This window comes from Pyxidicoccus fallax (assembly GCF_012933655.1).
Classification (GTDB): domain Bacteria; phylum Myxococcota; class Myxococcia; order Myxococcales; family Myxococcaceae; genus Myxococcus; species Myxococcus fallax.
This window is the reverse complement of sequence record NZ_JABBJJ010000074.1, coordinates 1-42,590: the sequence shown is the minus strand read 5'-3', so window position 1 is coordinate 42,590 and position 42,590 is coordinate 1. Positions and strand designations below refer to the sequence as shown.

30 protein-coding genes and 1 riboswitch are annotated in these 42,590 nt (G+C 71.6%); of the genes, 12 read left to right on the top strand and 18 right to left on the bottom strand.

Annotated features, from left to right (window positions below):
• Window positions 1–206: 206 nt before the first annotated feature.
• Window positions 207–1,097: a hypothetical protein gene (locus HG543_RS17620; protein WP_169345950.1), complete on the bottom strand. Its 891-nt coding sequence runs from the start codon at window positions 1,095–1,097 to the stop codon at window positions 207–209.
• Between the two features lie 269 nt (window positions 1,098–1,366).
• On the opposite strand from HG543_RS17620, the gene HG543_RS57150 reads away from it, so the two are divergent.
• From HG543_RS57150 to HG543_RS17610, 3 genes are read left to right on the top strand one after another with little or no spacing between them, the layout of a single operon-like run.
• Window positions 1,367–1,837 carry a heavy metal-binding domain-containing protein gene (locus tag HG543_RS57150; RefSeq protein ID WP_371876552.1) on the top strand — a complete coding sequence of 157 codons (471 nt, stop codon included), beginning with the start codon at window positions 1,367–1,369 and terminating at the stop codon, window positions 1,835–1,837.
• Window positions 1,834–3,345 (top strand): TolC family protein, encoded by a 1,512-nt coding sequence (locus HG543_RS17615; protein WP_169345949.1) that lies wholly within the window; start codon window positions 1,834–1,836, stop codon window positions 3,343–3,345. Before HG543_RS57150 ends, HG543_RS17615 begins: the two co-directional genes overlap by 4 nt.
• Window positions 3,326–4,864: a multicopper oxidase family protein gene (locus HG543_RS17610; protein ID WP_281404419.1), complete on the top strand. Its 1,539-nt coding sequence runs from the start codon at window positions 3,326–3,328 to the stop codon at window positions 4,862–4,864. Before HG543_RS17615 ends, HG543_RS17610 begins: the two co-directional genes overlap by 20 nt.
• 25 nt (window positions 4,865–4,889) lie before the next feature.
• On the opposite strand, the gene HG543_RS17605 is transcribed toward HG543_RS17610, so the two are convergent.
• The 14 genes from HG543_RS17605 to HG543_RS17540 form a co-directional block, all read right to left on the bottom strand.
• The gene (locus HG543_RS17605) at window positions 4,890–6,194 is read right to left on the bottom strand and encodes a multicopper oxidase family protein (protein WP_169345948.1); all 1,305 of its coding nucleotides are present in this window, start codon (window positions 6,192–6,194) and stop codon (window positions 4,890–4,892) included.
• Between the two features lie 44 nt (window positions 6,195–6,238).
• Complete coding sequence (locus tag HG543_RS17600; protein ID WP_169345947.1) at window positions 6,239–7,693, bottom strand: TolC family protein; 1,455 nt, start codon at window positions 7,691–7,693, stop codon at window positions 6,239–6,241.
• A 182-nt stretch (window positions 7,694–7,875) separates the two neighbouring features.
• The gene (locus tag HG543_RS17595; RefSeq protein WP_169345946.1) at window positions 7,876–8,013 is read right to left on the bottom strand and encodes a hypothetical protein; all 138 of its coding nucleotides are present in this window, start codon (window positions 8,011–8,013) and stop codon (window positions 7,876–7,878) included.
• 920 nt (window positions 8,014–8,933) lie between these two features.
• A complete protein-coding gene (locus HG543_RS17590; RefSeq protein WP_169345945.1) occupies window positions 8,934–10,025 on the bottom strand; it encodes a Rieske 2Fe-2S domain-containing protein in 1,092 nt (363 codons plus the stop codon).
• Window positions 10,026–10,085: 60 nt separating this feature from the next.
• Window positions 10,086–10,499, bottom strand: a complete 414-nt coding sequence (locus HG543_RS17585) for a four-helix bundle copper-binding protein (RefSeq protein ID WP_169345944.1) — start codon at window positions 10,497–10,499, stop codon at window positions 10,086–10,088.
• A 137-nt stretch (window positions 10,500–10,636) separates the two neighbouring features.
• Window positions 10,637–11,062 carry a hypothetical protein gene (locus HG543_RS17580; protein WP_169345943.1) on the bottom strand — a complete coding sequence of 142 codons (426 nt, stop codon included), beginning with the start codon at window positions 11,060–11,062 and terminating at the stop codon, window positions 10,637–10,639.
• A 102-nt stretch (window positions 11,063–11,164) separates the two neighbouring features.
• Entirely contained in the window at window positions 11,165–13,648 is a 2,484-nt protein-coding gene (locus HG543_RS17575) for a heavy metal translocating P-type ATPase (RefSeq protein WP_169345942.1), read from the bottom strand.
• A gap of 205 nt (window positions 13,649–13,853) precedes the next feature.
• Complete coding sequence (locus HG543_RS17570; protein WP_169345941.1) at window positions 13,854–14,867, bottom strand: GIY-YIG nuclease family protein; 1,014 nt, start codon at window positions 14,865–14,867, stop codon at window positions 13,854–13,856.
• A 180-nt stretch (window positions 14,868–15,047) separates the two neighbouring features.
• Window positions 15,048–15,620: an RNA polymerase sigma factor gene (locus HG543_RS17565; RefSeq protein WP_169345952.1), complete on the bottom strand. Its 573-nt coding sequence runs from the start codon at window positions 15,618–15,620 to the stop codon at window positions 15,048–15,050.
• Between the two features lie 29 nt (window positions 15,621–15,649).
• On the bottom strand, window positions 15,650–16,741 hold the full coding sequence (locus tag HG543_RS17560; RefSeq protein ID WP_169345940.1) for a cupredoxin domain-containing protein: 1,092 nt from the start codon (window positions 16,739–16,741) through the stop codon (window positions 15,650–15,652).
• A gap of 29 nt (window positions 16,742–16,770) precedes the next feature.
• Window positions 16,771–19,947: an efflux RND transporter permease subunit gene (locus tag HG543_RS17555; protein ID WP_169345939.1), complete on the bottom strand. Its 3,177-nt coding sequence runs from the start codon at window positions 19,945–19,947 to the stop codon at window positions 16,771–16,773.
• On the bottom strand, window positions 19,944–21,131 hold the full coding sequence (locus HG543_RS17550) for an efflux RND transporter periplasmic adaptor subunit (protein ID WP_169345938.1): 1,188 nt from the start codon (window positions 21,129–21,131) through the stop codon (window positions 19,944–19,946). Before HG543_RS17550 ends, HG543_RS17555 begins: the two co-directional genes overlap by 4 nt.
• Window positions 21,128–21,685, bottom strand: coding sequence for a hypothetical protein (locus HG543_RS17545; protein WP_169345937.1), 558 nt, complete (start codon window positions 21,683–21,685; stop codon window positions 21,128–21,130). The genes HG543_RS17550 and HG543_RS17545 overlap by 4 nt, the downstream gene beginning before the upstream one ends.
• Window positions 21,682–22,995, bottom strand: a complete 1,314-nt coding sequence (locus tag HG543_RS17540) for a TolC family protein (RefSeq protein ID WP_169345936.1) — start codon at window positions 22,993–22,995, stop codon at window positions 21,682–21,684. Before HG543_RS17540 ends, HG543_RS17545 begins: the two co-directional genes overlap by 4 nt.
• A 496-nt stretch (window positions 22,996–23,491) precedes the next feature.
• Window positions 23,492–23,614, top strand: a riboswitch (SAM-I-IV-variant riboswitch).
• Between the two features lie 319 nt (window positions 23,615–23,933).
• On the opposite strand from HG543_RS17540, the gene thrA reads away from it, so the two are divergent.
• From thrA to HG543_RS17510, 6 genes are all read left to right on the top strand, one after another.
• Window positions 23,934–26,435 carry a bifunctional aspartate kinase/homoserine dehydrogenase I gene (gene thrA, locus HG543_RS17535; RefSeq protein WP_169345935.1) on the top strand — a complete coding sequence of 834 codons (2,502 nt, stop codon included), beginning with the start codon at window positions 23,934–23,936 and terminating at the stop codon, window positions 26,433–26,435.
• Window positions 26,436–26,468: 33 nt separating this feature from the next.
• Complete coding sequence (locus HG543_RS17530; RefSeq protein WP_169345934.1) at window positions 26,469–27,596, top strand: trans-sulfuration enzyme family protein; 1,128 nt, start codon at window positions 26,469–26,471, stop codon at window positions 27,594–27,596.
• A complete protein-coding gene (locus HG543_RS17525; RefSeq protein ID WP_169345933.1) occupies window positions 27,508–28,665 on the top strand; it encodes a trans-sulfuration enzyme family protein in 1,158 nt (385 codons plus the stop codon). Before HG543_RS17530 ends, HG543_RS17525 begins: the two co-directional genes overlap by 89 nt.
• Before the next feature lie 638 nt (window positions 28,666–29,303).
• Window positions 29,304–30,299, top strand: coding sequence for an ATP-binding cassette domain-containing protein (locus tag HG543_RS17520; protein ID WP_169345932.1), 996 nt, complete (start codon window positions 29,304–29,306; stop codon window positions 30,297–30,299).
• Window positions 30,292–30,951, top strand: coding sequence for an ABC transporter permease subunit (locus HG543_RS17515; RefSeq protein WP_169345931.1), 660 nt, complete (start codon window positions 30,292–30,294; stop codon window positions 30,949–30,951). The genes HG543_RS17520 and HG543_RS17515 overlap by 8 nt, the downstream gene beginning before the upstream one ends.
• A gap of 25 nt (window positions 30,952–30,976) precedes the next feature.
• Window positions 30,977–31,810 (top strand): MetQ/NlpA family ABC transporter substrate-binding protein, encoded by an 834-nt coding sequence (locus HG543_RS17510; RefSeq protein ID WP_169345930.1) that lies wholly within the window; start codon window positions 30,977–30,979, stop codon window positions 31,808–31,810.
• Window positions 31,811–31,933: 123 nt separating this feature from the next.
• Here the strand turns inward: HG543_RS17510 and HG543_RS17505 are convergent, their stop codons facing one another.
• Together HG543_RS17505 and HG543_RS17500 are read right to left on the bottom strand one after the other, a co-directional pair.
• Window positions 31,934–33,355 (bottom strand): sigma-54-dependent transcriptional regulator, encoded by a 1,422-nt coding sequence (locus HG543_RS17505; RefSeq protein WP_169345929.1) that lies wholly within the window; start codon window positions 33,353–33,355, stop codon window positions 31,934–31,936.
• Window positions 33,352–34,812, bottom strand: coding sequence for a sensor histidine kinase (locus tag HG543_RS17500; protein WP_169345928.1), 1,461 nt, complete (start codon window positions 34,810–34,812; stop codon window positions 33,352–33,354). The genes HG543_RS17505 and HG543_RS17500 overlap by 4 nt, the downstream gene beginning before the upstream one ends.
• Window positions 34,813–35,660: 848 nt before the next feature.
• On the opposite strand from HG543_RS17500, the gene HG543_RS17495 reads away from it, so the two are divergent.
• From HG543_RS17495 to HG543_RS17485, 3 genes are all read left to right on the top strand, one after another.
• On the top strand, window positions 35,661–36,038 hold the full coding sequence (locus tag HG543_RS17495) for a hypothetical protein (protein WP_246357108.1): 378 nt from the start codon (window positions 35,661–35,663) through the stop codon (window positions 36,036–36,038).
• Between the two features lie 90 nt (window positions 36,039–36,128).
• Window positions 36,129–37,064, top strand: a complete 936-nt coding sequence (locus HG543_RS17490) for an MBL fold metallo-hydrolase (RefSeq protein WP_169345927.1) — start codon at window positions 36,129–36,131, stop codon at window positions 37,062–37,064.
• A gap of 31 nt (window positions 37,065–37,095) precedes the next feature.
• The gene (locus HG543_RS17485; RefSeq protein WP_169345926.1) at window positions 37,096–38,862 is read left to right on the top strand and encodes a M14 family zinc carboxypeptidase; all 1,767 of its coding nucleotides are present in this window, start codon (window positions 37,096–37,098) and stop codon (window positions 38,860–38,862) included.
• Window positions 38,863–38,985: 123 nt separating this feature from the next.
• On the opposite strand, the gene cglD is transcribed toward HG543_RS17485, so the two are convergent.
• On the bottom strand, window positions 38,986–42,378 hold the full coding sequence (gene cglD, locus HG543_RS17480; protein WP_169345925.1) for an adventurous gliding motility lipoprotein CglD: 3,393 nt from the start codon (window positions 42,376–42,378) through the stop codon (window positions 38,986–38,988).
• Window positions 42,379–42,590: the final 212 nt, after the last annotated feature.

Below are 42,590 nucleotides of genomic sequence, written 5' to 3'. Positions count from 1 at the left end.
ACTCATGGGGGCTCCGGCGGACGCTCGGGAGCAACACGCCGGGCCACACCGGGCCCGCCCCCCCGAGGCGAGTGTGATTGGCGTTCGTCCCCGCGCAAGGCCTGACAGGCTGTCAGGCCTTCTCCGCGCGAGGCGCACGGCGCCCGGGCAATAGCATTCCCAGACAGCGCCGGTCCAGGGTCCGGCGGCCCAATCCCTCGCGCGGGCTACCGCGCGTAGGTGACGACGTCCGCGCGCACCTTGCTCACGATGCCCTCCCAGTTGCCATTGGCGCCGTGGCCGTAGGCCTCGCCGTCATCGCGGAACTTCACGCTGTGGTAGCTCCACTTGGCGAAGCCGCCCTCGCAGGCGCCGGAGCCCGTCGTCAAATCGTTGCAGAACCAATCGGATGGATTGCAATAGGCCCCACCCGCGCTGCCCGCGACGCCACCCGTGGAGTGATAGGACACGGCGTCGTCATCCTGGCCCGGCAGCAGGCCCGAGTAGAACGTGCCCTTGGAGCCGGCGAACATGTAGAACCAGATGCCGCGCGTGGTGTTGTGGTTGTAGAGCGAGCGCGCCGTCGTGGTGACCAGGTCGCTGACGATGGGGTCGCTCGTGGCCCACTCGCCCTTGTCCGCCAGCTCGCTGCCGCCGCCCGCGCCGGACGCCACGTCCACCCACTTGATGTTCCAGCCCACCTGCGTGGTGCCGTCCGTGTTGCCGCACACGCCGCTGGAGTTGGGAATCGCGTTCTTCTTGTAGCGCGCCGAGCCGCCATACAGCGACAGCGCGTAGCCAATCTGCAAGTCACCCGCGCTGTGCACGGCGATGTAGCACCAGTTGGTGCCGGTGCAGAAGCAGTCCAGCGCGTCACGGATGCGGTAGTTCTGCCCGCCAATGCGCTGCCGCCCATCCCAGTTGACGGCCTTCTTGTTCACACCCGCGGCCGTCGAGCTGGGGCCCCAGTTGGAGAAGTCCGCGTAGTTGCCGGGCTGGGTTCCCCCGGAGTTCTTCCCGTGAATCCACAGCGTGTAGTTGGTGGCCAGCGCGGGCGGGGCGGTCAGCAGCAGTGCTGCGACGGGAGCAACGAGCACGGCACGGACGGAGATCGGCATGAAGACTCCGGGGAGTTGTGGGGGAGCGCTCCGTGCGGGGGAAGGAGCACCCGTCACGTTAGCAGCCCGACAGGCCCCGGCCCCACGGGTCGAGTCTCACTCCCCATGCCCGACGCCGTGCGATGCGGCCCGTCACAGTGTGATGGCTCCGGTTACACGAAACGTTCATCCCCCCCGTGTCCCGTGAAAGGGCCCGTGAGGCTGGGAGCGCGGATGACCCGGCACATGGCTTGCTCCACCGAGGAGTTCGCCACCCCCCGAGGTCCGTCATGCACCGAACCTGCCGGGCTCTCGCGAGCCTCCTCGTGCTCGCGGCCTGCGCCTCCGAGCCCAGGAGACCGCCCGCTTCGCTCGACCCGTCGAACCCGGATGCGCCCGAGTCCCCGCCCGTTTCTCCGCCGGACACGCTCACGGCGCCCGCGCCTCTCACGCCGTCCTTCGCCCAACCTCGGGGAGCGAACGCGTCACGGCATGGCGCGGAAGCTCCAGCTTCCGCACGAGACGCGGGCACCCGTACCTCGGGGCATGTGCACGAGGGTGCCCCTTCGCGGGCCCCTGCTCGGGACGCGGGCAGCGCCACCGTCTACGTGTGCCCCATGCATCCGGAGGTGCGGTCCGAAACGCCCGGCACCTGTCCGAAGTGCGGCATGAGGCTGGAGCCGGAGCGCCCACCGGCGGACGCGGGGCAGCCCCGGCCCGCTCCGTCCGGACATGAGCACGGCCACGGAGGACGGCCGTGAGAGCCAGCGCCTGCATCTGCATCGCGCTGCTCGCGAGCGGCTGTGCCTCCATCCAGAAGGAGCTCGGCCACGCCGAGGTGGCGAACCTCGTCGAGGAGCGGCTGGGACGCAAGACGCGCTGGAACCAGGGCACACCCGAGGACGCCGAGGTGCAGCGTCACCTCGATACACTTCTCGCGGGAGACCTCTCCTCTGACCGCGCGGTCGAGGTCGCCCTGCTCAACAACCCAGCGCTCCAGGCCACATACGAGGACCTGGGCGTGTCCCAGGCCGACATGGTGCAGGCGGGGTTGCTCTCCAACCCGACCTTCAGCGGCAGCATCGGCTTCCCCATCTCCGGGAGCGGCATCTGGGAGCACGAGTTCTCCCTGGTGCAGGAGTTCGTCGACCTCTTCACCCTGCCGCTGCGCAAGCGCGTGGCGCAGGAGCAGTTCATGGCGGACACGCTGCGCGTGGCGCATGAGGCGCTCGCCACCGCGGCCGAGGTGCGCAAGACGTTCAGCGAGGTGCAGGCGCGCCAGCAGCTCGTGGAGCTACGGCGCATGGTGTTGCAGGCCGCGGAGGCCGCGGCCGAGCTGGCGACGCGCCAGCACGAAGCCGGCAACATCACCGAGCTGGAGCTGGCCACCGAGCAGGCCGCCGCCGAGGAGGCCCGGCTCGTCCTCGCGCAGGAGGAGCTGACGCTGGTGGAGGACCGGGAGCACCTCAACCGACTGCTCGGCCTCTGGGGTCCGCGCACGCGGTGGACGGTGTCCGCGAGCCTCCCCGCGCTTCCGGAGCAGGAGACTCCACTGGAGCGGCTGGAGTCGCTCGCCATCAAGCAGCGGCTGGACATCGACGCGGCCCGGAAGCAGGCCGCGATGCTATGGAACGCGCTGGAGCTGGCGCGGAGCACGCGCTTCTTCGGGCGCGTCGAGGTGGGCGTCCACACGCACCAGGACGCGGACGGCCCGCGCCTCTTCGGCCCCACCCTGTCGCTGGAGCTGCCCATCTTCGACCAGCGCCAGGCGCTCATCGCCCGGCTGGAGTCCCAACACCGCCAGGGCGAGCGGCGCCTCACGGAGCTGTCCGTCAATGCGCGCTCGGAGGTCCGCGCCGCGAGGGCCCGGCTGCTGTCGCTCCGCCTCGTCGCCGAGCGCTACCAGCGCGTCGTCCTGCCCCTGCGCGAGAAGGTCGTCGCGCAGTCGCAGCTCCAGTACAACGCCATGCAGATCGGCCTCTACCAGCTGCTCGCCGCGAAGCGGGAGCAGGTGGAGGCATATCGCTCGTACATCGAAGCCGTGCGCGACTACTGGATGGCGCGCGCGGAGCTGGAGCGGCTCGTCGGAGGACGGCTGCCCGGTGACACGGCTGAGGCCAGTCCACGGCCCGCGCTGCCCTCACGGCCCGCTCCGGCCTCGCCTCCGATGGAGCACTCGCACCCCAGCGAGACCCAACCCCCTCGGCCCGGACACGACCCGCATCGTGACGGCGGCACGGAGAATCCCCATGAGCACGGACAGCATTGATGCCGGGCCCGCCCCGGGCGCATCACCGTCCAACGCCTCGGACACCCCGGTGAGCGCGGATGACACCCGCGGAGTCATCGCCATTCCCGCCGAGCACACGGACAGCACCGGGAGGACGCTGACCCGGCGGAGCATGCTGTCCGCGACGGGTGCCACACTCGCGGGTGGCGCAGTGCTGCTCCGGGGCTCCGCGGCCCACGCGCAGTCGGACGTCCCGGGCGCGCACCGGCCCCGCGAGGGGTCCGCCGCCGACACCGGCCGACGCTACGCGAGGCAAGACTGGCAGCGCCCCGGAATGCCGGACCGCGACTACCGGCCCGTCGTCGTGCCCAACGGCTCGAAGCTGCCGTGGAAGGTCGTGGACGGCGTGAAGGTCTTCCACCTCGTAGCCGAGGAGGTGGACCACGAGTTCGCGCCGGGCCTGCGAGCCTTCTGCTGGGGCTACAACGGCCGGGTGCACGGGCCCACCATCGAGGTGGTGGAGGGAGACCGCGTCCGCTTCTACGTCACCAACCGGCTGCCCGCGGGCACCACCGTGCACTGGCACGGCATCCTGCTGCCCAACGGCATGGACGGCGTGGGCGGTCTCAACCAGAAGGCCATCGCTCCGGGAGAGACGTTCCGCTACGAGTTCACCGTGCGCCAGTCCGGCATGGGCATGTACCACTCGCACCATGACGAGATGACGCAGATGGCGCTCGGCATGGCGGGGCTGTTCGTCATCCACCCGCGCCGGCCCGTGGGCCCTCGCATCGACCGCGACTTCGCCATCCTCCTGCACGAGTGGCGCATCGACGCGGGCACCCGCCGGCCCAACCCGAACGAGATGACGGACTTCAACGTGCTCACCATGAACGCCAGGGCGTTCCCCGGCACGGAGCCGCTCGTGGTGCGTCAGGGCGAGCGCGTGCGCATCCGCCTGGGCAACCTCTCCGCGACGGACCACCACCCCATCCACCTGCACGGCTACCAGTTCCGCATCACCGAGACGGACGGAGGCCGCATCGCCGAGTCCGCGCAGTGGCCGGAGACGACGGTGCTGGTGCCGGTGGGCAGCACGCGCACCATCGAGTTCGTCGCCGACGAGCCCGGCGACTGGGCCATGCACTGCCACATGACGCACCACCTGATGAACCAGATGGGCCACGACATCCCCAACATGATTGGCGTGAAGCCCGGAGGCCTGGACGCGAGGGTGCGCACGCTGCTGCCGGGCTACATGACCATGGGCCAGACCGGCATGGGCGAGATGGCGGACATGGGCATGGCCGTGCCCGCCAACTCCATTCCCATGGTCGGCGCGAAGGGCAAGCACGACACCATCACCATGGGCGGCATGTTCACCGTCCTCAAGGTGCGCGAGCGGCTCGCGAGCAACGAGGACCCGGGCTGGTACGACAACCCGCCCGGCACCGTCGCCGTGGCGGCGAGCTCGGACGAACTGCGGCGGGACGGCATCGACGTGGATGCCCCCTCCACCGCCGACCCCGGCTCACCCGGTGGGGCGCGACGGGGATGAACCGCACGTCGAAATCGCGAGGGACTCAGCCGAAGCGGACGTCCGTGTCGATGCCGTCCGCCGCCAGCCGCGATGGGTCGGCCTTGTCGGCCACGGTGCCTCGGGGGTGCACATACCAGCCGCTGCCGTCCTCGGCCTCCGGGTTCTCGCGCACCTTGAGCAGGGTGAACATGCCGCCCATGTCGATGGTGCCGAACGGCCCCTTGCCGCCCATCATGGGGATGCTGTTGGCCGGCATCGGCATGCCCATCTCGGCCATCTCGCCCATGCCCTGGTGCCCCATCGTCATGTAGCCCGGCACCAGCCCCTGCACCCGCTTGTCGATGGCTCGCGCGTCCGTGCCCAGCGTCACCGGGGCCGCGTGCCCCATCTGGTTCATCACGTGGTGGGTCATGTGGCAGTGCATGGCCCAGTCGCCGGCCTCTTCCGCGACGAACTCGATGGTGCGCGTGCTGCCCACGGGCACCAGCACGGACGTCTCCGGGTAGCGCGCGGACTCGGGGACCTCGCCTCCATCCGTGCCGGTCATCTCGAAGGACAGGCCGTGCAGGTGGATGGGGTGATGGTCCATCGCGGAGAGGTTGCCCAGGCGGATGCGCACCCGCTCCCCGCGTCCGATGACGAGCGGCGCGGTGGCCGGAAAGGCCTTCGAGTTGAACGTGAGGACGTTGAAGTCGCTCATCGCGGTGGGGTCCGGCCGGCGCATTCCCGGCAGCACCTTCCACTCGTGCGTCATCAGCGCGAAGTCGCGGTCCACGCGCGGTCCGCGCGGGCGCTTCGGGTGGACGATGAACATCCCCATCATCCCGAGCGCCATCTGCGTCATCTCGTCGTAGTGCGGGTGATACATGTACGTGCCCGGCCGGTTCAGCGTGAGCTCGTAGACGAAGGTCTCCCCCGGAGGGATGGGGCGCTGGGTGAGCCCGGCCACGCCGTCCATCCCGTTGGGGACGATGAGCCCGTGCCAGTGCACGGTGGTGGGCTCGGGCAGGCGGTTGGTGACGTAGATGCGGACGCGGTCTCCCTCCAGCGCCTCGATGGTGGGACCCGGCGTTGAGCCGTTGTAGCCCCACGCCTCCACCTCCAGCCCGGGCGCGAAGGTGTGCTTCACCGGCATCGCCACCAGGTGGCCCACCTTCACGCCGCCCACGTTCTTCCAGGGCAGCGTGGAGCCATTGGGCGTGGTGACGGCCACCTGCCCGCCCGGTGCGATGATGCGCGGCTTCGCGGCGCGCGCGGGTGCGAGCGGCGTCTGCTCGGCGAGCGCGCGGCGGGCCAGCAACGTGCCCCCGGCGAGTGCTCCCAGCTGCATGAATTCCCTGCGGTCCATGGTGTCGGGTCCTCTTCGAATCGGAAGTGCCGTGAAGGCGAAGGTCAGTGCGCATCCGCCGGAGCGGCGGCGGAGGCGTTGGTGGTGACGGAGACGCGCGAGGGCCCCAGCTCCAGGCCCTGGTGGCGGCCCGCCAGGAGCTGCTCCAGCGCGGAGCGGGCGCGGTGGTGTTCGAGCGACGTCTCCACGTAGGTGCTGGCCGCGTCCGTCACCGCGGCCTGGGCGCGCAGCACCTCGAAGACGCCGACCTGCATGGCGTTGTACTGGAGCACCGTCTCGTCGAGCGCCCGGGTACGGGCGGGCAGGAGCACGTCTCGCACGTGCCGGGCGCGGCGGGCGGTGGACTCCACGCGCCCCCGCGCCTGACGCAGTGAGGAGCGGATGGCGGTGGCCGTGGCCTCGTAGCGGGCCTTCAGCGATTCACGCGAGGAGAGCGCCGCCATGCGCTCGCCCTGCTTGCGGTCGAACACCGGCAGACCGACGGTGAGGTGCGCGCCCAGCTCCCAGCGGTCCTCGTCCCTCTCTCCGTGGAAGCCGCCGGACAGGTGGGGCAGGAGGCCCTCCGTGCGCGCGAGCTGGTGGCGCCGGTCGGCGGACTCCATGCGTCCGCGCAGCTCGGCCAGGTCGAGGCTCGCCTCGATGGCGCGGGCCTCCAGCCCTTCGCCCGGCTCCTGGACTTCCGCCGGGTCGGCCAGCGGCGCGGCCACGGTCCATGCGGTGTCCGGGCCGAACAGGCCCAGCAGCACGTTGAGCGCCTCGCGCGCGTCCAGCAAGGCGCTCTCGGACTCGGCCACGGCCAGCCGCGCGGACTCCACGGCGGAGCGCTCGTTGGCCAGGGTGAGCGCGGGGATGTTGCCCGCCTTCTCCAGCTCCACCGCCGTGCCGTAACCGGCCTGCGCGGATTGCAGGGCGCGGTTGCGCAGCTCCAGCTGCTGCTGGCGCGCCTGCACCTCCAGGAAGGCCAGCCTCGTGCGGTATGCCAGCTCCAACACCGTGCCCGCCGTGCGAGCGCGCTCGGCGGAGCGTTCCGCCTGGGCGGCGCCTCGACGGAGCGGCAGGAGGATGAGCTCGGACAGGTCGTACTCGAGCCCGATGTCCGCCTGGACGGGGTCGTCGCCCTCGGTGGGCTTGCGCAGCTCCAGCTCGACCTCCGGGTTGGGCGGGAGGCTCGCCTGCACGAGGTTGCCGGTGGCCACGCCCAGGTCGTGCATCGCTGCGCGCACCTCGCGGTTGTTCAGCAGGGCGACGCGGACGGCGCTGTCGGCGGTGAGCGGCTGGGACAGCAGCGTCCGGACCTCGGTGTCCGTGTCCTGGCGCGAGACCTCGCCCGAGAGCGCGCTCACCGGAACACCGGGCGTCCAGCGGGCGCCGAGCGTCGTGTGCACATCGCGCGCATCGCTGGCCAGGGGGACGGTGACGCATCCGCCCAGGGCGAGGGCGGAGGCCAGCAGGGTGCCGGCGGCGGGGCGCTTCCAGCGAGAGAGTGTCGAGGTCTTCATGGCGAGTTCTTCCGTCGCGTGTGGCTAGTGGTGGTGCTGGTGGCTGGGAGCAGGCGCGGCGGACGAGTTCCCGGAGTGCGCGTCCCGCTGCCCCGTAGGGGTGGTGGACTTGTCGTGGCCGGAGTGCTCGCCGTGGCCCGCCTGGGCATCGGGAGCCTGGGTCGTGCCACGGCCATCGTGGTTCACTTGGCCACCGTGGCCCGCGTGGGCGTCTGGAGCCTTGGCTGCTCCTTGCTCGTCATGGCCTGCGTGGTTACCCGGGGTCCCAGCCGTACCGTGCCCGTCATGGCCAGCATGTTGACCGAGCCCCGAATGGGCATTCGTGCTCCCGGTCGTGCCGCGCCCCGCGTGGCTGCCATGACCCGCATGTGAATCAGATGCCCCGGTGCCGTGCCCCGTGTGCCCGGTCCCCTGCCCTTCCACGACACCCGGCCCCGCCGCCCCGTGATGCCCGTGATGGCCTGCGTGCCCGTCACCCGTGGTGATGGCGCCGGACGCACCCCCCGAAGGTGCACGCAGGGGGTCGGCATCGGCCAGCACGGTTGCCAGGGTGGGACGCGGTGCCTCCGGGGCCTTCAGGGACGTGGGAGACGCGGAGTCCGCGTCGAGCGCGCTCCAGGACGTGGCGGCGCAAGCGGACAAGGGCGACAGGAGGGACAGGACGAGGAGCTTGTTCATGACGAGGTTCCTTTCGAGCGGAGCGAGGATTCAGCGCTGCAAACGCGGCACGGGCCGGCGACTTACAGGCGCGGAATTTCGTTCCCGGTGATGCGACGGAACCGCCTCACGGGCCCGCCGCCGCGTACATCCGCGCAAACGCGGCAGGCGTCGGGCTCTTACAGTTCACCGGCGTCCAGCCCCACCCCAGAGAGGTCAAGGCGAACCGGGCTCATTCAGGATGCGGATGTGGCGTGCCGCGGAGCCACCTCGCCCTTCCTGAGGCGGCAGGGTGCGGCGGGCATGGTCGAAACGTCAAAAGCCCGGGGGCAGGCCAGCCCCTGGAGCCCTGGCCGGAATGGAACGTCCATTCCGCCAGGACCTGCCCCAGCCGCCGGCCGCTCCCACCTGGAACGGAACGTCCATTCCGCGTGCACCAGCCCGTGAAGCCTGTTCGCCCAGGGCAGGTGCCCATCTGCTCGCGGGAAGTACACGCGCGGCGAACGCAAAGTGCCCGAGCAGCCGCGATGGTGAATGGCTGCTCCTACGGGCCCCCTCGTGCGCTTGCCCGCCGCGGCATGAATCAGGTCCGCATCTTCAGCCGCGTCTCGTGCACGGCGTCACCCACGGCGCCGGGCTTCTCTTTCTCCGCGGCGCGCAGCAGGCGGAGGATGCCGGGCCCCAGGACGTCGATCTCCGTCGAGGCGTACGACTCCGTGCCGAAGCGGCGGATGGTCTCCGTCTGCGTCTTCAGGATGCGCGCGTCCTGGCCGAAGATGTGGAGCGCCACCGGCATCGCGAACGGGAGCACCGCGCGCGTCAGCCAGCGCGGCAGCGGCAGGCGGAACGTCACCACCGCGTACACCATCGTGTCGAAGTCCGACACGGGCGTCATCGCCGAGGTGACGATGATGTGGCTGCCCTCTCCCAGCCGGTACTCCACCTGGGCGATGGACGGCATCAGGAAGCGGTCGAAGTGCTGCACCTCGCCGCCACCGGGTGCCAGCAACTTTCCCACGAGCCCGCTGGGGCGCGGCTCGCCGATGTACTCCGCCTCCACCTTGTCGGCGCTCCGGCGCACCACCACGTCAATCTCGTTGCGCTTCTCCTCGGTGCGGAACAGCCCGCCGTGGAGGTACGCGGTGTGCGGCACGTCCAGCGTATTCTCCAGCGTGGCGTGCAGCGTGCCGGGCGCGCGGAGGATGCGGCGCACGGTGGTGTACTCGCGCGCCTCCAGCAGCGGGAAGCGATAGGGCTCCGTCGTCGGCACCACGCCAGGCGAGGAGTAGACCCAGACGAAGCCGTCCTGCTCGCGGGTGGCGTACGCGGTGGCGCAGCGGGCCCGGGCGCCGGGCTCGCCGAGGAAGCCCGGAATCATGCGGCACTGGCCCTCGGTGTCGAAGCGCCAGCCGTGGTAGCCGCACTGGAGCTGGCCCTCCTTCACGCGGCCGAGCGACAGCGGCACGTTGCGGTGCGGACAGCGGTCCATCAGGGCCGCGGGCTTGCCGCCCTCGCCCCGGAAGAGCACGAGCGGCATGCCCTGGAGCGTGCGGGCCAGCGGCTTGCTCCCCAGCTCACTCGAGGCGCAGAGGATGAACCAGGCGTTCGGCAGGTGGACAACGGAGACGTGACCGGCGGGCGCACCGGGGGCGCGCGCCTCCTCGCGAGGAGTCATGGGAGGCACTCTAATCCCACCCTCGTGGGGTCGCCACGCCGGGACTGCGTGGAGCGTCCGCTATGCCGGCAGGTCCGCCGCGCGCTGGGCGGCCTCCGGATTGGGCACCTGGGGCATGAGCCCCCCATCCATCTTCCGGCAGGACTCCTCGCACCGGCGGCACATGTCCTCGCACGCCTTCATCATCGAGTCCTCGCCCATGGCGGCGCAGGAGTCGGCACAGCGCTGGCATACCTCCGCGCAGGCGAAGCACGTGCGGGTGTGCAGCTCCGAGCCACGCAGCAGGAAGTTCGCGCTCGTCTGACAGATTTCCGCGCAGTCCATCAGGAGGCGGATGTGACTCGCCTCCGCGTGCTTGCCGCCCTTGCGCAGGCAATACGTCACCGTCTCCAGGCAGACGCGGTGGCATTCCAGGCACGCCTGGATGCACTGCTGCATGTCCTTGTCGGGTCTCACTGCCTCGGCAGGAGCCATGGCTCACCTCTCGATGTTGGGGGTCCAAGCTCCAAGATGGGGCATCCCCTGGAGGAGGGCTGACGAGGGCCGCCGGCACGCCTGCCTTCGCGTCAGCGGGGCGAGCCCGGGTCCGGGCGGGCCCCACCCCTCCCACGCTACTGCTCCGGACGCGGCTGACACCCGGAGACCTCCGCGTCTCCGGGCGGGCACGGCCTCATCGCGGGGTTCCCATGGAGGGGACAGGGGCAGGGGCCGGCCGGGTCCTCGGGCAGGCAGGGACAGGTGGGCGACTTCTTCTCGTCCGGCGCCGGAGCCACGGTGCCCGAGCCCCCGATGCCGGGCGGCTCTTCACTCGCGCTGGGAGGACTGCCCACCGCGCCCGTGGGAGGAACGGGATGGCACGCCTGCTCGTGCTCTCCGACGTCCTCGGGCGCCCCCGGAACGGGCCGCTCCCCGGTAATGGGCTGCGTGCCTTCCTCCTCGACGGGAGGAGGCGGCGAAGGTTGCGGTGGCGCCTGCGCACCCGCCCCGAGCGGGACGGCGAGCAGCCACAACGACACGACCAGGAGTCGAACGCGCATGGGACAGCCCCCCTCGAGTCTGAAGCTGGGGACACCGCGCGCCGGGAGGAAGCACCACGCCCGCCGGGAGCCGACCCGGCGGGCGCCACCCCGTCCGAGGAACTACAGCTCCAGCTTGCGCAGCCGGAGCGCGTTGGCGATGACGGACACCGACGAGAGGCTCATCGCCGCGCTGGCGAAGATGGGGCTGAGCAGCAGGCCGAAGAAGGGATACAGCACGCCCGCCGCCAGCGGCACACCCAGCAGGTTGTAGATGAAGGCGAAGAAGAGGTTCTGCCGGATGTTGCCCAGCGTCCCCCGGCTCAGCCTCCGCGCCCGGGCGATGGCGCGCAGGTCTCCCTTCACCAGCGTGACGCCCGCGCTCTCCATCGCGATGTCCGTGCCCGTACCCATCGCGATGCCCACGTCCGCCTGCGCCAGCGCGGGCGCGTCGTTGACGCCGTCGCCCGCCATGGCCACCACGCGCCCTTCCCCCTGGAGCCGCCGCACCACGTCGCCCTTCGCCTCCGGCAGCACCCCGGCGATGACCTCGGTGATGCCCAGCCGCCGCGCCACCGCCTCCGCCGTCGTCTGGCTGTCGCCCGTGAGCATCACCACGCGCAGCCCCTCGTGGCGCAGCATTTCCAGGGCCTCGGGCGTGGACGCCTTCACCGGGTCCGCCACGCCGAGCAGCCCCGCCATGTGCCCATCCACCGCCACCAGCACCACCGTCTGCCCCTCGCCGCGCAGCGCCTCGGCCCGCGCGCCCAGGTCGCCCACGTCCACACCGCGAGCCTTCATCAGCGCCGCGTTGCCCAGTGCCACCTCGGCGCCGCCCACCCGGCCGGTGACGCCCTGGCCGGTGTGCGAGCGGAAGTCCTCCACCTTCGTCAGCACGGAGCCCCGCTCCTTCGCGCCCTCGACGATGGCCGCCGCCAGCGGGTGCTCGCTGCCGCGCTCCAGGCTTGCGGTGAGCCGCAGCAGGCGCGCCTCGTCGAAGCCCGGGGCCGGCACCACGGACACGAGGCGCGGCTTGCCCTCGGTGAGCGTGCCCGTCTTGTCCACCACCAGCGTGTCCACCGCCTCCAGCCGCTCCAGCGCCGCGGCGTCGCGGATGAGCACGCCCGTCTGCGCGCCCCGGCCCGTGCCCACCATGACGGACATGGGCGTGGCCAGGCCCAGCGCGCACGGGCAGGCGATGATGAGCACCGCCACCGCGTTCACCAGCGCGTGCGCCAGCCGGGGCTCCGGCCCCCACACGCCCCACACCACCGCCGTCACCACCGCCACCGCGATGACCACGGGCACGAAGATGCCCGCCACCTTGTCCGCCAGCCGCTGAATCGGCGCGCGGGTGCGCTGCGCCTCGCTCACCCGCTGGACGATGCGCGACAGCAGCGTGTCCTTCCCCACGCGCTCCGCCCGCATCACCAGCGAGCCCGTGCCATTCACCGTGCCGCCCGTCACCTTCTCGCCCGGAGTCTTCTCCACCGGGAGGGACTCGCCCGTCACCATGGACTCGTCCACCGCGCTGGCGCCCTCCAGCACCACGCCGTCCACCGGCACCTTCTCACCGGGGCGCACGCGCAGCCTGTCTCCGACGTGGACGTGCGTGAGCGGCACGTCCTCCTCGTATCCGTCCTCGCGGATGCGCCGAGCGATGGCCGGAGCCAGGCTCAAGAGCGCACGCAGCGCGCCGGACGTGGCGTGACGGGCCCGCAGCTCCAGCACCTGCCCCAGCGCCACCAGGGTGACGATGACGGCGGCGGCCTCGAAGTACAGCGGCGCCGTGCCTCCGTGCCCCGTGCGCAGCCCGTGCGGCAGGGCGTTGGGGAGCAGCGTGGCGAAGACGCTGAAGAGGTACGCCGCGCCCGTGCCCAGCGCGATGAGGGTGAACATGTTGAGGTGCCGGTTGCGGACGGAAGCCCAGCCGCGCTGGAAGAAGGGCCAGCCGCCCCAGAGCACCACCGGCGTGGCCAGCACGAGCTGCGCCCAGGCCAGCACGGACGCGGGCACCGCGTGCTGCACCGGCTGGCCGGGAATCATGTCCGACATGGCCAGCCCGAGCAGCGGCAGCGTCAGGCCCAGGCCCACACGGAAGCGCAGGCGCATGGACTGGAGCTCCGGGTCCGGCGCCTCCTCGGGCAGCACGGTGCGCGGCTCCAGCGCCATGCCGCAGATGGGGCAGCTGCCCGGGCCGTCGCGCACCACCTCCGGGTGCATAGGGCACACGTACTCGACGCGGGCCTCCAGCGTGGGCGGGGACTCGGGCTCCAGCGCCATGCCGCACTTCGGGCATGCGCCCGGGTGGTCCTGACGGACCTCCGGGTCCATGGGGCACACGTACATCGTCCCTGGGGCCGCGGGCGGCTCCGGCTCGGCGGGCCTGGGCGAGAGGTAGCGCGCCGGGTCCGCGCGGAAGCGCTCCCGGCACTTCGGGTTGCAGAAGAAGTACGTCTGCCCCTCGTGCTCCAGGCTGCCCCCCTTGGGAGCACTCGGGTCCACCTTCATCCCGCAGATGGGGTCGATGGCGTGCGCCTGCTCGCCCGAGGAGGGAGGCGGCGTGGGGTGGTGGTGCGTGTGGGGGTGCGGATGCGAGTGGGACATGGGGCTTCACTGCTCCTTTCGCATGGGCGAACGAAGCACCCCGCCGGCTCTTACAGCGGGCTCCTCCGAAGAGAGGTAACCGCCCTTTTCCAGGGCGGCAGGTCCCCGCCCGCCCGGAACACACCCCGGACGGGTGGCGCTCGCCAGGGCAGCGGGTCCTGGAGGCACTCCCGCCAGAGCGCATCCAGTTCCCCTGTGTCGCCACTCAGCTCTTCTTCACGGGCTCCGGTGGAGGCGGCTCGTTGTAGCCCGCGTCGCCGTAGGGCTTGAGCCGGTCCAACCAGAGCGCCTCCAGCACCTTCAGTTCCTCTTTCGGGTCGCCCCCGGGCTCCTCCGCGGGAGGCAGCACGTCGAGCACCTCGAAGGAGAAGTTGTCGGCGCCGTAGCGCTTCCAGTCCTCCAGCAGCGCGGGGATGCGGGGCATGCCGGTGGTCAGTTCGAAGCGGATGCGGTTGAGAGAACCCTCGACGTTGAGGCTGGAGCCGACGAGCACCTTGCCATTGGCGCGGTTGCGCACGGCGAACACGCCCATCGGTGGCGGCTTCTCCTTGTACGCGCGCTTCAGCTCGGAGCGGTTCGCCTTGCCACCTGCCGACTGGGGATTCGCGGAGGGATTGTCAGAGGACATGGGGACCTTTCTGTTTCGGTTTGAGGGAAGGGATTCGGCGAGCCGGGCGAGCCGCTCCGCGAGCCGCGCGTGGGCGGCCCGGTCCAGCGGCTCCATCCAGTCGGGCCCGGTCCGGGCCCAATCGGGGTCGGTGACATCCACGCCGAGCGTCTCGAGGAGGCTCGCCTCGCAGACGAAGAACTGCTGGCGGAACGGGAAGAGGTAGCCCCCGTCCGCTCGCAGCGACGCGAGCGCGGCCTCGTAGGTGGGGAACCAGCGGTTGAGGAAGAGGCCGCCGACCCGGGACAGCAGGGCCTCGAAGTCCACGCCGGACGCGGCGTCCGCCTCGCGCGCGGCCTTCAGCTCCGCCCACGACGCGAAGCCCTGCTCACGGGCGATGACCGCCAGCGCGTGCTTGCGCTGCACCGAGTCCCTTCGGGCGATCAGCTCCCCCGGCGACAGGGACGCGAAGGGAGGAAGCGTGCGCAGCCGCTCAGCGGCCCGCGTGGCGCGAGAGACCTCGGGCGAGCCCAGCTCCTTGAGGAGGAGCGATGCGCGCACCTTGCATTCCTGGAGGGAGAGCGGCGCGGCGGCGCGGGAGACGGTTCCCATGGCAAATCCCTCGTGACCGGCCCTCACCCGAGAATGGGCCGTGGAAGGAACGCCTCAGGAATGGTTCGCACTGCCACAAACGAGTGAGGGTGACGTCGTCTTTTTCGGGTCAGGCGCCCCTCGGCACCTGCCCTCATTCAACGCCGGGCCCGGGGCGTCCGCAAGCCCCGTCTCACCGGCTCACGCGCGTGACTTCTTGCACGAACAGTCCAGGCAGCCGTGCGAGGCGCAGGTCCCACAGCTCCTCTCCAGCTGCTTCTTCAGCGCCTGCCGCGCCCGGTGCAGCCGCACGCCCGCATTGTTCGCGGTGATGCCCGCATCCCGGGCGACGTCCGGGACGCTGCGCTCCTCCAGGTCCACCTGGCGCACCATGTCCGCGTACTCGGGCTTGAGCGTGGGCAGCAGGTCGCCCACGCAGGCGCACACGGTCTGCTTCAGCTCGGGGTCCTCGGAGGCCTCTTCCGCCTCGCGCGCCTCGCGCTCCAGGGCGCGCCCTTCCGCGGCCTGACGGCGGTAGTGGTCCACCAGCGCGTTGCGCAGCAGCCGGTAGAACCACGTCACCGCGCCCTCTTCGTCGGAGGGCACCCCACCCTTCTCCAGCGTCTTCACGAAGGCGGCCTGGAGGATTTCCTCCGCCACGGCCTTGCTGCCCACGCGCCGCTCCAGGAAGGCGAGGAAGCGGCGGTGGTTGTCCACCAGCGCACGCGTCACCTCGTCTCCGGCGGGTCGCGCCGCCTCGTCCACCTCGCCCATGTTCCGCGGTTCCACGGTGTCGGCTCCTGCTAGTTCACCACCAGGGTGCCCTTCATCATCTGCATGCCACAGGTGAACGCGAAGGTGCCCGCCTTGTCCGGCACCAGCGACACGACCGTCTCCGTGAGGCCCGGCAGCGGCTTCTTGACCCCAAAAGCGGGAATGAGCAATTCGTCCCCGCACCCGCCCGAGTCCTTGCGCACGAAGCGCAGCCGCGCCGGCACGCCCTGCTTCAGCACCACCTCGCTGGGCTGATAGCCGCCCTGCACGGTAATGGTGACCTCCTGCACCTCGCCGGCCCGCACCACCGCGCCGGCCGGAGCCGACTTCGGAGCGTCCATCGGCGTGAGCATGAAGCCGATGAAGTACTCGGGGTCGTCCGGCATCGGCAGTCGCACCGTCACCTCGCGCTCGGCGTCCGCGGGAGGAAGCTTTCCGGTGAGGAACGCACCCGAGGGCTCGGGGACGAGCGGCGCGGAGACCGTGCCCGTCTCCACCGTGCCCTTCTTCCCATCAATGGGCACCGGCTGGCGGAAGGCGTCCGTCACCCAGACGCGCACCTCGCCGGACTTGAGCGACACCACCTCCAGGTGCGTGTCCCCGCTCATGGCCACGATGCCGCCGTGCAGCGGCGTGTGGTCGTGCGCCTGCATCGGCGCGGAGGCTCCACCGGCCGTCGCATGGCCGTTCGCCCCCAGGTGCGCGGTGAAGCGCGCCACCTCCGGCTTCCCGTCCTTCACCACCGTCACCACCATGGCGAGGTGCTCGTCCGTGTGCTCCGGCCCCTGGCCCTCCAGGTGGTCACCCGCGGGCACGAGCTTCACGTCCGGGTAGCCGCCCTTCGCCACCTTCACGGTGCCGGTGGCGCCGTCCACCGGACGAACGTTGAGCGCGTCGTCCAGCAGGTAGACGCGGTACGTGCCGCCCCGCGCCGCAACCAGCTCCACGTGGCCACGCGCCGTGGATTCCACGAGCCCGCCATGCGGGGCCGTGTGGGCATGAGGCGCGGCGGCGGAGTGCGACTTCGCGGCCGGAGCCGGAGCCTCCGCGGGCGCGTCCTTCTTGCTGCACGCGGCCACCAGCCCCAGGGCCATCACCGCGGCGATGATTCGCTTCTTCATACGTCCTCCGACTCCAGAATCCCGTTGCCTCACAGCGAACCCGCGAGCCGCTCCCCCGAAGGCGCCGCCTCCGGAAGACCGGTGTCCTCTTCGGCGCGCGCCACCGCCTTGCGCGCCAGGTAGCGCTCCAGGGCCGGACGCCCGAAGCGGTAGAACACGGCCGGCGTGACGAGCAAGTCCAGCAGGGTGGAGCTGATGAGCCCCCCGAGGATGACCGTCGCCACCGGGTGCAGAATCTCCTTGCCCGGCGCGCCCGACGCGAGCGCCAGCGGCACCAGCGCCAGCCCCGCCGTCAGCGCCGTCATCAGCACCGGCACCAGCCGCTCCAGCGAGCCGCGCAGCACCAGGTCCTTGCTGAAGCGCTCGCCCTCCACCTCCACCAGGTGGAGGTAGTGGGAGATGAGCATGATGGTGTTGCGGCTGGCGATGCCGCACAGGGTGATGAAGCCGACCAGCGTTGCCACCGACAGAGGCTGCTCAGTGAGCACCACCGCCGTCACGCTGCCCACCAGCGCCAGCGGGATGTTGAGCATCACCTGGAGCACGAGCCGCACCGAGCGGAAGTGCGCGTACAGGACGAGGAACATGCCGCCCACCGACAGCAGTGACAGCAGCGCGATGAGCCGCGTGGCGGACTGCTGGCTCTCGAACTGGCCCTCGTAGGTGACGAAGGCGCCGGGTGGCAGCGACACCTGCGCGGCCACACGCTCACGCACCTGCTCCACCGCGCTGCCCAGGTCGCGGCCCGCCACGTTGGCCATCACCACGATGCGCCGCTGCAGGTGGTCGTGGTGGATGACGTTGGGGCCTTGCGACTCCACCACGTCCGCCACCGCGGCCACGGGCACCCGCGCGCCCGACGGCGTGTCCACCAGCGCCCGGCGGAAGGCCTCCGCGTCCACGCGCGCCCGCTCGTCGTAGCGCACGAGCACGTCGAACGTGCGCTGCCCTTCCAGCACCTGCCCCACCACCACGCCGTTGAAGGCCTTCTCCAGCTGCTCCGCCATGGCGCCGGGCTGCACGCCCAGCCGCGCCGCCTCCTCGCGCTTCAGCTTCACCTGGAGCTGGGGAATCAGCGTCTGCTGCTCCACCTGGAGGTCGACGATGCCGGGCACACCGGACATGACGTTGCGCACCTCCTCCGCCTTGCCGCGCAGCACGTCCAGGTCCTGCCCGAAGAGCTTCACCGCCACCTGCGCGCGGATGCCCGACAGCAGGTGGTCCAGGCGGTGGGAGATGGGCTGCCCCACGGACACGGACATGCCAGGGAGCTGGGCCAGCCGCTCGCGAATCTCCGCGAGCACCACGTCGCGCGGGCGGCCGTCCCCTTCCTTGAAGTCCACGTCCAGCTCCGAGTAGTGGACGCCCTCGGCGTGCTCGTCCTGCTCGGCGCGGCCGGTGCGCCGGCCCACCGTCTCCACCTCGGGCACGGCGGCGATGAGGCGCTCGGCCAGCAGACCGAAGCGGTTGGACTCCTCCAGCGACGTGCCGGGCGGAGCAATCAGCGTCACCGTGGCGGTGCCCTCGTTGAAGGGCGGCAGGAAGGAGCGCCCGAGGAAGGGCACCACCGCCGCCGCCGCGAGCACCAGCACCACCGCGCCCGTCATCACCGGACGGGGGTGCGCCAGCGCCACCTCCAGCACCCGCTTCGCCCGCGCCTTCAGCCACCGCACCAGCGCGCCGTCGCCGTGCTCAAGGAAGCGGCCCTTCGGCAGCAGGTACGCGCAGAGCGCCGGCGTCACCGTCAGCGACACCAGCAGCGACGCGAGGATGGACACGATGTAGGCCACGCCCAGGGGCGCGAAGAGCCGGCCCTCGATGCCGCCCAGCGCGAACAGTGGGATGAACACCAGCACCACGATGAGCGTGGCGAAGACGATGGAGCCGCGCACCTCGGACGACGCGCGGTAGATGACGCGCAGCGTGGACTCGGGGTGCTCCTTCGCCCGGTTCTCCTTGAGGCGCCGGTAGACGTTCTCCACGTCGACGATGGCGTCGTCCACCAGCTCACCGATGGCCACCGCGAGCCCGCCCAGTGTCAGCGTGTTGATGGACAGGCCGAACGCCTTCATCACCAGCGCGGTGATGACCAGGGACAGCGGAATCGCGGTGAGCGTAATCGCCGTGGTGCGCAGGTTGACGAGGAAGAGGAAGAGGACCACCACCACCAGCAGCGCGCCGTCGCGCAGGGCCTCGGCCACGTTGCCGATGGCGGAGTGGATGAAGTCCGCCTGCCGGAAGAGCGTCCGCACCCGCACGTCCGCGGGCAGCGTGGCCTGGAGGTCCTTCACCGCGGCCTCCACCTTCTCCGTCAGCTCCAGCGTGCTGGCGCCGGGCTGCTTCTGCACCGCGAGGATGACCGCGGGCTGGCCGTTCATCCCTCCGTCGCCGCGCTTCACCGCCGGGCCCACCACCACCTCGCCCACCTGGGACAGGCGCACCGGCACGCCGTCGCGCACCGCGACCACGGTGTTCGCCAGGTCCTCCACGGACGCGCTGCGCGCGAGGTTGCGCACGAGGTACTCACGGCCGCCCTTGTCCACGAAGCCACCCGTGGTGTTGCCCTGGGCGAGCCCGGCCGCGCGCTCCACCTCCTCGAAGGTGAGCCCGAAGGACAGGAGCTTCTCCGGGTCCACGCGCACCTGGAACTGCTTCACGCCGCCGCCCAGCACCGTCACCTGGGCGATGCCCGGAATCGTCAGCAGGCGCTGGCGGATGGTCCAGTCCGCCAGGGTGCGCAAGTCCAGCGGCGACGTGCGCCCGCCCTCGCTCTGCACGCCGAGCAGCAGGATTTCGCCCATGATGGAGGACACCGGCGCCAGGTGCGGCGTCACGTCGCGCGGCAGCCGCTCGCGCGCGACTTGAAGCCGCTCGGACACGAGCTGCCGGTCCAGGTAGATGTCCGTCCCCCAGTCGAACTCCACGTAGACGATGGACAGGCCCACGCCCGACGACGAGCGCACCCGCTGCACGCCGGGAGCACCGTTCATCGCCGTTTCAATCGGCGTGGTGACGAGCGTCTCCACTTCCTCCGGAGACAGGCCGCCCGCCTCCGTCATCACCGTCACCGTGGGACGGTTGAGGTCGGGGAACACGTCCACCGGCAGGCGCGTGACGGCCCAGCCGCCGTAGAGCAGCAGCGCCACCGCCGCCAGCACCACGAAGAGGCGGTGCCGCAGCGCCAGGAGGATGACGTGGTCGATCACCGCGCGCCTCCCCGGGCCAGCCGCAGCGCCGGCACGCCGCCCACCACCACCCGCTCGCCCGCCTTCAGGCCCTGGCGCACCTCGCGCCACTCGCCGTCACTTCCGCCGAGCACCACCGGCCGCAACTCGAAGGCCTCGGGCGCGGTGTGCACGAAGACGAAGGCGCGACCCTCCTCCTCCACCACCGCCTGGGCGGGCACCGCCAGCGCGTCGCGCTTGCCGCCCTGGCCGATGGCCACGTCCACGAACATGCCCGGCCGCAGCCGGCCCTCGCGGTTGTCCGCCTCGAAGAGGACGCGCACGCTTCTCGAGGACTCATCCACCATCTGCCCCACGTGGTGCAGCCGCGCCGCGAAGTGCTGGCCCTCGTACGCGGGCGTGTCCACCAGCGCTCCGGACGCGCTCTCCACCCGCGCCACGTCGCCCTCGTACACGCGCGCCTCCACCCAGACGACCGAGGCGTCCAGCACCGCGAAGAGCGGCCGCGCCGGGTCCACCTGCTCGCCCACGGTGGCGCGGGCCTCCACCAGCACGCCGTCGATGGGGGCCACCAGCGGGAAGCGCGCCGTGCCCTGGCCCTGGCGGGCTCCGGACAGCACGTCTCGCGCCGCCTTCGCGCGGTTCCACTCCTGCTCCGCCGTGCTCACGATGAGGCGCGCCTGCTGGACCTCCTTCTCCGCCACCACGCCCTGCAGCGACTCCACGCGTGTCAAATCCCGGCGGGCCTGCTCCAGCGCCGCCTGCGCGCGGGAGACCTCGGCCTCCGCCTGGATGTAGCCCGTGGACAGGCCCGTGGCCTCCGACGTGGAGAGGCTCTGCTGAACGAGGGCGAGCACCTCGCCGCGCTTCACGCGCTGGCCCACCAGGGGCACGGAGGCACCCGAAGCGAGCACGCGGCCCGGCACCGGCGCGGACACCTGCGCGTAGCGGTCCGTGCGCGGCACCACCTTGCCCGGCGCCACCAGCCGCGACTCCAGCGAGCGCACCGCCGCGCGCTGCGTGCGGACCTCCAGGAGGAACTGCGTCTCCTTGGGCACCGTGAAGGCGACACCCGGGACGATGGGCTGCTGGGACGGGCGCGCCGCCTCCGCGTGGCCCTCGTGCGCGTGGGCCCGGGGGGCCACGGCGAGACATATAAAGGATACGGCCAGGAGCGCCCGGGCCAGCGTCATCGCGTTCCTCACAGGAGCCCCCTCTTGCGGCGCGACATCCACCACGCGCCCGCCGCGACCATCAGCGCCACGCCGCCCGCGACGGCCCAGCCGGTGCTCGCGCCGCGGTGCGCCTCGTCGTGGTCGTCGTGCTCCTCCTCCACGTGCACCGTACCCAGCGCGAGCACGTCCACGGCGTTGCCTCGCGTCACGGTGGCCACGGCGGCGAACTCCGCCTCGGGGGCCAGCTCCGCCTCGGCCACGTAGATGCCGGGGGATTCCATCTTCGGCACCAGCGCCTGGACGGTGGCGCCGGTCAGCGTCAGCTCCACCTGGGCTCCGCTCACCGGGGCGTTCGTCTCGGTGTCCGCCACGAGCAGGCGCACCGGCGTCTTCGGGCCCTCGGCGTGCTCGGGGTGCTTGAGCACCACCTCGAACACGTCGCCCGTCGCGGCCAGGACGTGCTGTTCCTCACCCGGCGTGGCCACCTTGGGCGCCTCGCCGTGCGCTTCGCCCTCGTGCGCCAGTGCCGCTCCGGGCAGGGACAGGCACAGCAGCCCCGCCAACATCCATCCTCCGCGTCTCATCGCGGCACCTCTCCCGTGGGCAACCGTCCTTGCGCGCGCAGCAGCGCGGTGCGCGCCCGGGCCAGCTCCGCCGCCGCGTCCACCGCCTCGGCCCTCGCGCCGAAGGCCCGGTCCCGCGCCAGCAGCAGGGCATCCAGGCCCAGCTCGCCCGCGTCGTAGGCGCGACGTACCAGTTCCAGATTTCGCTCCACGGCGGGCAGGGCCGCCCGCAGCGCCGTGTTCGCCGTGTTCGCGGCCTCGAAGGTGCTGCGCGCCGCGGCGGCCTCCGCTTCCACCTCACGCTCGCGAGCCACCCGCTCCGCCTCGCGCGTCGAGCGCCGGGCCCGCGCCTCCGCCAGCTCGCGCTGGTTGCGGTTCCACAGCGGCAGCGGCAGCGACAGCCGCGCCACGAGCAGGTGCTCCGTGTGCAGGTCCGTGAGGGCGCCGTGTGACTCGGCGCGCCGCTCGCGCTCGTAGCCCAGGCCCACGGTGGGGTCCGGGAAGCGCTCGCGCCGGAGCAGCTCCACCTCCGCCTTCGCGGCGGACTCCTCCGCGCGCGCCGCCTGGACCTCGGGCCGCTCGGAAGGAAGCAGGGGTGAGGGAAGGGTCGCGCGGGCGGCGCGCATCAGCGGGGTGCCCTCGTCCCGAGTCTCCGCCGCGTCAGTCGACGACATCGCGCCATCTGCCGCCAGCACGGCCACCGTCAGCGGAGCCGCCGCCGGGCGCCCCAGCCGCCGGTTCAACGCGGCGCGCGCGCCATCCGCCTCGGCCCGGGCCAGCGCGGCCCGAGCCTCCGCTCGCGCCCGCTCCAGCGCCGCGCCATTGCGCTCCAGCTCCGGCACATCGCCCGCGGCGAAGCGGCGCCCCGTGGCGTCTTCCAGCGCCCGCGCCAGGCCCAGCGCCTCCTCCGCCAGCCGCGCCCGAGCCTCGCGCCGGTCCAGCTCCACCGCCGAGGCCACCGCGTCCGCGGCCGCCTCCAGCACCGCCGCCCGCCGCCGCGCCCGAGCCGCCTCCAGCGCCGCCTCCGCCCGCTCCACGCGCAGACCCCGCTGTCCGGCCACCTCCACCGTCTGGCTCAGCATCACCTCGACGCGCTGCTCACCCGCATCATCCGTGAGCACATCGCTGGCGGCCTCCGCCTCCAGCTCCGGGTTGTTCTGGAGCCAGCGCCCATCCGCCGCCCTCACGCCCTCGGCGCCCGCCTCCTCGGCCCGCGCCGCGGCCACCTCGGGGCTGCGCTCCACCGCCTCCGCCACCACGCGCTCCAGCGTCCAGGCGTCCCCGGGAGAGGCGGCCAGCATGAGGGTCAGGGTGGCGGACACGGCGAACATGTCCTCTTCCCAACGCAATCCGCGTACCCACCGCGCCCCTCGTGATTTCGCGGACCTGCACGCGCTGGAAGCCGCACGGGTGTGACCGCGCCGGTCACACTGTGACGTGCCGGGAGGAACCCCGCCGGCCACCCCACCGGGCAGACAGGCGCGAATGGAGGGGAGAAGGACCACGGAGCGGACGCAACCGTGTGGATTCGCAGGGGATTCCGGGACCTGCCCCGCAGGGCTAGATACTACTTCACAGTCTTTCCGATAATACCCGTATTACCAGCAGCCGCTGTTCCGCGGCAGGAGACCGCGAAGGAACCCGATGACGAAGCACGACGTCCTCTTTCGCGAGGGAGCCATCTAGCGGGCCTGAGCCGCCGCACCACGGCCAGACACCGCGCGCCGGGCGGTGGGGGTGAACCAAGGCCCCCACTGCCCGGTGTTTTTATTTCGCGCCCGCCACATGAGAGGGATTGACAGACGCGGGCATCACGTCTATCTGCTGCTTCAGCATCCAGAGCGGTCCCGCCTCGCGGCGGTGGCCCGACAACCTGGAGTCGGACCTCCAAGGTGTCCAAACGATGCGGCTCGGGGAGAACTACCTCCACGGGCAATCCAAGCGTCCGAAGCCCCAGGCTTCGGTGAGAGAGGACCTCCGTGGTTCCATCCACCTGCTCCGCATCCCTGACCGCCACCGCTGACCGTGTCACGTCCGGCCCCGTCCTGGCCGCGTGCATGTGTCCGCCGCGCGTGTGGCGCGCTCGAATGCGCCGGCCCGGCGGCCTCCGCTAGTCCGCGTCCGCCAGGGCTTCGCCTCCCCTCCTCTCAATTCCTTTCATCGTGGCGCGCGGTGCGCCGCGTCCGGCCCTCGTGTGTCCGGAGCGCGGCCCGTGTCTGCCTTTGACTGTCTTCCAGGGCCCGCGCGGGCCTTCCCGAGGTTTTGCGACATGAGCAGCACTGCGTTCCAGGTGATGAAGTTCGGCGGTTCCTCCGTGGGCTCTCCCCGGCGGCTCCGTCAGGTGGTGGAGCTGATTGGCAGGCACGCGAAGCAGGGGCCCCTCGCGGTCGTCGTCTCCGCGATGGGTGACACCACCGACTGGCTCCTCGAGGCGGCGGCGCTCGCCACGGCGGGGGAGCTGGACACCGCGCTCACGGTGGTGGCGCGCATCGCCCACCTCGCCAAGACGAACGCCGCCGCGCTCCTCCCGGAGCAGTCCGCCGCGCTGGCGGCCCGGGTGGACACGCTGCTCGCGCCGCTGCAGCAGCTCCTCCAGGGCATCTCCCTCACCCGCGAGTGCTCTCCGCCCTCGAAGGAGCGGGTGCTCTCCTTCGGCGAGCGCGTCTCCGCCACGCTCCTGGCGGAGCTGCTGACGGCCGCGGGCACGCCGGCCACCTTCCAGGACGCGACGAAGCTGCTGGTGACGGATGACCGCTTCGGCGCGGCGCGGGTGGACGTGGCCCGCACGCGCGAGCGGCTCCAGGCGGCGGTGGGCGGCTGGCGGGCGTCCGTGCCCGTCATCCCCGGCTTCATCGCCGCGACGGCGGACGGCCGCGTCACCACGCTGGGGCGCAACGGCTCCGACTACACGGCGGCGCTGGTGGCCCAGGGCATCGACGCGAAGGAAGTCACGGTGTGGACGGACGTGCTGGGGCTGCACACCGCCGACCCGGACATCGTGAGCGACGCGTACCCCGTCGCGCACCTCACCCACGCCGAGGGGCTGGAGCTGGCCGCCGTGGGCGTCCGGATGCTGCACCCGCGCACGATGATTCCGCTCATCGAGTCCGGCATCTCCCTGCGCATCCGCAACACGATGCACCCGGACCACCCGGGCACGCTCATCGACGCCATCGGCTCGCGCGACGGCCAGCGGCCCACGTGCATCGCCACCCGCGAGGACCTCGCCCTGCTGGGCATCGAGGTGCGCAAGCTGGCGGACCAGTTCCAGCTCGGAGAGCGCGTGCTGGCCGCGCTGCGCGAGGCGCAAGTCACGGTGTGGCTGTCCACGCAGTCCGCGAATGGCCAGTCCATCGCCGTCGTCGTGCCCCGGCCAGACGTGGCCCGCGCGCAGGCGTCGCTGGAGCGCGAGCTGTCCCAGGAGCAGACCCGCAACGAGGTGGAGCCCCTGGCCATCCGCCAGCCGGTGACGCTGCTGACGCTGGTGGCCGAGGCCATGGGCCACGGCGTCAACGTGGCCGGGCGCTTCTTCAGCGCGCTGGGGGCGGTGGGCGTCAACGTGCGCGCCAGTGCCCAGGGCGCCAGCTCGCGCTCCATCTCCTGCGTCGTGGACGCGGCGGACACGGCCATCGCGGTGCGCACCACGCACGCGGCCTTCAACCTCGCCCACCAGCAGGTGAGCCTCTTCCTTCTCGGCCGGGGCACGGTGGGGGGACAGGTGCTGGCGCAGCTGCGCTCGCAGCAGGCGCTGCTGAAGGAGAAGCACGGCATCGCGCTGCGCGTGGTGGGCCTCGCCGACAGCCGCCGCGCCCTCTTCGACCCCGCCGGCCTGCCGCTGGACGGACTGGAGGAGCGCCTTGCCCGCGTCGAGCCCGTGGACCCGGAGAAACGCACGCTGGTGCCGCTCCTGGACGAGCTGCGCCGGCTTCCGGTGCCCATCCTCGTGGACTGCACCGCCGCGAGCGGCCTCGAGTCCCTCTACACGGCGGCCTTCCAGCGCGGCATCCACGTGGTGGGGGCCAACAAGAAGCCCCTGGCGCTGCCCTGGAACGACCGCGAGGCGCTGCTCGGCGAGGCGCGGCGCCACCATGTGGCCTACCACTACGAGACGACGGTGGCCTCCAGCCTGCCGGTCATCGACACGCTGGCGAACCTCGTGCGCACGGGCGACACGGTGCGCCTCATCACCGCGTCGCTGTCCGGCAGCCTGGGCTTCATCTGCAACGAGCTGGCGGCCGGGGTGCCGCTGTCCGCCGCCGTGCACGCCGCCCGCGAGCGGGGCTACACCGAGCCCGACCCGCGCGAGGACCTGAGCGGCACGGACGTCGCGCGCAAGGCGCTCATCCTCGCGAGGGAGCTGGGCCTGCCGCTCTCGCTCTCCGACGTGGCGCTGGAGCCCTTCGTCCCCGCCGAGCCGCGGCCCGACACCTCGGTGGAATCGTTCCTCCAGGGACTGAAGGCGCTGGACGCGGCGTACGCCGAGCGAGTGGCGCGCTGCCGCCAGTCCGGCACGGTGCTGCGCTACCTGGCGCGCATCGACCCGTCGAAGGTGGGCACCGGCACGCCCGTCATCCGCGTGGGCCCCGTGCCCGTGGAGGTGGGCCACGCCGCGGCGGACCTGCGCGGCTCCGAGTCCTTCGTCTCCTTCACCACCACGCGGCACAGCGACTACCCGCTCACCGTGCGCGGCGCGGGGGCCGGAGGCGCGGTGACGGCCTCGGGCGTGCTGGCCGACATCCTCCGCATCTCCCAGACGCTGCGAGGCCGCTGACCCATGCCCTTCCCGAATGCAGGAGCCCCTCCGATGAAACTCGCCACCGCCCTCGTCCACGCGGGCGTGCGCCGGGACCCCACCACCGGCGCGGTCGCCGTCCCCATCTACCAGTCCGCCACCTTCCAGCACCCCGCGCTCGGCCAGTCCACCGGCTACGACTACTCACGCACGCGAAACCCCACCCGCTCCGCGCTCGAGGACGCGCTGGCACGGCTGGAGGGTGGCAGCCGCGGCCTCGCCTTCAGCTCGGGCATGGCGGCGCTGCACTGTGCCTTCCAGCTCTTCGGGCCGGAGGACCACGTCCTCCTCACCGAGGACCTCTACGGCGGCACGTACCGGCTGGTGGACCGCCTGCTCCACGTGCCCTGTACCTTCGTGGACACCACGCGCCCGGAGGCGGTGCGGGCGGCGCTGCGCCCCAACACTCGGGCCATCCTGGTGGAGTCCCCCACCAACCCGCTGATGAAGACGGCGGACCTCGCGGCCATCGCCCGCATCGCCCACGAGGCCGGGGCGCTGCTCATCGTCGACAACACCTTCCTCACGCCGTGGCTCCAGCGCCCGCTGGAGCTGGGCGCGGACATCGTCGTGCACAGCGCGACGAAGTACCTCGCCGGGCACAACGACGTGGTGGCGGGCGCGCTGGTGGTGAAGGACGCGGAATTGGGCGAGCGGCTCGCGTACGTGCAGAACGGCATCGGCGCCATCCTCGGGCCGCAGGACGCGTACCTCGTGATTCGCGGGCTGAAGACGCTGGCCCTGCGCATGGAGCGCCATCAGGCCAACGCGCGTCAGGTGGCGGAGTGGCTGGGCACGCACCCGCTCGTGGACCGGGTCTTCTACCCGGGCGTGGGCGGCATGCTGTCCTTCACCGTCACCGACGCGGCCCTGGTGCCCGGGGTGCTCGCCTCCGTGCAGGTGTGCCTCTTCGCCGAGTCGCTCGGCGGCGTCGAGACGCTCATCACCTATCCGACGACCCAGACCCACGCCGACATCCCCGTCGCGCGCCGGGAACAGCTGGGCATCTCCGACACACTGCTTCGCCTCTCCGTGGGAATCGAGGACTGTCATGACATCATCGCCGACCTGGCCCAGGCGCTCGAAGGAGCCCGCCGTGCGAACCCGTCTCGCCACGCGCTTGCTGCACACGGGTCATGAAGTCGACCCCGTGACGGGCGCCGCGGCGGTGCCCATCTACCAGGTGTCCATGTTCGACCAGCCCGGCCTGGAGCGGCCCGGCGAGTTCGACTACGCGCGCTCGGGCAACCCCACGCGCAAGGCCCTGGAGGGCGTGCTCGCCGAGCTGGACGAGGCACACGCCGCCTTCGCCTTCGGCTCCGGCATGGCCGCCATCTCCACCGTGCTGATGCTGTTCAGCGCGGGGGACCACCTGGTCGTCACCGACGACTGTTACGGCGGCACCTACCGGGTGCTCACGAGGGTGTTCAGCCGGTTCGGCCTCAAGGCCACCTTCGTGGACACGAGCGACCCGGACGCCGTGCGCGCGGCCGTCCGGCCCAACACGCGCGCGCTGCTGGTGGAGAGCGTGAGCAACCCGTTCCTCAGGCGCACGGACATCACGACGATGTCCATCATCGCGAAGTCACATGGCGCGCTGCTCATCGTGGACAACACGTTCCTGTCGCCGTGGGTGTCACGGCCGCTCACCGAGGGCGCGGACATCGTGGTGCACTCGGCCACGAAGTACCTCGGAGGGCACAGCGACGTCGTGGCGGGGACGGTGGCGGTGAAGACGCCCGCCCTGGCGCAGGAGGTGTACTTCCTCCAGAACGCCGTGGGGGCGGTGCTGGGCCCGCAGGACTGCTTCCTCCTCCAGCGCGGCATCAAGACGCTGGGGGTCCGCATGGAGCGGCAGGTGCGGACGGCGGCGGGGCTCGCTCGCTGGCTCGCGGACAGACCCGAGGTCCAGGAGGTCTTCTACCCGGGCACCGGCGCGGTGGTGTCGTTCCGGCTTGGCAGGGACGCGTGGGCGGCGCCCTTCGTGGAGGCGCTCCAGCTTCCGCTGCTCGGCGTCTCGCTGGGGGCCGTGGAGAGCATCGTCACCGTGCCCGCCCGCCACTCGCACGCGTCCGTGCCGGCGGCCGAGCGGCAGCGCCGTGGCATCACCGATGGGCTCATCCGCTTCTCGGTGGGGCTGGAGGACCTGGAGGACCTGCAGGAGGACCTCTCGCGCGCGCTCGGTCAGGCGTTGCGAGTGGCGGCGTAAGCCGGACATCGGGTTGACAGGCCCTGGAGCTTCCGTTACCTCCAGGGCTCGATGCTCACTTTCGTCGCCATGTTCGGGACCTGTCGCGGAGGCATGTGTTGCCATGCCCCCCTGGGTCCGTCCGTGCGCGCGAGCTGAGCTTCCCTCAGAGCACCCGCGTACCTCGGCCCGTGCCCCGCTTCTGGGAACGGGCCGTTTCGTTTTTCCCCGCTCCCGCGCCTGCTCGCGGGATGGGGCCCTCCAACATGTCGTGACGGCCCGCCGCCCAGGAGTTTCGGATGTACCGCAGCACCCAGGAGGAGGCGCAGCAACCGGGTTCTCCGCGTCCCGGAGAGAGCGCCGCCAGCCCTTCGCACGATGACGCCCCTGAAGGCCCGGCCGTGGTTCCACCGTCGGGCACGCCCCTCGCCCGTCATGGGCACACCGGCATCACCTTGAAGGCAGTGACGCGCTGGCTCCGCCGGGAGGTGCGCCGTGATGGAGCTTCGCGGCATCAGCACGGCGCACGAGCGGGGCAGGCGGACGGTCACGCGCTGGCATCGCCGGGAGGTGCGCCGTGACAGGGCTTCGCGACTTCAGCAAGCAGTACGCGACGGGCGTGCGGACCGTGGCGACCTGGCCTCGCCGGGAGGTGCGCCGTGATTGAGCTGCGCGGAGTCAGCAAGGTGTACGGGCGAGGCGAGCAGGCGGTGACGGCCCTACGGAATGTGTCGCTCCGGGTGGAGTACGGAGAAATCTTCGGCGTGCTCGGCCAGAGCGGCGCCGGCAAGTCCACGCTCATCCGCTGCGTCAACCTGCTGGAGCGCCCCACCGGCGGCGAGGTGCGGGTGGACGGCAAGGACATGCTGTCGCTCTCGCCCGCGGCGCTGCGCGAGGCCCGCCAGGGCATCGGGATGATCTTCCAGCACTTCAACCTCTTCAACTCGCGCACGGTGGCCGGCAACGTCGCGTGGCCGCTGGAGGTGGCGGGCTGGCCGCGCGAGCGCATCCAGGAGCGCGTGGAGGAACTGCTGGCGCTCGTGGGCCTGGCCGACAAGGCACGGGCGTATCCGGCGCAGCTGTCGGGCGGACAGAAGCAGCGGGTGGGCATCGCCCGGGCGCTGGCACCCCGCCCGCGCATCCTGCTGTCCGACGAGGCCACCTCCGCGCTGGACCCGGAGACGACGCGCTCGGTGCTCGGGCTGCTTCGGGACATCAACCAGAAGCTCGGGCTGACCATCCTGCTCATCACCCACCAGATGGAGGTGGTGAAGTCCATCTGCGACTCGGTGGCGGTGCTGGAACAGGGGCGCGTGGTGGAGCAGGGCAAGGCGGTGGACCTCATCGCCCGCCCCGGCACCCGGCTGCACGAGCTGTGCTACCCGACCCCCGCTCCGGTGGCTGGCATCGCGGTGCCCGGCGGCCGGAGGGTGGAGCTGTCACTGGTGGGCGAGAACTCCACCCAGCCCATCCTCACCACCCTCGCCCGTCGCTTCGGCGTGGACGCGTGGCTGCTGGAAGGCTCCATGGAGCGCGTGGGAGAGACCCGCGTGGGCCGGCTCCTCTTCGAGCTCACGGGGCCGCCGGAAGCCGTCGATGGAGCGCTGGGCTTCCTCCGCGAGCAGGGCCTGACGCCGGAGGTGCCCCGTGTCTAGCGAGCTGCTGCGCTCTCTCTGGGTGGCCACGGTCGAAACGCTCTACATGACGTCCGTGGCCGCGGTGCTGGTGCTGTTGGCGGGACTGCCGCTGGGCGTGCTGCTGGTCGTCACGGACAAGGGCGGGCTGTGGGAGCGTCCGGCGCTGAACCGCGTGCTGGGGACGCTCGTCAACGTGGGCCGCTCGGTGCCGTTCATCATCCTGATGGTGGCCATCGTCCCGCTCACGCGGCTGCTGGTGGGCACCACCATCGGCACCACGGCGGCCATCGTCCCGCTGGTGGTGGCGGCCATTCCCTTCATGGGCCGCGTGGTGGAGCAGGGCCTGCGCGAGGTGGACCCCGGGCTGGTGGAGGCCGCCGTCGCCATGGGCGCCACGCGTCGCCGCGTCATCCTGGGGGTGCTCATCCCCGAGGCGCTGCCGTCACTCGTGCGAGGCACGGCGCTGATGGTCATCAGCCTGCTGGGCTACAGCGCCATGGCGGGCGCGGTGGGCGGCGGCGGGCTGGGCGACCTGGCCGTGAAGTACGGCTACATGCGCTTCCGCACCGACGTCATGTTGGGCTGTCTCGTGGTGCTGCTGGTGCTGGTGCAGCTCGTCCAGTGGCTCGGTGACGGGCTGGCCTCGCGCTTCGAGCGCACCTCTTCCTGACCTCTTCTTCCTGGAGTCCCTCGTCGTGAAACGTTCTCTCGCGTCCCTGTTCCTCGCCGCCGCCGTGCTGGTGGCCGCTGGCTGCAAGCCGTCGTCCGAGTCCTCTTCGGGAGGAGGAAATGCCCCTGGCGTCCGCACCCTGAAGGTGGGCGTCAACCCCGTGCCGCACGGAGAAATCCTGCGCGCCGCCGCGCCCGTGGCCCTGCGCGAGGGCGTGCGCATCGAGGTGGTCGAGTTCACCGACTACGTCCAGCCGAACATCGCGCTGTCGGACGGGCAGCTCGACGCCAACTACTTCCAGCACGTGCCGTATATGGAGCGCTTCGCCGCGGACCGGAAGCTGGCGTTGAGCAGCGTGGGCCCGGTGCACCTGGAGCCGCTGGCCCTCTACTCCACGAAGTACAAGCAGCTCGCGGAGCTGCCCGAGGGTGCGCAAATCACCCTGCCCGCCGACCCGAGCAACGCGGCTCGGGCACTGCGGCTCTTGGAAGCCCAGGGGCTCATCCGGCTGCGGGAAGGCGCGAGCGCCACCGCCACGGTGCAGGACGTGGTGGGCAACCCGCGCAAGCTGGAGCTGCGGGAGATTGATGCCGAGCAGCAGCCGCGCACCCTGGAGGACGTGGCCGCCGCCGTCATCAACGGCAACTACTTCCTGGAGGCGCAGAAGAACCTCAAGCTGGAGGCGAGCGTCCTCGCCCGCGAGGCGCCGAAGGACAACCCGTACGCCAACGTGCTCGCCGTGAAGAAGGGCGACGAGAACCGGCCCGAAATCCAGACGCTGGTGAAGGCGCTCCACTCCGACGAGGTGCGGAAGTTCATCGAGTCCACCTACGGCGGCGCGGTGGTTCCGGCGTTCTGACGGACGACGCCCCCGGAACGGAACGTCCATTCCACGAGGGCCCGCCGGCCCCGACGCATCCGCCGGAATGGAACGTCCATTCCGCGGGCAGCGGTCGCGCCACCGGGCCTACCGTTCGCTGAGTCACTCCGGACGCTTGAAGTCGTCCGAGCGCACCCCGTAGCGCTTGAGCAACCGGTGCAGGCTCTCGCGCTCCATGCCGGCGCGCTCGGCCGCGTGGGTGACGTTGCCACCGAACTCCTGCATCAACGCGGAGAGGTACTCGCGAGACACCGCGTCCCGCGCGCTGTCCACCGCCTCGCGATAGGGCAGCTTCGCGAGCGCCTCGGCCGGAACCCTCCCGGCCGGGGCTCCCGGGGCCTCCGCCGTCCGAGACACGCCCAGCTCCGGCGGCAGGTCGTCCACGCCAATGCGTGCCCCCTGCGTCACCGCGGCGGCCCTCGCCACCGCGTTCTCCAGTTGCCGCACGTTACCGGGCCACGCGTACGACGAGAGCGCCCGCAGCGCCTCGGGCGTGAAGCCCTCCAGCTCGGGCCGTCCGGCGCGCGCGAGGAAGTGCATCGCCAGGAGCGGGATGTCCTCGCGCCGCTCTCGCAGCGCCGGCAGCCGCACCGTCACCACGTTGAGCCGGTAGTACAGGTCCTCGCGGAAGCGGCCCGCCGCCACCTCCGCCGCGAGGTCCCGGTGCGTGGCTGCCACCACCCGCGCGTCCACCTTCACCGGCGTGGTGGTGCCCACGCGCCGCACCTCCTTCTCCTGAAGGGCGCGGTTGAGCTTCACCTGCACCGGCAGCGGCAGGTCGCCAATCTCGTCCAGAAAGAGCGTCCCGCCGTGCGCCTCCTCGAAGAGGCCCGGCTTCGCCACCGTGGCCCCCGTGAAGGCGCCCTTCGCGTGGCCGAACAGCTCACTCTCCACCAGCTCCGCCGGCAGCGCCCCGCAGTTCACCGCCACGAAGGGCTTCGCCTTGCGCGGGCTCTCCGCATGCACGGCGCGCGCGGCCAGCTCCTTGCCCGTGCCCGTCTCCCCCGTGAGCAGCACGGTGAGATCCCTCGCGGCCACCTGCGACAGCAGCGCATGCAGCCCGCGCATGGCCGCGCTCGCGCCCAGCAGTCCGTGCGGGGCCGGCGCCTCCGCGAGCCGTGCCTTCAATCCCGCCGCGGCCCTGCGCTGGCGCCGCTGCTCCAGCGCTCGCGCCACGATGAGGGCCACCTCGTCCGGGTCGAACGGCTTGGACAAGTAGTCGTAGGCACCCTCCTTGATGGCCTCCACGGCCTTGGGGATGCTCGCGTACGCGGTGACGAGCACCACCTCCGTGTCCGGCGCGCGCCGCTTCACCTCGCGCAGCACCGCGAAGCCGTCCGCCCCCGGCATCTGGATGTCCGTCACCACCACGTCGAACTCGCGCGACGCCAGCAGCGCCAGGGCCTGCGCCCCGTCCGCGCCTTCCGTCACCGCGTAGGCATCTCCGAGGATGCGCGAGAACAGCTTGCGCATGTTCTCCTTGTCGTCCACCACCAGGACGCTCGGCTTCTGTGGCGCGCTCATGCCATGGCCTCCTGCGCGGGCGACGCGGGCGGCAGCCGCAGCGTGAAGCGCGCGCCTCCCAGCGGGCCCGTGTCCGCATCAATCTGTCCGCCGTGCGCCTCCGCGATGGCCCGGCTCACCGCCAGCCCCAACCCCGTCCCCGAGGGCTTCGTGGTGAAGAAGGGCTCGAAGAGGCGCGGCCGGTCCTCCGGCTTCACCCCGGGCCCCGAGTCCGACACCGCCACGCTCGCCCCACCATCCGACGCGGCCTCGATGTGCAGCGCCACCCGGCCCCCCTGCCCCGCGGCTTCCGCAGCGTTCTTCACGAGGTTGAGCAACACCTGCCGCAGGCGCGGCGGCCACGCCCAGGCGGACGCGTCTCCCTCCACGCGCACGTCCACGTCGCCCAGCCGCGAGGACTCGCGCAGCCGCGCCACCACTTCTTCACAGACCTCACGCAGGGGCACGTGCTCCACGGGGCCTCGTCCCGGGCGGGAGAGGTCCAGCAGGCCCTCGACGATTTGCTGGCAGCGCACCGCCTCCTCCTCCACCACCTTCAGGTCCTCCGCGAGCGCGCCCTCCGCCTTGCGCTGGAGCAGGCGCACATACCCGAGGATGACGCCGAGCGGGTTGTTGATTTCGTGCGCCACGCCCGCCGCCAGCCGGCCAATGCCCGCGAGCTTCTCGTGCTGGACGAGCTGCGCCTGGTGCGCGCGGAGCGCCTCCGTCATCCGGTTGAACTGCGCCGCGAGCTGGCCCAGCTCGCCCGGGTCGCCCTCGGGGATTCGGGTGTTGAGGTCGCCCCGGGCCAGCCGCGCCGCGCCCTCGGAGAGCCGCGCCACCGGCCGCGCGACGGAGTTGCCGATGTAGATGCCCACGCCCACCGCGAACAGCGTGGCTCCGCCGAGGAAGAGCAGCGCCCACCGGAAGCTGGCGTGCTCCACCGCGCCCACGTGCTCCTCGAAGGAGCCGATGGACGCATCGAACCGCTCGGCCAGCGAGTCCGCCCGGGCCTGGATTTGCGAGACGAGCTCCAGCGCGCGGCCATGCGCGGCGGTGACGGCGGCCTGGTCCTTCGCGACGACGGCGGGCAGGAGCGTCTCGCGGTAGAGCCGGTCCAGCGCGTCGCCGTTCTGCTCGATGTCCGCGACCCAGGTGTGCTCCTGCGCGTCGCGCGCCTGCTCGCGGAGCCGGCGGGTGAGCGTCTCCACCCGGGCCCGGGCCTCGTCGTGGAAGCGCGCATGGCTGTCGTTGCCGAGGATGATGGTGTGCGCCAGGTGCGCGTACTGGTCCCTCACGGCGGTGGCCAGCTCCAGCGAGTCCCGCACGCGTCCGCCGGCCTCGCGGAGCGCGTGCGAGCCGTCGTGGATGTCCGTGAGCCGGGCGAGCGCGAAGCCGGACGCGGCCGTGAACAGCGCCACCAGCGCGCCGAAGGCCAGGAGCAGCTTGCGGGTCGTCGAGCCGGAGGGAGAGAGCATCAGGCTCTCTATATCGGGAACGGAGGGCCCGGGCTGCTCACTGTGCGTCGGCCGGGTGCCCTGGGGGGCGAAGGGGGCCGGGGAGTATAGCCGGTAGGCTCGCCGGGCTGCTTGCTCCGCGGGGGGACGCCGATGCGATGCCCGGCCACGTGGGTCTGTATGTTGAGTCTTGCCCTGATGGGGTGTCCCGAGATGCACCGGCCGGGAGGAATCATCGACCGGGCGGCGCACAAGGATGCGCTGGAGAGCATTCCGAAACGCTGTACTCCAGAAAAGCGCAAGCGGTTCTGCGACGACGACAGAGAAGACACTGACGAGTGCATCCGGGAGTGTGGCGGATGAACTGGCGCACTACGGTCGCCGCTCTTGTCGCCATGCTGCTCCCGCTTCCCATGATGATGCTCCTGGGTGGCACGCTCCCCTTGAGAGCACCCGCGCCAGAGATGATGAAGGGGCGACGGGTCGCACCGGTGCTCAGCGACCAGGAGCGGCTGAGCCTGCAGAGCTATCATCGCGACTGCAGACGCGCCGCCGACTGCGACTTCCCTCTCGGATGTCTCCCGGACCACAGAGCGGGGGCGACCTACTGCGCCGACAGCCAGTGCCTGACCGATGTGCAATGCCCGGATGGGCAGATCTGTCTGCCGCTGCCGACCTATGGCAATGGCCCCGTGGTGCGCATCTGCGCCGCGATCGGCCTCCGCGAGGAAGGTGAGCCCTGCGTCGAACTTGGAAGGGAGCTCGATGATGCATGTGCTCCCGGCCTCACCTGTGGCGGAAAGGACGGCTTCTGCGCCCGAAGGTGCAGCACGGAGGGCAGCCCTCCTTGCCCCGAAGGATTCTTCTGCGTGGACACGGAGCTCGAGTCCCTGTGCCTGCCGACCTGCGAGAAGACAGGGTGCCCCGAGGGTCAGCACTGCATCCAGTACCGGGATGGAGCCTCGGCCTGCGCGAAGGTCCACGGCACCAACTGCCAGCAGACCCCCTGCGCCGCCAATCAGAAGTGCACCCTGTACACCGAGACCCTCCATCCGGACACGGTGTGGATGGTGTGCCTCCAGTCGTGCCGCAAGGACCCGTCCTCGTGTCCTGCCGGGCTCATCTGCGACACCTGGTCCTGTCGTCCGCCCTGTGACCCGAACGGCCCCAATACCTGCGCCGAAGGCTTCAGCTGCCAGAAGGCCCGCCCCACCCGGCCATGGGTCTGCCTGCCTGACAGGCGGTAAGTCCCCCTTGCACCCCCGCCTCCACCCGAGCATGACAGGCTCACATCCGGCGCCCACGCGGGCCCACGGTAGGGACGGAGGAACAGTCACATGGCCTTGCGGTTCAAGAACCTCGACGGCAGCGGGCCGCAGCCGTTCGACCGCGTCTTCAAGTGGGCCGTCGCGGACAAGCTCGCCGGCCGCCGCCGCAAGTCCCCGGACCGCGCGCCCGTCCCCCGCGTGGAGCCGGACCTCGCCCTGCTCGCCACGCCTCCGGCTCCCGGTGAAGGCGCCCGCCTGACGTGGCTCGGCCACGCGAGCTGGCTCGTCCAGCTCGACGGCGTGTCCCTCCTCATCGACCCCGTGCTGCGCGACACCATCAGCGTCGTCATCCGCCGCAACGTCCCGCCGGGCGTCCCCGTGGAGAAGCTGCCCCCCATCACCGCCAGCCTCGTCTCCCACAACCACTACGACCACCTGGACCTGCCCACCCTCAAGGACGTCGGCGCGCCCATCGTCACCGGCCTCGGCCACACGCCCGTGTTCCGCGGCTCGCGCCTGCCCGTCACCGAGCTGGACTGGTGGCGGTCCACGAAGGTGGGCCCCGTCACCGTGCACTTCGTTCCCTCGCAGCACTGGAGCCGCCGCGGCCTCAACGACGTCAACGAGATGCTCTGGGGCGGCTTCATCGTCGAGGGCTCCAACGCCCGCGTCTTCCACTCCGGCGACACCGCCTACTTCGACGGCTTCAAGGAGATCGGCCGGCGCTTTCCCGGCATCGACGCCGCGCTGCTGCCCATCGGCGCGTATGACCCGTCCTGGTTCATGAGCCGGCAGCACATGAACCCCGAGGAGGCCGTGCAGGCCTTCGAGGACCTCGGCGCCACGCGCTTCCTCGCCATGCACTGGGGCACCTTCAAGCTCACCGACGAGCCGCTCGACGAGCCGCCCCAGCGACTGGACGCGGAGTGGACCCGCCGCGGCTGGCCGCGCGAGCGCGTCCACGTCCTCCCCGTGGGCGGCACCCTCACCGTGCGCAACGGTTGAAACCCACCGGGGCCTGTGCTGTGGGAGGCCCATGCTCCTCCCCGCCCTCCTCGCCCTGACACTCACGCAGGCCCCTCCCCCACTCACCACCGTCGCGGAACAGAGCGGCTGGAAGCGCACCGGCCGCTACTCCGAGGTGGAGTCGCTCTGCCGCGCCTTCCCCAAGTCCTTCCCCGGCAAGGTGCGCTGCGACACGTTCGGCACCACGCCCGAGGGCCGGCCCATGCTCGCGCTCGTCGCCAGCGCCGACGGCACCCTCACCCCCGCCGCCGCCGTGAAGAAGGGCCGCCCCGTCGTCTTCTTCCAGGGCGGCATCCACGCGGGCGAGATTGACGGCAAGGACGCCGGCTTCTGGCTGCTCCGGGACCTGCTCAACGGCACCACGCAGCCCGGCGTGCTCAAGGGCGTCACCGCCGTCTTCGTGCCCGTCTTCAACGTGGACGGCCACGAGCGCTTCGGCCCCAACCACCGCCCCAACCAGGTGGGCCCCGAGGAGATGGGCTGGCGCGCCACCGGGCAGAACCTCAACCTCAACCGCGACTACGCGAAGGCGGACGCCCCGGAGATGGTGGCGCTCCTGAAGTACCTCCAGGCGTGGGACCCGCTCGTCTACGCGGACCTGCACGTCACCGACGGCGCCCAGTTCGAGCCCGACGTCTCCGTGGGCCTCGAGCCGCAGAAGACCGGCCCGCAGGCCCTGCGCGCCCTGGGCGTGAAGCTGCGCGAGGAGCTCTTCACCGAGCTGGAGTCCCAGGGCCACCAGCCCCTGGAGTTCTACCCGTCCTTCCTGAAGGACGATGACCCGACCTCCGGCTTCGCCTACGGCATGCCCCCGCCGCGCTTCAGCCACGCGTACTGGGCCATCCGCCACCGCTTCGGCGTGCTGGTGGAGACGCACTCGTGGAAGGACTATGCCCAGCGCGTGAAGGCCACGCGCAACGTGGTGGCGAGCCTGTTGCGCCTCGTGGCCCGGGACGGCGCGGCCCTGCGCGCGGCGGTGAAGGCGGCGGACGCGGAGGGCGCGTCCGGCAAGGTGCGCGAGGTGGTGCTCGCCTGGGAGAACACGGAGAAGAGCCGCCCCCTCGCCTTCCGCGGCTACGCCTACGAGCGCGCCACGTCCGAGGTGTCCGGCCAGCCGTGGATTCGCTACGACCCGTCGAAGCCGCAGGTGTGGAACGTGCCCTACTTCGCGGACGTGCGCCCGGCCCTCACCGCGACGCTGCCCGCCGGGGGCTACCTCGTGCCGCCCGCGCACGCCGCGCGGGTGTCTCAGAAGCTCACCGCCCACGGCCTCACCTTCCAGCGGCTCACCCGCGCCGTGCCCGCCGCCGAGGCCGAGCAGTTCCGCGCCACCGACGCGAAGTGGGGCCCGCAGTCCGTGGAGGGCCACCAGACGCTCACCGTGAAGGGCGCCTGGGAGAAGGGCACGCACGCGCTGCCCGAGGGCACGCTGTACGTGCCGGTGGCCCAACCGCACGTGGAGATGGTGGCCCACCTGCTGGAGCCCACCGGCCCGGACTCGCTGCTGGCGTGGGGCTTCTTCAATCCCCACTTCGAGCAGAAGGAGTACATCGAGGACTACGTGCTGGAGCCCTTCGCTCGCGAGCTGCTGGCGAAGGACGCCACCGTGAAGGCCGAGTGGGAGGCGAAGCTGAAGGACGCCGCCTTCGCCAAGGACCCGCGCGCCCGCCTGCGCTTCTTCTACGAGCGACACCCCGCGCGGGACGTGCGCTTGCGCGTCTACCCCGTGCTGCGCACCCAGGCCGCTCCGGCGGGGCTGGCGGCGGCCGGGAAGTAGCCCGCTCTTCGCGGCCCCTGAAATGCGAACGCCCCGGGAGCGCGAGCCCCCGGGGCGTTTCTTCATTCAGCGTCCGCCCCGCCGGGCCTCCCGTGTGACGGGAGGCCCGAGGGGCCCGCGTCATCAGCCGATGTCGGCCTCACACACGCAGGTGTTCGGGTTGCACGTCGTGCGCGGGCCGCAGCCGCCGCAGTCCGGCTTGCACACGCACGCGCAGGCATTGGCATCCGGCTGGTACTCGGGGAGGCAGTTGAGCGCCGCCGTGTCGCAGACGCAGCCGCACGCGTTGGCGTCGAACTTGAAGCCCGCCGCGCACGAGGCCGTCTGCACGCACGAGCAGCTGCACGTCGCCTGGCTGCACGTCTCATACGTGCCGCACGTGCCGCCGCAGTCCGCCGCGCAGGTGAAGTCGCACACCGCCGGGTCCGTGTTGCACACCTGGCCCGGGGAGCCGCCGCCGCCGCAGTCGGCCGGGCACTCGCACCGGTTCGTCGTCGCGCTGCAGGCGAGCTTGCCGCGGCAGGAGTCCGCCTCGTTGGCGTCGTAGTACGGGTCGTCCCTGCACGGAGGCGGCACGCCGTTGGGGTTGGTGGTGCGGTCGTTCCAGTACCGGTAGGAGACCGCCGCCTCCGTGGTCGCCGTCCTCGGGCGGCAGGCGCCGTAGAAGGACACCGCCCCGCTGATGCCGTCCACGTCGAAGCCGTTCGTCCGGCCGCGCGGCAGGTCCCCCGGAGTCCGGCAGAGCGCCGTGTCCGTCACCTCGGCCACCGCCACGCGCATCGACGCGCCGATGGGCGGCTTCTGCGTGCGGTAGCCCACCGAGGCGATGACGCTGTCGACGATGGCGTTGATGGTGGTGGTGATGGAGGCCGCGTCGCGGATGCTGCCGTACACACCGCCGGTGGCCTGGATGATGTCCAGGTGCCGCGGGTTGGCGTTCTCCTCGTAGCTGTTCGAGTTGTTCGGGTCCGTCCAGCAGCGAGGCCCGTCCGGCGGGCAGATGATGCCGTGGACCTGGATGGCCTGGTTCAGCGGGTTGTCGCTCGAGCCCGCCATCGTGCCCGTGTCCAGGAAGTACTGCGCGAAGGTGGCCACGGGGTTGGAGGACTGGTCGCGCGTGTCCGTCAGGATGACGACCACCACCTTGGCGCCCTGCCGGATGCGGGTCTCCGGGGTGCCGCCCGTCGCCGCCAGGTCGTTGATGGCCTTGCGCGCCGAATCCAGCGAGCGCTCCGTGCCGGTGCCGTCGATGTTCACCCAGCACTGGGCCCTGCTCGTGCAGGTGGTGGGCTCGCCGCCCGTGGGGATGGTGACGTTGGAGCACTGGCCGTTGCTGCCGCAGGTGCTGTTCTGCGTCAGCCACGCCCGGAACTGGTTCACGTTGCGCGTGAAGCCGCGCAGCAGGCCCGAGTTGGGCTCACCGGTGATGCTGTAGCTCGTCGTCACCATGCCCAGGCGCCAGTCCAGCGTCGCGTTGGCCAGCTTCTGCGTCACCGCCGTGGCGGCGTTCGCCAGCGACTGCTGCGACGTGGCCATGGAGCCGCTGTCATCCACCACGAAGAGGAAGTCCACCGCGGGCCGCGCGACGGTGAACTTCTCGCACTGCACCGCGTCCGTGTCACCGAACTGCGCCAGCGCCGTGCCACCCGCCGTGTCCGCCATCGTGAAGAGGCTGCCCGTCTCCGTGTAGCTGGCCGCGGGGGTGATGGCCAGCACCACCACCACGCTCTGGTTGGCGCGGTGCACGTACTGGGCCTGCATCTTGAACGGGCCGACGGCGCCGGCCGTCCCCGCCAGCGCGCCGGCGCTGTTGGGCACCAGCGAGCGGGCCAGGCCGTTGGTGAAGGCCTTCAGGTCCGTCGTGCCCGGCAGGGAGTAGCGCGCGGCCAGCGCCGCGAAGCCGTCCCAGGTGGTGAAGGTCTGCGTGTAGTCGCGCGTGGCGGTGTTGAAGGACGCGGTGCGGATGCCGGCCTCGTCCGCCGTGGGGTCCGTGGACGTGCCCACCTGGCCCCGCTTGTACGCAATCAGCGTCACCTGCTTCGTGTCGTCCCAGCCGATGAGGCCCACCGAGTTGCCGTTCACCGTGAGGTTCACCAGGTTGGCGTTCCGGAAGGTGCTGGGCAGGGCCAACCGCAGGTCGCCGCCGTTGTCGTCCTTGAAGGTGACGGCGCGCAGGTTGGTCGTCCGGCACGCCTGGCCGGCGGGCGTGTTGGTGGCGCCGTCGTTGGGGTTGTTCGGGTCCAGCTCGCCCGGGTCCACCTGGCCGTTCTGGTTGGCGTCCTCCGCGCCGTCCTGGATGCCATCGCCGTCCGTGTCGGCATTCACCGGCGAGGAGGTGCTGGGCGTGTGCACGTCACCGGAGTAGCCGCAGGCGCGGGGGGCCGCCGCCGTGGCCACGCCGCGCTCCAGGCCGTCCTTCAGACCGTCGCCGTCCGTGTCCGGGTTGGTGGGGTCCGTCTCGCCCGGGTCCACGCGTCCGTTGTTGTTGGGGTCCTCGCCGAGGAAGCCGCCGCGGCCGGGGCCGTCCTGCAGGCCGTCGCAGTCGGTGTCCGTCAGGCGCGGGTCCGTCTCACCCGAGTCCACGCGGCCGTTGCGGTTCTCGTCCTCGACGCCGTCGGGCGTGCCGTCGCCGTCCGTGTCCGCGTTGTCCTTGTTGGTGCCGGTGGCGGTCTCCACCGCGTCGGTGATGCCATCGAAGTCCGCGTCCGGCACGGAGGCCGCGCAGTCGGCCACCTTCGGGTCCGTCTCACCGGTGTCCCGCGCGCCGTTGCGGTTGCGATCCTCGTCGCCGTCGGAGCAGGTGTCGCCGTCGGTGTCCGGCTTGAGCGGGTCCGTGCCCGACGTGTTCTTCTCCAGGCCGTCCGGCAGCCCGTCACCGTCGGTGTCGCGCTTGCGCGGGTCCGTCTCGCCCGGGCTCACCGTGCCGTTGAGGTTGACGTCCTCCTCGTTGTCCTTCAGCCCGTCGCCGTCCGAGTCGATGGCGTTCGGGTCCGTCTCGCCCTGCTCGCGCGCGCCGTTGCGGTTGGTGTCCTCCAGACCGTCCGGGATGCCGTCACCGTCCGTGTCCGCCTTCACCGGCGAGGTGCGCGTGCTCGGGTCCCCGTCCGCGCGGAAGATGCAGTTGGTGTTGAGAGTGGTGGTGCGGCCCAGCTCCACGCCGTCGCGGATGCCGTCGCCGTCCGTGTCGCGCCGGCTCGGGTCCGTCTTCAGGCCCCCGGCGTACATGTTGACGAACTCCTCACGGTCCGTGAGTCCGTCGCAGTCCGAGTCCAGGTTCGGGTTGTTCGGGTCGTCCTGATTCGTGGGCACCGGACCCGGGTCGGGGTCGGGGTCGGGGTCGATGCCCGCGTCCTCTTCCCCATCCGGCGGGGGCCCGCCGCTGTCCGGCACCTCCTCTACGATGATGCCGGCGTCCACGAAGGGCTTCGCGTCGGGGTCATCACTGCCACTGCAGCCAGCCACCAACGTGGCCGCCAGCAACGTACAGGTGATGAAGCGCCTGAAAGGGGTTCGCATCGTCTCTGACTCCAGTGGCTCCGGCCCGGTTCGGGGGGGATGGGTCGGTGCAGACTTCCCAGTTGAGGGGGCCATTTTAGAGGGGGTTTTGCATTCTGCCGAGCGCCTATTCCCCAAAGGGCAGGTAGGAGGTAACGCCTGGTCGCTTCCCATGCAGTCCCAGAAGCAGATTGTGGCCGAACTGTGAGTGAAGGGGTTCGCGGGGTGGGAGG

Bases quoted from the DNA above. Each gene is read 5' to 3' on its own strand.
- HG543_RS17620 (WP_169345950.1), bottom strand. From the start codon at position 1,097: ATGCCGATCTCCGTCCGTGCCGTGCTCGTTGCTCCCGTCGCAGCACTG.
- HG543_RS57150 (WP_371876552.1), top strand. From the start codon at position 1,367: ATGCACCGAACCTGCCGGGCTCTCGCGAGCCTCCTCGTGCTCGCGGCC.
- HG543_RS17610 (WP_281404419.1), top strand. From the start codon at position 3,326: ATGAGCACGGACAGCATTGATGCCGGGCCCGCCCCGGGCGCATCACCG.
- HG543_RS17605 (WP_169345948.1), bottom strand. From the start codon at position 6,194: ATGGACCGCAGGGAATTCATGCAGCTGGGAGCACTCGCCGGGGGCACG.
- HG543_RS17600 (WP_169345947.1), bottom strand. From the start codon at position 7,693: ATGAAGACCTCGACACTCTCTCGCTGGAAGCGCCCCGCCGCCGGCACC.
- HG543_RS17595 (WP_169345946.1), bottom strand. From the start codon at position 8,013: ATGCCCATTCGGGGCTCGGTCAACATGCTGGCCATGACGGGCACGGTA.
- HG543_RS17590 (WP_169345945.1), bottom strand. From the start codon at position 10,025: ATGACTCCTCGCGAGGAGGCGCGCGCCCCCGGTGCGCCCGCCGGTCAC.
- HG543_RS17585 (WP_169345944.1), bottom strand. From the start codon at position 10,499: ATGGCTCCTGCCGAGGCAGTGAGACCCGACAAGGACATGCAGCAGTGC.
- HG543_RS17580 (WP_169345943.1), bottom strand. From the start codon at position 11,062: ATGCGCGTTCGACTCCTGGTCGTGTCGTTGTGGCTGCTCGCCGTCCCG.
- HG543_RS17575 (WP_169345942.1), bottom strand. From the start codon at position 13,648: ATGTCCCACTCGCATCCGCACCCCCACACGCACCACCACCCCACGCCG.
- HG543_RS17570 (WP_169345941.1), bottom strand. From the start codon at position 14,867: ATGGGAACCGTCTCCCGCGCCGCCGCGCCGCTCTCCCTCCAGGAATGC.
- HG543_RS17565 (WP_169345952.1), bottom strand. From the start codon at position 15,620: ATGGGCGAGGTGGACGAGGCGGCGCGACCCGCCGGAGACGAGGTGACG.
- HG543_RS17560 (WP_169345940.1), bottom strand. From the start codon at position 16,741: ATGAAGAAGCGAATCATCGCCGCGGTGATGGCCCTGGGGCTGGTGGCC.
- HG543_RS17545 (WP_169345937.1), bottom strand. From the start codon at position 21,685: ATGAGACGCGGAGGATGGATGTTGGCGGGGCTGCTGTGCCTGTCCCTG.
- HG543_RS17540 (WP_169345936.1), bottom strand. From the start codon at position 22,995: ATGTTCGCCGTGTCCGCCACCCTGACCCTCATGCTGGCCGCCTCTCCC.
- thrA (WP_169345935.1), top strand. From the start codon at position 23,934: ATGAGCAGCACTGCGTTCCAGGTGATGAAGTTCGGCGGTTCCTCCGTG.
- HG543_RS17530 (WP_169345934.1), top strand. From the start codon at position 26,469: ATGAAACTCGCCACCGCCCTCGTCCACGCGGGCGTGCGCCGGGACCCC.
- HG543_RS17525 (WP_169345933.1), top strand. From the start codon at position 27,508: ATGACATCATCGCCGACCTGGCCCAGGCGCTCGAAGGAGCCCGCCGTG.
- HG543_RS17505 (WP_169345929.1), bottom strand. From the start codon at position 33,355: ATGAGCGCGCCACAGAAGCCGAGCGTCCTGGTGGTGGACGACAAGGAG.
- HG543_RS17500 (WP_169345928.1), bottom strand. From the start codon at position 34,812: ATGCTCTCTCCCTCCGGCTCGACGACCCGCAAGCTGCTCCTGGCCTTC.
- HG543_RS17490 (WP_169345927.1), top strand. From the start codon at position 36,129: ATGGCCTTGCGGTTCAAGAACCTCGACGGCAGCGGGCCGCAGCCGTTC.
- HG543_RS17485 (WP_169345926.1), top strand. From the start codon at position 37,096: ATGCTCCTCCCCGCCCTCCTCGCCCTGACACTCACGCAGGCCCCTCCC.
- cglD (WP_169345925.1), bottom strand. From the start codon at position 42,378: ATGCGAACCCCTTTCAGGCGCTTCATCACCTGTACGTTGCTGGCGGCC.